The organism is Psychrobacillus antarcticus, assembly GCF_029533155.1.
GTDB classification, from domain to species: Bacteria; Bacillota; Bacilli; order Bacillales_A; family Planococcaceae; genus Psychrobacillus; species Psychrobacillus antarcticus.
Genome location: NZ_JAIZDB010000028.1, coordinates 1 through 40687, shown reverse-complemented (window position 1 = coordinate 40687; position 40687 = coordinate 1). Strand labels below are relative to the sequence as shown.

Below are 40687 nucleotides of genomic sequence, written 5' to 3'. Positions count from 1 at the left end.
CAATATTAGACCGAGTTTTACATCACGCAACCGTCGTTTCAATTGTAGGAGATTCTTATAGATTGAAGAATCATTTAACGAAGGAAAACGAGTAATTTTGTACATACTTACGCAAGCGGAAATGTACATATTTGTGTTGACATTTATAACTATTCTAGTTGGGGGTAACCAAGCAGAAAAGGTTAGGGGAAAGAGGCAATACTAACTTAAATGATTTGAAAGGAAATGTGGAAATCGGTGGAAATTCATAAAGAATTACCATATCTCAAGTAGAAGGTATTCCAGATAGATATAAGATTATTATGCATTCTGCAGAAGAAAACATAACATATTCATTCGGTGGTACAATGCATTTTGAGCTGAATGATTATAACTCTGGGCATTTTTCATGGAATACTTTCACTATTGAAATGGAAAATAATATTACTAACCAAAGCTTAATAATAAAACAGCAAACTATTAATACAAGTGAAGACATTCAAGTCGAGTTTATGGCATATAGAGCTAATAAATGGGAAAAAGAAATTGAAGTTGATGGAGTAACAATTACTTCTGAAGTCACTAATATTATAAGTGGACAAGGAACAATAAAATTCATTGCAAGTGGAACTGATATGGGAAGTATAAATAACATTACATCTCATCGAGTGAAAATAACAGTTGATGGAAAAGAAAATCTATATAATGTTCAGCTATACGTTGCAGCGAACGGTGATTTTCACGTGTTTAAATACGATTAGCCGGGCTTTGTCCCTGTGTAAGATACAATTCAGAATTGTATCTTACACAGGGACCTTTTTTAGTCTTTTTTGCTGAAGTGAAAAAATTTAGCTATATAAAAGTACATAACTTTCTAGAATTACGAATATATTGTTTGTAATTCAAAATTTAATCTTGTACAAGCTGGTCTTGTAAGATTGTATTTAGATGGTGTTAATCTAGGGAACTAATAAAATAGACGGGGGTCATGAATTCATGAAGAGAAGGTCATTTGTATTTTTTACGATGTTACTTATTCTCGCGTTAGTTTTATCGGGGTGTAATTGGTGGGGGAAATCTGATAGCAATTCTAAAGAGGGAAGTAATCGAGAAGTCGTTGTTGGTTTAGTTTCTGAGCCAGACTCTGTAGATATTCATAGAACTTCATCCACGGGGGAAGCAAATACTCCTTTGTACGATACGTTATTAAAACTAGATAATGACGGCAACATTATTCCGAATCTAATTACAGATTACGAAGTGGTAGGTGATGGGAAGGAAGTTATTTTCAATCTAAAGAAAGATGCAGTATTCCATTCGGGAAAACCGTTAAATGCAGAAGCTGTTAAGCTTTCTTTTGAAAGATTAGTAGCATCTTCTCCTTTTAGTACGAATGCTGGTGAAATAGAAAGCATAGAGGTTTTAAGTGAATACTCTTTTAAAATAAAATGGATAAATCAATTTGCACCATTTTTCATCAATGCAACAACTCCTTTCTTAGCACCCCTGGATGTTTCCGTCTTGAATGACAAAGGGGATGGATTTGAGAAAAATCCTAGTGGATCAGGTCCGCTGAAGCTAATAGAGATTAATAGAGGGGATTCAATAGTTTATGAGCCTTATAAGGATTTTGATTGGAAAGGTCAAGAGCCTGGGTTTGATAGCGTGAAATTTAGATTTATTCCGGATGAAGAGACAAGAATTTTAGAATTCAAAAAAGGAAATGTGGATGTTTTGTTAAATGTTCCTTATCAATATATTGAAGATCTTGAAAAAGATTCGGAAGTAACGATCAAACGAGTTCCTGGAGACGTTTTAAGTTACTTGGGTTGGAATAATAAGCTTCCTATTTTCCAAGATGTGAATGTAAGGCAAGCAATTGCACTCGCGATTGATCGAGATTCCATTATTGACAATACATTAAATGGTGAGGCACAAGCGGTATTTGGCCCGTTACCAAAAGCGGCATTTGGTTACAGTGAAAAAATAGAAAAAATGGCTACCAACAAATATACGAGGGATACGGATGCTGCGAAAAAGCTTTTGTCTGAAGCGGGATGGAACGAAACAAATAAAGATGGAGTTGTGGTGAAAGATGGCAAGGAATTTTCAGTAGACTTATGGGTTGATGATGACCCAGCCAATCAAAGAGCCGCTCAAGTAATACAAAGTCAGTTGATGGAAATAGGTATCAAAATAACTATCTCTGTGAAAGAGGCTGCAACGATCATCGAACAAACACCTAATGGAGCACATGAAATGCTACTTTGGAGCTTCGGTTGGCCCGATGCAGATGTATTGAATTTCTTACTTTTCGGTAAAGATAAATCGAAAAGATTACACTATGAAAACGAAAAAATATATAGCATTTTGGAAAAAGGAGCGATTGAGATGGATCAAGAAGCTCGTTTAAAGCTATATGAAAAAGCACAAGAAATGTTAGTGGAAGAGTCTCCGTTTGTGCCACTATATGTGAAGGAAAATATTACTGCCATCCGTAATTTCGAGAGCTTTGAAATACATCCAATTGAAGGTTCAATAGAGTGGACTAGTGTGAAAGTAAAGGAATAAGGATTTAGATAAGGATTCACATGGAATGGGGGCGTTTACTTGTCATCCTATTTAGTCAAAAGAATATTCACAATGATTATAACTATACTTGGAGTCTCCGTGCTAGTCTTCATGATTATTCATTTAATACCTGGAAATCCTATCAATCATATATTAGGAGATTTTGCTACAGAGGAATCCATTAGGGAGTTAGAAATTAGATTAGGATTAGACCGTTCTATTCCCGTCCAATATTTTTCCTATATGTTGAATGCCATTCAAGGAGATCTTGGTATTTCTTATATTACAGGTTATACAGTAGTAGAAGAGATTTTAAATCGAATTCCCATTACAGCACAATTAGCATTTTTTAGCATGATTTTTGGATCCATAACAGGAATTGTTATAGGTGTCATAGCTGCAGTTAAAAAAAATACTATTTACGATCAGCTTGCAATGCTTCTTGCTTTAGTTGGGATTTCCGCTCCTGGCTTTTGGATTGCTTTGTTCTTAATACTTCTATTTTCGTATCAACTAAGTATTTTCCCGATTTCAGGTTACAATGGACTTTACTCACTCGTCCTTCCTTCCATTACTTTAGGGTTAGGTACGGCAGGTAGTATAGCAAGGATGACTAGATCCAGTATGCTAGATGTTATTAAACAGGATTATATCCGAACCGCAAAAGCAAAAGGAGCAGGGGTATATCGTTTAATTTTTAGACATAGTTTACAAAATGCTTTAATCCCTGTTGTAACTTTAATCGGAATGCAATTTGGTTACTTAATGGCGGGTGCAGTTGTTACAGAGACAGTTTTTGCACTTCCAGGGCTTGGTAGTTTAATTGTATCTGCTATTTCTACTAGAGACATTCCAACGGTTCAAGGCTTGCTACTATTTATGGCTGCGATGATCATAATTGTAAACTTTGTGGTAGATCTCTTATATACAAAATTAGATCCTCGTATTCAATACGAATAACCAACCAAGATTTACTGTATTGTGGTCGTTTGAGAGGAGAGAGTATGCTGAAGTCGATTGAAAAAAATAATAATCTATTATTTGTTGATCCTGATCCACTAGATATTAAACTAAGTAAAAACTCATTTTTGAACAATTTTTTAAATAAAATAATGAAAAATAAAGGGGCAATAATTGGTTCAGTAATACTACTATTTTTCATAATAACTTCGGCATTAGCACCAATTATTGCACCATACCCGGTAAACGAAATGAATTTTGATGATAGTTTGCAAGGGCCAAGCTTAGAGCATTGGTTAGGCACGGATGAATTCGGAAGAGACATTTGGACTCGAATGCTTTATGGAGGCAGAGTTTCATTACTTATGGGACTATTTGCGGTTACTATTTCGGGTACGATTGGGGTAACTTTAGGGGTAATTGCTGGATATTACCGCAAACTTGATATATACATCATGCAGTTTATAGACATTCTAATGACGTTTCCTTCCTTACTAATGGCAATAGCTATAGTTGCTGTACTAGGAGTTGGTTTAACAAATGCAATGATAGCAGTAGCTATTTCTGCGGTTCCATCATTTGTTCGCGTAGTAAGAGGCTCTGTCCTGTCTATCCGTGAAACAGAGTATGTAGAAGCAGCGAGAGCACTAGGGGTGAAAAATTGGCGGATAATAGGCAAACATATTTTACCTAACGTCATTTCCCCAATTATTATATTAGCAACTTTAGAATTTGGTGGTTCCATATTATCTGCTGCCGCCCTTAGTTTTCTAGGATTAGGTGCACAACCTCCAAATCCCGAATGGGGTGCACTTGTCTATGTAGGGAAGTCATTCTTAAGCCAAGCGTGGTGGATGACACTGTTTCCGGGACTTGCCATTATGTTGGTAGTCTTAGGGTTTAATTTATTGGGTGATGGATTAAGGGACGCCTTAGATCCCAAATCAAACTAAGCATAGGAGAGTTTTCGGATGAATTTACAACAGAAAATAGAGTCATATATTGATAACATAGATGCTACATTTGGCATATATATTAAACATTTAGAAACGAAAGAGGAAGTAAATATCAAAGAGCATCAACTTTTCCAAATGGCCAGTGTCGTAAAGGTTCCTATTTTAGTTACTTTATATGAAAAAGTTTATAAAGGTGAAATAGACTTGCATGAACGGATAAAGTTAGTAGAGGAAGACTATGTACCGGGCTCAGGTGTATTCCAAGAAATGCAATATGGAATAGAGCCAACAATTAAAGATTTAGCTACAATGATGATTATTGTAAGTGATAATTTAGCTACCGATAAGGTGCTTAGTATACTTGGTGGAACGCATCAAGTGGAAGAAAAGATGCATCAACTTGGCTTAAATAACATATACACAAAACATACTATTTGGGAACTTCTCAGTTTAAGTGCGGGTATACCCGCTCAGCCGTATAGTTTAAAACTCTTCGATGAAATTATTGAACGACTGATAGATGGTAAGTATGATTGGAATAGTATCGTTTTTCAAGAAAGTACAGAAAACAATGTAAGTTCTGCTAAAGATATGAGCCTATTACTAGAAAAAATTGCTTTAGGAGATTTTGTGTCGGAAAAATGTTCAAGTGAAATTCGTGAAATTCTATTTAAACAGCATTTTCAGCAGCGTATCGGAGGCTTATTGCCGAGAAATAAAAAAGTGGCAAATAAAACAGGTAGTCTTGGAACAATGTTCAATGATACTGGCATCGTATATCTACCTGACAATAAAGGGGAATTTGTCATTACTGTTTATTCCATTGGCAACTCATTGGAGTATAAGGGCGATGAACCAATTGCTCGAATCGCTGAAATAGCCTACCAACATTTTATGAAGGCAGAATAAACGTACTGGTTGCATCCACTGTATATGAGGAGGTAGATCAATGACAATTGAATTATTAAAAGTCGAGAATTTCCAAATTTCCTTTAAAGATGATGAAGCGGGTACAATCTCAGCAGTTAAGGATCTGTCTTTTCATATTAATGAGGGGGAGACAGTAGGGTTAGTTGGTGAGTCGGGTTGTGGGAAGAGTGTCACAGCTCTTTCTATCATGAGACTAATCGAGAAGAATTCAAGTTTTACAGAAGGAAAAACCGTATTTGAAGGGGAGGATATTAACTTATTTACGGAGAAAAAGATGCAATCTATTCGTGGAAATAAGATATCAATGATCTTCCAAGAGCCTATGACTTCCTTAAATCCGGTACACAAAATTGGGAAGCAAATTGGAGAAGTCCTTCATTTGCACAGATTTGCAAATAAAACAAATAGTATGGACAAAACGATTGAAATACTGAAAAAGGTTGGAATTCCTCGTGCAGAAAGTATAGTGAATGAGTATCCACATCAGTTATCCGGTGGAATGAGACAGAGAGTTATGATAGCAATGGCTATGGCTTGTAATCCCAAGTTGCTTATTGCCGACGAACCAACCACGGCACTTGATGTAACTATACAGGCCCAAATATTGGATTTAATGAATACATTGCAGGAGGAATATAATACTGCAATCTTATTAATAACCCATGATTTAGGTGTAATTTCAGAGATGGCTGATAGAGTGATTGTCATGTATTATGGGCAAATTGTGGAGCAAGCAGATGTACGAACTCTTTTTAAGCAACCAAAGCATCCTTATACGATTGGTTTGTTAAATTCCGTTCCGAATATCGACAGTGAAAATGAGTCCAGATTAACTCCCATTGACGGTAACGTACCAAATCTAGGGGTGATTAAATCGGGATGTCCGTTTCGAGCCCGCTGCCAACATGCTCATGTAAAATGTCACGAGGAAAACCCACCTCTATTTAAGCTTGAATCTCAATATGTTAGATGCTGGTTGTATGACGAGCAAGGGGGAATTGTATGAATCAGCCATTGCTAAGTGTGAAGAATTTAAAAACACATTTCCCTATAAAGAAGAAACTATTTAATAACGGAACCCATTTTATAAAGGCAGTTGACGGCATTAGCTTTCATGTGAATAAAGGAGAAACGCTTGGAATAGTTGGGGAAAGCGGATGTGGGAAATCAACAATGGGAAGAAGTATTCTTCGCTTAATTGAGCCAACTGAGGGTTCGATTATGTTCGAAGGCATTGAAGTCACAACCTTAAATCAAACAGATTTAAGAAAACTACGAAGCAAAATGCAAATTGTTTTTCAAGACCCCTACGCTTCGCTCAATCCTAAAATGACTGTAGGAGCTATTCTAGGAGAAGCACTTTCAACACATCAACTAGGAAAAAGTGCTAAAGAAAGAAAAAAGAAGGTCGAGAATTTATTATTGAAGGTAGGCTTGAGTCCTACCCATATTGGTCGCTATCCGCATGAGTTTAGTGGGGGACAAAGGCAGCGAATTGGAATAGCAAGGGCTATAGCAGTAAACCCCGCATTAATAATTGCAGATGAACCAGTATCCGCTTTAGATGTATCTGTACAAGCACAAGTTTTAAATTTATTCCAAGATTTAAAAGAAACGTTGGGATTAACTTATATTTTCATTGCACATGACTTGAGTGTTGTAAGACATGTAAGTGATCGAATAGGAGTTATGTATTTAGGCAAAATCGTAGAGTTGTCCGATAAGAAACAGTTATTCCAAAATCCACTTCATCCTTATACCCAGGCGCTAATGTCCGCTGTTCCTTCACTCGATCCGGATATAAAGAAGAACCGAATTATTTTAACAGGTGATGTTCCAAGTGCATCCAATCCACCAACTGGATGTGCCTTTCACACGCGGTGCAAGTTTAGAAAAAATGTATGTGAAAGTGTAAACCCCCGTGAAATAGAAGTAATCCCCGGCAGGTTTGTGAATTGCCATATGTATGATCATGAATTTAGAGAAGACTTTAAATGATTCTGTCCCTGTGTAAGATACAATTCTGAATTGTATCTTACACAGGGACCTTTTTTACGGTCACTTTTATTGTTTCTTCCGCAATAAGCGTTACTTCTTCTAGAACAAGCTCATCGTTATCGATAACAGCAGAATTTAATTCCTTCTCTAGACTTTTTTCCGGTTTATGTACGGTTTTCTCTACTTTTTTCTCTTCTGTTTTCCCTTCTAAACTCTGCACCGGAAGTAAGGCAGCAAGGTATTCCGGTGGTAGGTAAACGATTACCAAAATTATTGCTAATAGCATGGCATGTAATAAATGGAAATAATATATCCTAAGTTTTATACACTTGTATTTTACAACTACAATCTATTGGTATAATTTGGTTAACTAAACATAGATATTCCATGAGAGGTATATAGTATAAGTAACTAAATATCCCTATTTTTTTATGCTTATTATACTTCTTTTAAATCATCACAATCTATTAATTAGCAACAATTCTCTTTATTAGAATTTCATGAGAAGATGGTACATAGTATTCCTTATGGTATAATATAGATAAGTTTTATTTTTGAAAGGAATGTTTTATTTGATTAAACCGAAAAAAGCGAATCAACCGAAATTAAATAATAGATTAAAAACTTTGTTGGAGTTTAGTGAACATTGGGAGATGGATCAACAAGAAAGATATATCTTTCAATACTATCACAACAAATTAAAGGGATTAGATCCAAACCAAATCAATATTCACGGTGTGCAAATACACAAAACAGGTGAAGGATTTATAATGACTGCAATTATTCGTCATTCACTAGAGAAGCACTTAAATTTACAAGATATCAGATTAGTAGTTCGTGATTCTGAAGGGAAAGAACTTGCTCGTAAAGACTTTAATATGGAGTATTTTGGAGTATTAAACACGCTACGTGCAAGACCTTGGATGTTCGAATTCGGAGCAGAAACTTTCTTGGTACCTGAGGAAGAGATCCAAAGTAAAATGGAATTTGAAGTGTTATTTGATATTCCAGAGCCAACTGTTTCAGAGTTTTCACTACAATTAGATGAAAACTGGTCAAATGGTTTAACGGAGGAACAAACTGCATCACTAGAAAACACACTTGCTTCTATGGAGCCGACAAAGCAAAATGAAATCTCTGTTTCTGCGTTTAATCTTTCAGAAGATGAAAATGGAGTAAATGTATTCGTGCTAATCCGCAATGCTTTTGAAGAAGAGACAACTATTAGTAATCTACCTCTACAATTATTAGATGCTAATAACGAATTAGTTGCTCAACTTGGCTTCCCATTAGAGCAATTCACCATTAAACCGGTGCATGCAAGACCTATAAGTTTGCACTTCCCTAAAGCAGTGTTAACTAAAGAAAATCCTGACTGGACAAATTGGAATATCCAATTAACTGCACAGATCTAAAGTAACCTTTTGTAGCAAACAAAATGACAACCCCACACCTCTGATTTTCAAAGAGGAGCGGGGTTGTTTTTTGGTCCCTGTGTAAGATACAATTCTGAATTGTATCTTACACAGGGACCAATTTTATTTTAGCAACGCTAATTTGCTTTTGGAAGGTGTTTCGTATTTTATTTTAGTGGACTTTTGAACGTAGCTTCCACCACCGACGCCATATAAGCCGCCGTGATTGCTCTTATAGCTATAAACTCGGTATTCATCGCCTTTTTTCAAAGGTCTAACTGTAGTCAATGAACCGTTGCTCTCCATTTTAACCAAGTTTGTGTTAGATAGAATCGTAACTTTGCCTATTTGACCTACTTTAAGTTCTGTTTTTCCCCACATAACTTTTACAGGGGGTGCTGGCTTTTTCTTCATGTAAGCCGATGAAATATAACCTACAAACTTTTGATCCTCTGTTTTAACTGGGTACCATACAAACTGGTTTACACTTGTCAAAGACTGGTCAAATAAGAATTGTCCTTCAATAATTAAGGTAGTATTTTTTGCTAAGGTTTTTTGAATGGAAGAAGTTCCGGGCTGTAACCTTAACTTTACATTGTCAGCTGTTACTAATACTTTGTCCCCTTTTTGAAATTGATAGACAGAGGCGTTCACCTGATCGGTTAATGAATATTCCTTCTTTTTGAATCCAATATTTCCAGTGTTGTTAGGGTCATATTCAAAGTCAGCTGTATTGAAAGGGAACTGCCCTAATTTTGTACTGTTTAAGTAACTATCTTTTTCAACCAAAGCAAAAACTTTTTCTTGATAAGCCTCTAAATTCTTCAAGCCACTGGACTGATAAAGAGGGCTATTAACAGGCTTTGTCCCGTTATATGCCATGACGGGAAAGTACCAATTTTCAATTACTTCTCGTCCTGCACCTGTTATTTTAGGTAGATCTGCACGCTGATACATTTTGCTAAGGATTTCGACGCCTGCTTGAATATTGTAGTTAATATCGTATTTTAATTTCTCTTGATTATAGTTTGATTGATTGGTAATTTGCATAAGACCGATCCCATTATCTTCTGAGATTATAGGTTGACCATTCTCATCAAATTGTTTCCAACGTCCATTTTCCGTTGAAGCGACAGCTTTTACAACTTCCGGTGGGATATTTGATTCTAAAGCCGCATTCGTCAGTAAGCAGTTTATATGCTGAAAAGTGAGGTTTTGATTTGGCTTAATCTCACCATAGGATGAACACTTTGATGTCCATGTTGACTCAGCGGATGCATCTTCATATGAAAAGCCTAGAAACATTAAGCAAGTTAAGAATGCAGCCATTATTCTGTTAGGTTTCATTTATTCATTCTCCATTCGTTTAATTTTTTATACTTATCTAGTATATTTTACCATAGATTTCCTGGTCCCTGTGTAGCAAACAATTCTTTAATGGAATACAGAAAATGCAAAAGCATAACATATAGGAGAGGTAAAAGAATTATAGGAGGAATATAACTGTTCTGTGCTTCATGTGGTTCTAGAATGGATGATGTATCAAAGTTCTGCTCAATATGTGGAAAAGAGATAGCTGTAAAAAAAGATGACATAGAATCCACTTCTAACAAGAGTAGAAATAGAAAAAAAACTGACATGGATAATCAAGTGCTTAGATTATTTATAGGTGAAAAAAAGCAACATTATTACATACGTAAATGGTCAAAAGGTTTGAATTCGTGGAACTGGGCAGCCTTTTTCTTTTCATTTTTTTGGTTAGGTTATAGAAAAATGTATAAGCCAATTTTCTCGATTCTTGGAATTTTTATATTATTGGACCTAGTCGTTACAGTATTAGGAATAGACGATACCAATTTTAATAATGTGATAGGGTTTGTTGTTTCATGCACACTCGGAATTACCGGTAATAATTTTTACCGTCTTCATGCATTCAAAAGTATTCGTGAACTGCCAAAAAGTAATACTAGTGATCCGGAGTTATTAAAGAACGAAATTCAGTTCCGTGGTGGTACCAGTTGGAAAGGAGTTTTTGTAGCACTTGCGTTGTTTGTAGTTTATTTACTGGTAGTAATGACTATTCTCACCTTTGTTCCATCTATTAACAAAACAACAGAGTCAGAGTCCGATTATAATATTGAATTTGAAATTATTGAAGTTCTGGAAGAAAATATACGGGCTCTTGAAAACGAGAATATGGATGAGTATATGTCTATGGTGTATACACATACCGAGCAAACAACTTTTGCAGAAACACAAAAAATCCTAAGTAACATATTTGAAAACTTTGATTTAGCATATGAACTTAGTAATTATGAATTTTTATCGATTTCAGAACAAGAAGTTAAAGTCCGTGTAACTCAAATAACAACTCTTGTAGAAGGAGAAGACTTCCGTGATAACGAGTCCATATTCACCCATACTCTGAGACCTCAAAAAGAAGAATGGAAGTTTTTTAACAGTGAAGTAGAGTCCATTAATTATTTGGATGAAGATCAATCAGTAAAAACAAATGTGGAGACTTTCTCTAATGAAACTTCCTATATTACTAAATTACAAGCACCTAGTATGTTTGATTTTTTTATTGCGGAAGAAATCGATGTAAATAATGATGGAGTCTTAGAAACAATTTCTTTTAAAGGCGGGCCAGAAGAAAGTGATAGTTACTTAAATGAGAATGTAGAGATAGTAGTAGATTTTGAGGCGTATGAAAAAGTGCAGCTAACCCTTTCTGCAGAGAACGCACCAATTCTATACTTTTTCGATATTAACCAAGATGGTTGGATGGAGCTTTTCTTTGAAACAGGTGCACGCATAACAGGAACGGAAATGTACCAATTCACTTCAGACGGATTAGAGTATGTTAAGACCTTAAATGGTTCTGTTGAGGAACTTACTCCATATAAGGTAATCACAAGCGAGGGTAATTACAAATTTGATTGAGCTGGTCCCTGTGTAAGATACAATTCAGAATTGTATCTTACACAGGGACCTTTTTTGTGGACATGTCATATCACCGTGGACTAGCACATATATTAAAAACAGTATTACATTGTGCAAGTTACTTTATATGTAACTCTAATTATCTTCATAGGAAGGAAGCGGTTTTTATAAAAAAGCATTAGCGGTAAGGGTCCAAGCTTATAGTTACGTAAAGTAAATTACGTTAGGAAAAGGGGGAATTATATTGAAGAAAAATGTATTAAGTAAATTTTTTAGTGCCTTTATGGTACTAGCTATGATTTTAACAATGCTTAGTCCAGCTATGACTGCATCTGCAAACTCAAGTGTTAAGCCATTCAAGCAAAATACGCCAAGCGAGAGTACAATGCAGTTAAAATCAGCTATCGCAGAACAATTAAATTTGTTAGATGGTGGGCCAAAACTACACAAAGACTTACAAGACCAAACGGGTAATCAAGACGTTGCAGTAATCATTCATTTATCTGAAAAACCAGTTGCTCTTGAAAAAGGAATAAGTGAATTAAACGGAAGAGCATTCTCAACCTCACAAGAAAATAACGTGAGAGCAAAAGTAAAAGCGCAACAAACATCCGTAAAAAAGGAATTAACTACAAAAAATATTGCTATAAAACAAGGTTATACCTTTGATACAGTGTTGAATGGGTTCGCAGCAACGGTTAAAGCGAGTGACATACCAAAACTACTTACTGTTCAAGGAGTAACATTAGTGGAACCAGACACAATCGTTTATGCATCGGAGGAACCACAAAAAACGAAACCAACAAAACCCTCTACAATTATTAAAAATCCTAAAGTAGATGCAAAGATGAATACAAGTATCTCCTTCTTAGGCATTAAACAACTTTGGGACGAGGGTATTGAAGGACAAGGGGTTAAAGTAGCAGTACTGGATACAGGAATTGATAAGGATCATCCAGAATTCGCAGGCATTTACAAAGGTGGAAAGAACTTTATTCCAAATTCATCCACTTATACAAAAACACGCGCAGATAGCGATGCATCGGAAACATTACCTTCCGAACGTCCTGCGGGAACACCTGAATTTAATGCAACTGGAAGTTCATTCTATACATCTCATGGTACGCATGTTGCTGGCACAATTGCAGCAATCGGAGCTAACGAATACGGTATTAAAGGGATTGCACCTAAAGTAGACCTTTATGCTTATCGTGTACTTGGAGCGTATGGAAGTGGATCAACTTCTGGTATCGTTAAAGCTATTGAAACAGCTGTATTAGAAAAAATGGATGTTATCAATCTTTCACTTGGTGGAGGAGCAAACTCGGAAACAGATGCAGGTTCATTTGCGATTAATAACGCGATGATTGCTGGTACTATCGGAGTTGTTGCAACGGGTAACTCAGGTCCAAATCGTGGAACCATGGGAACTCCCGCTACTGCACGTTTAGGTATCGCTGTTGGTAACACGACGAATCCGGAAACAATGCACAACGGAGAAGTAAAAGTTACGGTTGGAGATTATAACTTAACAAAACAGTTAGGCTTAATGGGTACAACTTTTGGAAAAGATTTAGCTACACAACTACAAGGTGAGTTTGATCTAGTGGCAGTCCCTGGCCTTGGGGAAGTAAAAGATTATGAAGGAATTGACGTTGAAGGGAAAGTAGCATTGATTGCTCGTGGAAGTATCGCGTTTGTCGATAAAATTGCGAATGCAAAGGACCGTGGAGCAGTTGCGACGATTATTCATAACTCTCCAGCTGGATCGAATACACCAAATGCTTCAGGCACATTCCTTGGAGACTCATTTGCCTTTATTCCAACGTTTGATATGTCTTTAACAGATGGAGAGGCAATCCGTACTGCATTAGCAAAAGGAACAGGTAAAGTAAGCTTTGGTAAATTTGCTTCCACGAATACTGTTGGAGATGAAGTAAATGACTCAAGTTCACGTGGACCTTCTACACCAAACTTTGATATTAAACCAGACGTAAGTGCACCTGGAACAAATATTATGTCGACAATTCCAATGTACAAAACAGATTTTCCTGATGCTGTGTACGGGGAAGCATATGATCGTAAAACAGGAACTTCAATGGCAACACCACATATCGCAGGTATTGCGGCACTTGTAAAACAAGCAAATCCAGATTGGAATGCTTTTGACGTTAAAGTAGCCCTTTCCAATACGGCTAAAATCTTAGATACAAAGAAGTATGATGTATTCGCTCAGGGTGCAGGTCGTGTGAATGCGTATGCTGCAGCACATCCAGAAATTCTTGCATATGCAGTAGATACGGCAGTATTAGATGGTACTGGAGCTGTAGTAGAAAATATAAAAGGCACAGTAACTTTCGGTAAGCAATCACTTAAAGAAGGTAATATATCCGTAACTAAAGAAATTTTAGTAAAAGATATTGCTAAAAAAGGTGGGAAATATGACGTAACAGTTAATGTTACAAAAACATTTGCTGATGCAAAAGTAACGGTAGACAAACCGACATTCAATCTTGCAGGTGAGCAGGTATTAAAAGTTACATTGACTGCTTCTAAAGCAACTGCACCAAACGGTTCTGAAATATTAGGATATATCAATATTAACGGTGAGACTTCAGAAGTTTCCTTGCCATTTGCAGCAGATTTCGGTGGAGTGGTAGCAACTGCAATACAAAATTTTAAAATTACAGAAACAGATCTATCATTTAACGGTGATGGAGTTAAAGATACTGCTCTCCTGTCATTCACATTAACTGGTGATGTAACAACAAACTATATCGAGCTTTGGGATATCATGAATCCTGAAGGCGGCGAATATGGTGATGGCTACATCGGTTATTTACACGCAGGAAATTCACTTGCAAAAGGATCTTATACGCTGAACGTTGCTGGACAGTACAAACCATGGGGTACTGCACCTGCAACAACTATTCCAGATGGTCTCTACACAATTGACTTCACTGGCCTTGCAGCTTCAGGAATAGTATCCGATTATGTAGGACCAGTTGTTGTTAAAACTACAAAACCGGTAATTACTGGTGCAGTAACGGAAGGTGTTGCGACTGGTAAAGTAACAGACAAATATATCAACTACAATGAAGAATTATATTTATATGGTTTAGAATATAATTTAAATGACAAATTAAAAGCTTCGTATATTGCTACTGTAAATGATGTAGCACAAGCGGCAGTTAAGTTCGATTTGAAGCAAGACGGTAGCTTTACATTTCCTGTAACTGCTGAAACAGATTCCGTAAAAGTAATTATTAATGATGCAGCAGGAAATGTTGGCGAGGCATTAATTTATGAAAAAGAAGCGGAAGCGGTAGTAACTCTTTCTGTCAATCCAACGAAGCTAGACTTAACAGCTGGCGAGAAATCTCAACTTACGGTGAAAGAAACATCTACTCCGGTTAAAGGGGATGCAACAGAAAAAGACGTAACTTCAGATGCTAAGTATGTAGTAGCGGATGAAAAAGTTGCAAAAGTTGCAAATGGATTAGTAACTGCGGTAGGAAAAGGTTCTACTACGATTACCATTTCTCACGGTAACAATGAAGTAACTGTAAATGTGACCGTAAAAGATCCAGTAGTTATCGTTCCAGGGGTAACTCTAGAGGCAAACAAAACACAACTTGATTTGGAACCGAAAAAAGAAGCACAACTGAAAATAACAGAAGTTACGACTACAGCAGATGGAAAAACAACACGAAAAGACGTAACAAAAGCTGCTACGTATAAAGTTGCGGATAGTAAAGTGGCTAGCGTAAAGGAAGGTTTAGTAATAGCAAAAAATGCAGGAAGCACAGCAATCGCTGTTAAATACGGCAAAAATGAGCTAACTGTCAATGTGACGGTTACAGAACCAGGGGTAACTTTAACGGCAAACAAAACACAAATTGATTTGCAAACTGGAAAAGAAGCGCAACTGAAAATAACAGAAGTAGTCACTACAGCAGATGGAAAAACGAAAAAGACAGACGTAACAAGTGCTGCCAAATATTCAGTAGCAGACAATAAAGTAGTTTCTGTGAAAAATGGTTTGGTAACAGCTAAAAATGCAGGAACTACAATCATTACAGTTAAGTACGGTAAAAATGAACTAACTGTAAATGCGACGGTCACAGAACCAGGCGTGACATTAACGGCAAACAAAACTGAAGTTGATTTGGAAGTTGGGAAAGAAGCTCAACTGAAAATTATCGAAGTAACAACAAATGCAGATGGAAAAGAAAAGAAGGTAGACGTAACAAAAGCTACAACGTATAAAGTAGCGAACGATAAAGTTGCTACTGTAAACAATGGCTTAGTAACGGCAGTAAATGCAGGGAATACTACGATCACTGCCAAATATGGTAAAAATGAAGTGACTATTAATGTAAAGGTTACAGAGCCGGTAGTGACACTAATTGCAAACAAAACACAAATTGATTTGGAACCAAAAAAAGAAGCACAACTTACTATTAAAGAAGTAATCACTTCAGCAGATGGAAAAACGAAACAGTCTGACGTAACAAGTCTGGCAACATATAAATCAGGAAACAATAAAGTAGCTACAGTAACTAACGGTTTAGTAACAGCAAAAGGGATAGGAAACACAACAATTACCGTTAATTACGGTAAAAATGAATTAACAATAAATGTCACAGTGACAGAACCAGTAGTGACACTTAACGTTAACAAACCAGATATTAATTTAGAATCAGGAAAAGAGTCCCAACTAAAAATTACTGAAGTAACAACAACGGCTGATGGAAAAACAACGGAAAGAAATGTAACAACTGCTGCTACGTACAAAGTGGCAAATAAAGCAATCGCTACTGTAACGGAAGGTTTAGTGAGAGCAAAAGATTCAGGAGTAACAACAATCACTGCAAAATATGGTAAAAATGAAGTAACGGTAAACGTGACGGTTACAAAGCCTGAAGTGACACTGTTTACAGACATTGCACAAATTGATCTGGAACCAGGAAAAGAAGCACAACTGACTATTAAAGAAATAACGACAACAGTAGATGGTAAAACAACCGAAAAAAATGTCACTACATCCGCAACGTATAAAGCAGCAGATACTTCCGTAGTTTCTGTAACGAACGGTTTAGTGAGAGCAAAAAATGCAGGAACTACAACGATCAACGTTAGCTATGGTGGAAAGAACCTAACTGTAAATGTAACGGTTACCGCACCAGAAGTAACGCTAGTAGCAGACACTATGCAACTTGAGTTAGAAGCTGGAAAAGAAGTTCGCCTAACGATTCAAGAAGCAACAAAAACAGCAGATGGAAACACAACCTATAGAGATGTGACAACTGCTGCAAAATATACTCCAGGAGATAAGAAAGTCGTTTCCGTTACTAATGGATTAGTAAGAGCCCTTAAAGTGGGTAACACAACAATCACTGTTAACTACGGTAAACACGAACTTACGATAAGCGTCAATGTTAAAGAAGCTGGCTTCAAATCTATTGTTCCAGCTTTTGAGACAGTAGTTCCTGGCCCTGAACTTTCAGTGCCAAGTTTTGAATCTATCATGCCAGATGCTGGAGCAATTCCGGTAGCTGCATAAACTTGTTTGTCCCTGTGTAAGATACAATTCTGAATTGTATCTTACACAGGGACCTTTTTAATCGGTAACATATAATCTATAATAAATAGAATATATCAAATAGAATAATATTTGAGAAAAATGGAGGAGAGAATCATGAAAAGAATACTTTCTGTTTTATTAATATTTGGACTCTTTATCGCGGGATCATCAGTCTCGTTAGCAGCAACGACCGTAATGTGGGGGAAAACAGAGCTTAAGCTTGGGCAAATTGGAAAAGTAACAATTTTAGGAGACACTCCATTAGTGAAAATGGAAGCAGATGGGTCATTATCGACTGTTCGTATGCTTAAAAAAGGTGACGAGTACCGAGTATACAGCTACAAAGGCCAACATAGCGGATTATACGGTGTAGGCGGAGCTAGCTTCGTTCAAAAAAACACGTACAAAGTTAAGTACGAAACACCTTCCAAAGCGAAGTTAGCACTTGTCACACCCAAACCTGTCATCGTTACACCATTGGATCCACCTATGACAACTCCAGTAGATCCACCAGCATTGGAAATTGTAGATATTCAGTAGTACTGTCCCTGTGTAAGAAACAATTCAGAATTGTATCTTACACAGGGACCTTTTTCATTCACATACAAAGATTATTAGGTATGAATTGGTATAATATCCAAAAAAATTAATCTATATATAGAGGGATACTGGGATTGCATGGAGAATAACCATTTAAATAGATGCATATAGTAATAAGTTACAAAATAAATAAAAGTTGTTCATATTTTTATACTATTTGAATGTAGTTAAACTATATTCGAAAAAAAGGAGAGATTTTAGTGAATTCCAAAACGATGAAAATTTTCGTGTCTTCAATTGTAGCTACGTCTGCATTCGTTGCAGTAGCACCAAGTCACCAAGCGGATGCTACTGTAAATATTGAAGCATTAGTAACAAATGCTCAAAAAGCAGGTACTGTATTAAAATGGGCGATTTCTATTGAAGGAACTGCAGATGGGAAAACTCAACCTTGGACTCAATTTAATGCAGCAAAAACGGCTATTGCTAAAGCTGAAGATGCTTTGAATGGAGCAAGTAACTCGAATAGATTGAAGTATGCAGCATTACTAATTGAACCGAAAAGGCAACTTCAACGTGCACAAGGGTATTTAGATGCCATTACAGCGAGCGAGAAGATAGAGGCGAAAACGAAAGCTCTTTCTGAAGCAGTTGGTTCGAATAATTTAGAACGAGTGGAAGCTGCATATCACGCAATGACGGCAGAATTCCGTAAACAAACGATATTATTGGATCGCGTGTACGGCCAATCCACACGTGATAGGATACGCAATGTAGTAAAAGGACCAGCAGAACAGCTTATTAATTATCTTAAAAATGATGTAACGGTGCATATGCATGTTAAGACTGCGGCAGAACAGTTTCGGCTAGGAAAGTACATGGAAGCGGACAAATTAATAAAAGAAGCCCAAATGATTTTGGACTCTAATATACTGATTTGGGAAAGTTCCTTGAAAAATAGTCTGGATGCAATAAATGCATCTCAGCCAGTTCAACTTGTTTCTATTTCTCGAGTGGATAGCACAACTGTAACGGTAAAATTAAGTAGAGCTGTTTCTTCTATTCAGCTTTCTGAGTTTACATTTGATAATTCTTTGTCAGTCTCGAGAGCCGTGTTAAGCAAGGATGGTACAGTTGTAACATTGACTACTTCTGTGCAAATTCCTGGTATTAAATACACGATGAAATTCAAAGGAAATTCTGTGAGCTTCACGGTTCCAGTTAGCATTGTACCAATTCAAATGGGCGATCAAACGATACAACATAGAGAAACAACAGAAGTACTTTCTCTAGTAGCTAATTTTACAGAGTCAAATAAACAGCCTTCTAGGGATACAGTACGAGTTGATATTCCTGCAGGTATTAAGGTTGTTTCGGTTAATGGCATTGAGAATATCATTGTTGGAGCAAAAAGTATAAATGTAGCACCTGAAAAAAATGGTAATGTTACGATTGCTTTTACTGCAAAAGATGCAAACGTCGCTTCAATTGATAATGTGATTACCTTCAATAGAATGCAAAATAAAAAAGTGATAGAAACAAAATCATCAGCTAAAATGAACTTCTATGCTCATGCAAAAGCCGCTTCATTCTCCAATAAGAAAATTTATTATGTAGATATTAACAATAACTATTTTGTCACCGCAGATGGAATGAAATATATAATGAAGGCTTCAGGAGATGTTTATCGAAATGAAGGAATTGCAGTAGCCTTTGATTCATTCAAATCTGCTTTGGACGTGGAGGATACAATTTCAGGGTCGTACAATCCAACAACTAATTCGTCATTTGAGATTACATCGAATTTCTACCTCATTGACTTTGTACTCGATTCTAAATTTGCGTACAAATCTGGAACAGCGGGATACCGTATGGATGGAAGTAAAGTTGACTTGAACGGTACGGCGCTACCAGACTATGAAATCATCTTCTATAAGAATAGTTCGTATATAGGAAAAACTAGAGTAAACGCAAATGGAACATGGAGCTTCCGGACAAACGTGGACCAAAACGCAATAAGCGATTTTTCGTTCGTTCAACAAGTTGCTGGAAAAGCTGCTCCTACTAAACCTGGTTCGGATGCAAAAACATTAAAAGTAGTGGAAGGAACATTCGACCTTTTATCGGTTAGTAGTGGAACAACAGCTGATGAAGACCTATCCAACGAAGCACTAGTATTTACTATTGCACCTTTAAAAAATAAAAATGGTCTATTATTAGTACAAGACCAAGTAGTAGCTTTAGCTAGTGCGTCAATTATCGTACAAGATAATGATGGAACAAAAATTAAATTTACAAACAACCAAGACAATACCAAATTCACATCTGTGAACAATGGATTCCAAATTAAGTTCGGAACAATTGATCCAGCTAAAGGTTCCACTGTTATCGTGTCAAAAGGAAAAGACAGCGTGTTAACAGGAACACTAAAAGTCAACTCCATCGACGGCATCCAAAACTCATATGGTCTAAACATGAAAGTAAATGCAGGTTTCCAGATTACAGGGTACTAATTTAGACTTTACTGTCCCTGTGTAAGATACAATTCAGAATTGTATCTTACACAGGGACCTTTTAGTTCTCTAACTTTTGGAAGAAACTATAAGTAAGTGGCGCTCTCTGTTTTAATTCATCTTTTCTCTCATTGTTCAAATAATAATAAGCAAAAGCCTCAGCAAAGTATTCTTCAGGATAAAGGTGATAAATGAAATTAGGATATGGATGAGAACTCATTAAACTTAACATCTCTTTCTCTAAAATTTTCTTGAATTCATCTGAATTAGAAATTCCATCAAATACATATATATCTATTGCATGGGCAATTTCATGCAATTCTAAATTTTTGGAGCCATGTCCATTATTAAAGTCACTATACCCAATTCTAGCTATTGTCGGATTTCCACCTAGTCCCGGAACATCATCCCAAGTTCCTGACTCCCATCCTCTAGGTGTTACACCTCTTATACAATATGCACTCTTAAATAACCACCCAACAATGCAACACTAGTCACTTTTTATGTTTTGGCATTACTTTCTAAACTCTTCTACAAATTGTACAAGCTTCGACAGTACTCTTTTCATATATTCTCAGTTATACCGTCTATAACGTCACGTTTGATATGCTAGTACTTCGTAAAGGTTCATTGGTGTTCACCTCTTGAGTTTATTATTCTAAGGCTACCTAGGAATAATCGAATCGTGCATGACTCAAAAGGAACGTAGCGTTGACGGATTTTGAAGAAGTATTGGAACAATTTGAGCCGATGATTTCCGCTTGTATTCGAAAGTTGAGCATATACAAAAATCATGAGCTTTATAGACAGGCAGGAAGAATTGCATTGTGGAAAGCGTGGGTAAAGTTCGATGTGGAAAAGGGAGATTTTGCAGCTTATGCGTATCGTTCCATTTACGGTGGAATGCTGGACGAATTAAAAAGAGAAAAACGACAGGAAGAGCATGCAGACCTTGTAGAGGATGAAAAGTTGGCGTTTTTACTGGAACAATCTCTTGTCACAAGCATAGAACATGAGGATTTAGAATTAGCGATTGACTCATTGCATTCAAACGAGCGAGAGCTTTTGATTTGGATTTTTGTGGAGGGAATCTCGCTGCAGCAGGCTGCGACTAGAGTCGGCATTACAATACCAGGTATCAAAAAGAGGCGAGAAAGAATGCTTACAAAATTGCGAGAGCGTTTAGAGAAGTAGAATTTTAAAAAGTCTATAAGCCGAGAAAGTGGCGATATTCACTTCTCGGTATTTTTTCAGTTATAATTTACCACCTGGACAGGAATTGTGTATTTTGTATAGGACCAAATTCTAAATAATGGAACTTAAAAAGGAGGATTTAGGGATTATTTTTAAAATATTGAATATATTTAGTATATTTAGACTAGTAAGTTATATTGTAATTTGATAGGATAGGCTTATAGAGAGGGGACAATATAAGGGGGAATTGTGGTGAAAGATAATAAAGGTAATTCTGATTTGGTTGATAACGAAACATTAATGCTTGAGCCCGTTTTTACAGATAAGGTAAAGACGCGAATCGTGACGACCCATGGAACTTATTATTCCGAAGAGAGTGTATTGAAGTTACTGGAAGATGCGTGCAATCGTTTTGCATCCACGTTAGAGGGACGATTAAAAGCCATAAAAAAGTTGATGAATTATTCGGTAAAGACACCACTGTTAATAGAGCCGAATCTTTTCGGTGCTTTTCCAACTATGTCCTATAGGCATGTCGACTGTGTATGGATATTCAATCACCCTTTCGATGTGGAAGAGGTGAGCAAAGGAAAGTCCATTGTCCATTTTTCAAATGGAATCTCAGTTCCTGTGAATGCTTCCAAACATGTAATACTCAAACAACATCAAAGACTACACACCTCGTTAAATATATATGGTATCCAGCATCGAAATGAGTAGGGTACATAGGAACCATTTGGTAAACGTTTCTATTGTTTACGTAACTTAAAAGCTAGGCAATGGGTATGAAGTATACTAAAAAATTGTCTCCTAACTAGATATTTTAACCGTGTGGCGTCTGAAGATACTTTTCAGATGCTTTTTTTCTCTTATTATTTGTCCCTGTGTAGCACACAATTCAAACACCTTCGAATAAGGTACTTGTGGATAATGTACGTTGATCGAAGGTGTTTTGGCTGCTTTTTGTCCCTGTGTAGCACACAATTCATATGCCAGTTTCGTCCCTGTGTAGCAAACAATTCTCTTAAAATAAAAGACTCATATGATTAAAATACTCCACTATTTTAGAATTCCCAACAATGGTGACAAAAATGATCAATAAAATAGTGAAAGTCGCAATATACAATATAAATCCGTAGAGTGGGTCAACACCAGAATGGCTCTTTGCAAGCAAGAAAGTCATGACATAAAGTGGCAGTATAAATAGACTAAAAATGATGCATATAGTTAAAATTGCATTGCCATAAATAAATGATTCTACAAGCATTAGAAATATAGAAGCAGATACTAAAATAATAGGTGCTGATAATTGCCCGCCATAAAAACTGATAATCACTTTAAACGAATGTTGTGGACCAAAAAAATTGCTAATGAGAAAAGTAGAAAGTATAACCAGTCCAATTAATAAGAATGTAAGTAAGAACGACTCCATAAAAAAGGATAAAAAATGGGGTGGATTGTTCCAATATAAATCCTTAGAAAATAAAAATAGGGATATGGTAACAAGTGCAGTAAATAAAATAATACTAGCAAGACTACTTCTAAACTCACTTTCTACATGAATGTGTGAATGAGAAGGTTTTTTTAATTGTTGAATAAAGTAAGCGCTATATATTTTAGTTTTGCTTTTAATATTTTCTATATGGACATTCGGTTTCGCTGGTCGTGTTCTGGAAGCAACACTTTCGGTATTTAATAGAAGTTCCTCCAATTCAGTTCCACATAAACTGCAAAAGTTTCCAGTGACTTGATCATGGCCACAGTTTATACAAATCAGTAATTTCCCTCCTTTGTACTTTATTTCTAGCCAATTATTCTCTCTCTGATTATATGAGTCTAATAAATCTTTTATTCGTAGTGATTATCTGTTGTGAAAGTGGGATAAATTTCCACCCCGCAAGTAAATCCCTCTCAAGCGCAAGTAAACCTAGATCAACCGCAAGTAAACCCCAACAAACCGCCGGTACCAATCCACTGAGAGCAAGTATCCAACAAGCGACCGCAAGTAAATGCCGTTGGAACACTATAATGCGATTTAATTTACAACAAATCTATCACAGAGCAAGTGTAAGGTACCTAGTTATTGAACGATTCATATTTAAATCAGGACTTTATACCCATTCCGATATATGATAATAGTAATAATTTTTGGAATTTTACAAAAAACGACAATCTTTACAATTCTACTTTGCTAAAATGTAGTTGACTCACTATTACAACAGCGAAAGGAAGGGATTTTATTTATATATAAACTGCTATTTCGAGAGCGAATAATCACCTCGTAGAACCCCAGAATCAATGAAAGTTTTTACTTAGTCCAATATATTCATATAGTTGAACTTTATTAAATAAGATAAGCGAACAGCAAATCAAAATAGGAGGAAATTTATGAAAAAGAATAACGTGAAAAAAACTGTGGTAGCTTCAGTTCTCGCAATTTCAATGCTAACTACAACTAGTGTCGGTCTCGCGAATAATTCCTTGCAAGACTTCATTAAACTGGCAAAGAATGACACTCCAAATGGAAATAATAAAGGCGGAAACTCAGGTAAAACCTTTAACTTATCCATCATGCATACGAATGACACACATGCACAATTGGACAATGTGGCCAAGCGAGTTACTGCTGTTAAAGAATATCGAAAAGCGAATCCAAACGCATTATTAGTCGATGCTGGAGATGTATTCTCTGGTACATTGTATTTCAACGAATTCAAGGGACAAGCAGATGTTGAATTCATGAATTTGATGAAATATGATTTGATGACTTTTGGTAACCATGAGTTCGATTTAGGATCCGGTGCGGATGGACATAAAGCTTTAGCAGACTTTGTGAAGAAAGCTAATTTTCCGCTTGTAAGTGCGAATACTGATTTTTCACAGGACGAGCATTTAAAAGGACTATTTAGTGTGAAAATCCAAAATAATCCTAAAAGCAGTCAAATTTATAGCGGGATTATTAAAGTTATAAATGGAGAGAAAGTTGGACTATTTGGATTAACTACAGCAGAAACGAAGGATATTTCAAGTCCTGGAAAAGTGACATTTAATGATTATGTAAAAGCTGCTCAAAAAATGGTAGACGAGTTCGAAAAGCAAGGTGTGAACAAAGTAGTTGCTGTAACACATCTTGGCTATGATGATAATCCTGCATACGACAATGACTTGCAGTTAGCTGCAAAAGTAAGTGGCATTGATGTAATTGTTGGCGGTCATAGTCATACTAAATTAGAAAAACCAGTAATTGTAGATAAGGATTTAGCAGGGAAAACGAAAGATCCGACGGTTATCGTCCAAGCCTATCAATATAGTGAGTTTTTAGGAACATTGGATGTCGAGTTCGATAAAAACGGAAAAGTAATTGAACACGCTGGCGAATTGATAAATGTGAGCTTACAAGTGGAAGACGCTAAGGCAAAAGAGCTATTAGCAAAATATTCGTCCAAAATTAATGACTTGAAAAACGAACCAACTGGAGCTACTGCAGTAACTGCTTTAGAAAATCCACGCTCTAGTACTGGTGGTTCAAGCGTTCGAAGCAATGAAACTCCACTTGGGAATCTGATTACGGATGGCATGCTCAATAAAGCAAGAGAGTATAACAAAGATATTATTATGGCTTTCCAAAATGGCGGAGGAATCAGAACTGCAATTAATCAAGGACCAATTACGGTTGGAGAAGTAATCACTGTACTGCCTTTCGGGAATACTTTAGCAACTATGAAGCTTACGGGAGCTGAAATAAAAGCTGCATTTGAAATTAGCTTGAAAGATTATCCAAGAGAAAATGGCGGATTCCTTCATGTGTCGGGAGCAAAAGTGAAATTCGACTCTACAAAGGCTGCTGGACAACGTGTCGTCTCTATAGCTTATAAAAATGCTGATGGCACATACACAGAAATCAACGCAGATAGCACGTATACCATTGCAACGAACGCCTTTACTGCTAAAGGTGGGGACGGCTACGATGTTCTGAAAAAAGCATACGAGAACGGAAGAGTAACAGATTTAGGCTTATCCGATTGGGAAAACTTCCGTGATCACTTAGTAAGTCTTGGTCAAGTGAACCCGCAAGTGGAAGGACGTATTGTCAACGTGAAGGATGAAAAGCCAGAAAATGAATATCCAGGCGGAACGATTGATGCGAAGGATTTTTCAGGCACGGTAGAAATCCCAAAAATCTATAACGGAGACGTGACAGTTTCAGTTACAAATACGAGCTTCCTTGGAAATGCGATTATTAAAGGGAATCTAACGCTAATTGGTATCCCGTCTAGTAATTTGATGCTCTCGAATATTACGGTCAAAGGCAATCTAGACCTTTCCGAGGTAAACGGAAATATAGAAATGAACGGTATCATTGTTGATGGAGAAACTATTCTTTAACACACAAAGGAGAATTGTATAGATGCGTAAAAGGAATTGGAAAAGGTCCATAAATGCTTTCTTATCTGCAAGTTTAGTAGCCGGTTTAGTATTTCCAGTATTACCATCGAAAGCATTAGCCGTAACGAATGCATCTGATTTAATCATTTCCGAATATATAGAAGGTAGCAGCTTTAATAAGGCAATTGAACTTTACAATGGAACGGGTGCTGAAGTAAATTTAAGTGCATATTCGCTTGAGCTTTATGCAAATGGGGCAACCGCATCTTCTGCAAAATTGAATTTAACAGGCACTTTACAAAATGGAAAGACGTATGTACTTTATCATACCTCTGCGAGTGCTGATATAAAAAGCAAGGGAGATCTTGCGAATAGTACCGTAGTTAATTTTAATGGAGATGATCCAGTTGTCCTGAAGAAATCTGACACTATCATTGATTCCATTGGGCAAATAGGGTCAAGAGCTATCTGGGGATCGGATGTTACATTAGTACGTAATAGTAATATTCAAACTGGAGATGCGAATACGAGTGACGCATTTGACCCAGCAGTATGGACGACACTACCAAAAGACGATTCTTCCAATCTAGGCACCCACACGATGGACAGTGGTAATCCGGATCCTGGAGAAACGCAAGTAGGAGCTGTAACAGTTTCGACACCAGCTTCAACTGTCCCAGTAGGCACAGAAATTTCGTTATCGACGAAGACGGAAGGCGCGTCTATTTACTTTACGACAGATGGATCGGATCCAACTAGTTCAAGTACTCCATTTGTAACACCAATTGTTATCGACAAAGACATGACGATTAAAGCAATCGGGATAAAAGAGGGTCTTGAAAATAGTCCAATTTCTTCATTCACTTACAAGGTACTAAGTGAACCTGGGGCATTGTCCATTGCTGAAGCACGCACTACAGCTATTGGTCAAACAGTTACGCTTAAAGGAATAGTTGCTGCAAACTTGAAAAATACTGTCTCTGTACAAGATGCGACAGGTGGTATTGCCGTACGTCCTGCAAGTCTTGCTGCTACTTTAGGCGATGAAGTAACACTTACGGGGACATTAGCGGAATTCCGTGGACTTCTACAATTAGACAATGCGAAAATAGTGACCAAAACAGAAAATGTGGGAGCTCCAACTGCTAAGGTTGTAACAGGTGCAGAAGTGAATGAAAATCATGAATCACTTCTAGTCCAAGCGAAACAAATTACATTAACTGCTGTAAATGCAGGAAACTATACCGCAACAGATGGACCGACTAATTTCATCGTGCGTGATGAAAACAATTCACTAGGCTTAGTTGTAGGGAAAACATATGAATCTATTACTGGTATTGTTCAACAGTTTGATGCGGATTATCAAATCATCCCTCGCACAGTTCAAGATATTGTAGAGGACAGCTCCACTCTACAACCCGTTACTGCAAGTCCTGGAAGTGGAACATTCATAGGTTCTACTGTTGTAACCCTATCTACGACGACGGTAAATGCTGAGATTTATTACACATTAGACGGAACAGAGCCGACGAAGGACAGTACAAAATATGCTACACCAATAGAGATTAAAGTAGATAGCACGCTTAAGGCTGTAGCGATTACTCCAGAAGGGACTTCGGAAGTGAAGACATTCGAATATAAAATTTCAGATAGTCTTCAAATTCATGATATCCAAGGAGCAGGACACTTCACTTCATTTGACAATAAAATAGTAGAAGGCATTCAAGGAGTTGTTACTTACTCGTTCTTATTGAATGGTGCAACCTACTATCATATCCAAACGCCGGATGAGTTAGCGGATACGAATCCAAACACTTCGGAAGCAATTGTTCTTTACAGCGGAACAAACAAATGGCCGATTCAAATAGGAGATTTAGTATCAGTCACTGGGAGAGTAAGTGAATTTGCATATGACGGATACGATGATCGTCAAACAACAGACTTGAAAACTACTCAAATCAATGTTCGAAATGACCAAGGTGGAAAAGTGGTAGTCATTAAAAGTGGTGTACCTTTACCAGCTCCAATCCTAATCGATGAAACTAAAATGTCTCTAGCTAAAATTGATAGCGACAATCTTACAGTTTTCAATCCAACAGTAGACGCGATCGATTTCTGGGAAAGTATCGAAGGAATGCGCGTGCAAGTTGGAAATGTGAAAGCTGTAGCCCCTCAAGAGCATGGAGACTTGATTACCTTGTTGGAAAATGCTCCAACGAACTCTCTTCATGGCGGAGTTTTATATGAAAAGGACAACCAAAATCCAAATCGCGTGCAATTCCGTTTAGAACCAAATGGACCTGGCCGTGATTTCGAAGTAGCAACTGGAGACAAATTTAATGGACCGATTACTGGAGTGGTGGGTTATTCATTCCAAAACTTTAAGATCTATGTCTCTTTAAATGAAATGAAAGCTGCACATGCAAAAGGAACTGCAACACCAGAAAAAACAACTATTGTAAAAGCAGAAGATAAGTTAACAATTGCTTCATATAACTTAGAAAACTTCTCGAATAACAGAACATCCACAACAGACGACAAAGCACGTAAATTAGCAAGAGCATTTGCAATTGATATGCAAAATCCTGACATTATTGGTGTCACAGAAGTACAGGATAATAACGGAGAAAGCTCTGGAGATTCAAAAGCAGATCAAAGCTATGCAAGACTTATTTCAGCGATTAAAAATGCTGGTGGCGCAGACTACAAATATGTGAATATTGACCCAGTAAACAACCAAGACGGCGGAGCACCAAATGCCAATATTCGTGTTGGATTCCTATACAATCCGGAACGAGTAAAATTGACAGAAGGTATTTCAGCTGGAAGTGCGACTACTGCGGTTGGTTACCAAGATGGCAAGTTAACACTTAATCCAGGTCGTATAGATCCAACAAATAGCGCATTTAATAGCAGCCGTAAACCATTAGCGGCACAGTTTGATTTTAAAGGTGAAAGCATCATTGTTATTGCGAATCACTGGAACTCCAAAACTGGCGATACACCATTATTTGGATCTATTCAACCACCAAAATACGACAGTGAAGTCCAACGTAAAAAAATTGCAAAAATCGTTTCTGACTTTGTTGTAGATATTAAAACGAAAAACCCAGCAGCGAATGTTGTATCACTAGGTGACTTTAACGATTATCAATTTGCCGATGCCCTTTTAATTCACGAAGGGGAACATATGACAAACATGATTAACAAAGTGGAAACGCCTGATCGATATTCATATCTATATCAAGGAAACTCACAAGTACTAGATCATATTTTAGTAACGAAAAATTTAGAAAATAAAACGAAAATCGACATCCTTCATATTAATGCGGACTTTACCGATATGGCAGGACGTGCAAGTGACCATGATCCAGTAATGGTCCAAATTGATCTATTAGCAGAAGAAGTTGTTACACCAATTACAGCTGAAAAAGCTTACAACATCAAAAATCTCCAAACAAAGAAACTAACTATTAGTAAACCTAGCGTTTCCATCACACTTGACGATGCATCAGAAATCACAGAAGGCATTCTGTTAACTAGTAATTATGCAGAATTCCATGGAGACGGCTTTGCAGAGCAAACTGTAACGAGTAAGCCTGCAAATGCTGGCGCGATTATGGATTTCAAAGCGACCAATGTCCAAAAAGTGATTATTGATGGACCGAATGTAAAAGAAATAAGAGGCGCAGAAAATATTCAGGAATTTGAATTTATTAATGGTGCAAATAGAACGAGTATTAAAATTACGAATTCAAAAGGGGAACCCATTGTGGTTCCTTCCTTACCTGGTGAAAACCAAGCTCCAATAGTAAAGAAAAACATTCCTAGTCAAACGGTTAAAACTGGGGAGTCTATTTCGATCCTATTAACAGATCATTTTGCAGACCCAGAAAACCAAGTCTTAACTTTTTCTTCCACATTAGGAACTATAGTAGGGACTACGCTAAAACTAACACTTTCAGAAGGAAACTATATTGTAGGAGTTACCGCTACAGACGGTGAACACAGTGTAACGACTAGCTTTAGTGTCCTTGTTACTACCGCTAGCATACCTACTGATGACTACTATAAAGATGCTATTGGTAAAGAAGGTAAAGCGTTAAAAGCAGCCCTACATGAAATAGTTGACGAGAATACTCAACTTTCTTATGACCAAGTATGGGCAGCATTACGTGAAACGGATGAAGACCCTAACAATAAAAACAATGTCATATTGTTTTATTCTGGAGTATCACGATCTAAAACTGCCAATGGTGGAAACGTAGGGCAGTGGAACCGAGAGCACACATGGGCTCAATCACATGGCGGTTTCGGAACAAGTCAAGGACCTGGTACGGACATCCACCATTTGCGTCCGACAGATGTACAAGTGAACAGCTCTAGAGGGAATTTAGACTTTGATAACGGGGGAAGTCCTGTTAATAATTGTAATGGGTGTTATAAAGATGGGGATTCATTTGAACCACCTAATCATGTAAAAGGCGATGTCGCTCGGATTTTATTCTATATGGCAACACGCTATGAAGCTGGAGATAAAGTAGACCTGGAATTAAACGACAAAGTAAATAACGGAAGCACACCATACCACGGCAAGCTTTCCACCCTACTAAAATGGCACGAGCAAGACCCAGTCGATGAATTTGAACTTAATCGCAATGACGTCATCCAAGAATGGCAAGGAAACCGTAACCCATTCATCGACCATCCAGAATGGGCAAATCTAATTTGGCAACAAGTCGGCTCTGCGGGATAACTTTGTCCCTGTGTAGCACACAATTCACCTCAATAAAGACCGCCTTCCCAACTGGGAAGACGGTCTTTTCGTAGTAGCCTTGCCCTGTGCAGCACACAATTCTTATTCGTAACGATTATCTCCTGTGAAAGTGGAATAAATCCCCACTCCGCAAGTAAATCCCTGTCAACCGCAAGTAAACCAAGTCATTCCGCCGGTACCGCACCGCCGAACGCAAGTATCCAACAAGCTACCGCAAGTAAACTGGACGCTTGCCCTGTGCAGCACACAATTGTTATTCGTAACGATTATCTCCTGTGAAAGTGGAATAAATCCCCACTCCGCAAGTAAATCCCCGTCGACCGCAAGTATCCAACAAGCGACCGCAAGTAAATGCCTTCGTAGCTTGTCCCTGTGCAGCACACAATTTGTAGAAATATGCTTACTAGTAAGAATTTATAAAGTGGAATAAATGCCCATTCCGCCGGTAAATCGACATCAACCGCAAGTAAACGAAGATGAACCGCCAGTAAACCACGCCAATCCGCCGGTACCGCCCCGCCGAACGCAAGTATCCAACAAGCTACCGCAAGTAAACTGGACGCTTGTCCCTGTGCAGCACACAATTCTTATTCGTAACGATTATCTCCTGTGAAAGTGGAATAAATCCCCACTCCGCAAGTAAATCCCCATCAACCGCAAGTAAACCAAGATGAACCGCTAGTAAACCAAGTCACTCCGCTGGTACCGCCCCGTCGAACGCAAGTATCCAACAAGCGACCGCAAGTAAACTCAAAACCAGTTAGCCTTGCCCTGTGCAACACACAATTCGTGCAGCACACAATTCACATCAAAAAAGACCACCTTCCCAAATAGGAAGGCGATCTTTTCGTTATTTCAAATATCTTCTTGCACCGGAATAATTTTTCTTATAAGTCCCTGTATTCATCGATTCAATTTTGACTTTCGAGGAGGCATATGGAGCATGGAGCATTTTGCCGTCACCTACATATAAACCAACATGATAGACTTTTCCTTTTCCTCCATTACCGGCGAAAAATACGAGGTCACCAGACTGTAGGTTTTTCTTCGAAACGGATGTGCCTTTTGTTGCTTGATAAAACGAGTCGCGCGGGATAAGTATTCCGTGATTTTTATAAACGGAGTAAATGATGCCTGAGCAGTCAAAGCCATATGCGGAAGTGCCTGCCCATAAGTAAGGGAGATCTAAAAACTGTTTGGCGCTATTAACAATATCCTTTTGAGATGGCTTCGGAACTGCTGCGTAATTTTTATAAACTTTCGCATCTTTTTTTGCTAAGTATTTGATGCCATTTGTTGGTGTCATTACATGCAACCATTCTCCTTCTTCTTTTACTACTGGAAGGATCGTCGTGTAGCTGATGGGAATATAGACTTTATTCTTCTTCGTATCTTGATATAGATTTGTAGACTTTGCATTTACAATGGCGATGGGACATTCAGAAGTATCCGTAGTTGTTTCTGCTAAATGCGATGATGGTACCCATCCAGGATATCCTTCTTTTTGATAAGGTACATATTGATCTTTTACCGCAATTCTCGTCCATTTACCACTCTTCTTTAAGATGACGACTTCATCGCCGAATAGTGCTTGTGTATCGGTTTTACCAATAAGCCACTTTTTCTGTGTGAGATTCATACTTTTCGTCCACTCTGTAATATTTACTGGAGTGGAAATAGAAGATTTATCTACCGGTCTATTAATATTCGGTTTATGCCAAAGAGATGTTACCTGTACATTCACGAACGCCTTTTTTACTTGACTTGGTTTCTCACAGGAGGCAGTAGGTATAGGCACTGGTGTTGGTGTTGCTGCTTTTCGGAAATCTGGATTCAATACCCGTGCAAGTAAAATAGCAAAATCTTCTTTTGTAATATTAACTAATGGTTTGAATGAATTGTCAGGATATCCAATAGCGATATTATTTGCTTGTAATGCCTGAATAGATTCCGAAACCCAGTACTCAGGCAACACATCTACAAATGGAGTTTTTGTAGTACCTGTAATATTAAACCCTCGTACAAAAAATACTGCACTTTCTCCTCTTGAAATAGGCGCGTTCGGATTAAAAGCTCCATTCTCATCCAACTTCATAGTTCCGTTTTCCACAATCGCTGCGATTACTGGGTAGCTTATATGGTCGGAAGGAACATCAGAAATGACCAATTCGGATTGACTGTTAACTTCCAACCTCAGTGCTTTTACAAGCATTTCTGCGGCTTCAAGTCGTTTTAGTTCTTGCCCTAACCCAAAGTCTTTTGTTGGATCCCCAACTAAAATACCTTCAGAGACTAAAAAATCTAGCTCCGCTTTAGCAAAATAATCATCCCCAACATCTTTGTATAGAGGAGCGGCACTCACACTACTTCCAACTGACAATAAAAGAAAAAATGTTACAACTAAAACGATAAACTTCTTCAGAATTTCCACCTCCTTTAATAGTGTCCCTGTGTATAAAACAATTCAGAATTGTTTTTGTCCCTGCGCGCCGAAAGATTCTGAGTTATCAGAATAATGTTGTTCCTAGTACTATCTTAATGTATTATTAAGATAATTAATAGCTGAAAAAACAGAAAGTATTAACTGCTCTACCAAAGGTACAGCAGTTATATTTCTGTAAGTAATTTCATATACTTTTTTGTTCACAACAATCCAAAGGGGAGGGTGCATTTTGCGGAAAATATGCACGGTTATATTGGTAGCAACTATTACTATTTTTAGCTTTTTTTCTCCGTCTGTTTATGCAGAAAATCTTAAAATTGACTATGTAGCTTTGGGGGATTCATTGGCTTCCGGGCATACCCCCTATGGAGTGGCGGTTAGTAGAGGCTTCACGGATATCATTAGTGAAGTTTTAGCAGAGGAAGAAGTGCTTGGTTCGTTTACAAAAGAGTTTGCTTCATCTGGTCAAACTAGTGCTGGGTTGTTAGAAACGTTAAAAAGTACTGATGTAAAGAACTCATTGGAAAATGCGGAGCTTGTTACGATTATAAGTGGAGCTAATGATTTTATTGATGAGTTTTATAACCCCTTAGATGGAAGTGTTAATGTCGATCTTCCGAAAGCAACTGCTCTTTTAGAGAAAGTCGCAGGGAATTTAACCTCCGCTATTAAGCAGGTCAAAGCGCTGAATCCTGAGGCGGATGTCTATTTGTATGGGTATTATTTTCCTTTACCGCATATTCAAGATGTAGCTTTGAGGCAAAAAGTGCAAATTGCTTTTAATATTGCAAATGATCGGCTGGCTACTTTAGTAAAACAGGAAGGTGCTCATTTTGTGGAGGTTGCAACGATTTTTGATAAAAATGGAGCAGCTTATTTAGAAAACCCAGTAGATATTCACCCAAATGCAGCAGGATATGAAGTGCTAGCAGCACAATTTTTCGCGAATTATTCCATTCCTGTGAATAAAACACTGCCAACTATACCCGAAAAATGGGGACAAATTATTGAAAAATCCGAGCCAGTGTCATCAGATAAAACTTGGACTATCTCCTTAAGTAAGTCAGTTGATCCGAAAAGTGTCGATAATGCAATTTACGTTGTAAAAGATGGGACAGTTCTAATGCCCGTTTCCATAAAGGTTTCTTCAACAAATTCGAAACAAATTCTCGTATCAGCACCAAAACAGGGCTACAAACCAGGGAACTATCAACTAATGGTAACAAATGACCTAACTGACACTTTAAGTGGCCCATTAAAAACAACTGTATTAGTGAAATTTCAAATAAAATAAACTAACATTAAGGGGAAGATTATGAAGAAAAATTTTATAAAAACTACAACAGCGGCAGCTTTATTAGCAAGTGCAATTTTGGTGGCATCACCGAGCGCATTTGCAAAGACAAATACATTAGACCAGTCAATACAAGCCTTAAAGGTAGAATTAAATACTGCTGCTAAACAATATGTAGATCCTGCACTATCCGGTAATCTGGCACCAAGTAATTTAATATATCCTACTTTAAAAAGTGTAAAGAAAAACTATGAATCTACTAGAAAGGCAATTACAAATTCAACGCTTTCTTCAGAAGAAAAAGACAGTAAACTGAAAGAAATAGATGCATTATATAATGACAAAATCACAAAAGGATTAGTTCCTTATATAGACGCCTATAATTATGCTGTTAAATATTTAGTTCCTATAATGAATGACTTGAAGAAGGCAGAACAACAAGATGATTTTGCAGCTATCGAGAAAGGGTACCATGACTTGTCTGCACAGTTAAGAGAAAGAACTTCAATTTTATATCGTTTCTCTGGAAAAGCACCCCGCGATTTATTGTTAGACCAGTTTAAAAAACCTGCGGATCAAGCACGAGATGATTTAATGCTACCAGTTACTGTGTATATGAAGTTGGCAGAACTGAAAGGATTATACACGGCGGGTAAGCTACCTGAAGCATTGAAAGTATATGAGCAACTAAAAGTACTTGCAGCTAGTTTACCAAGTAACCCAACTGACCGATTCTATGTTGCATTACAACAGGAATTGAAGAAGATAGAGGCAATCATAAACGGAACTCCTAATCTAACTCCAGCTCCTATTACAACTCAGGAAGCATTGGATGCAAAAGTAGCAGCCTTAGTAAAGGCTAGCAATGCTAATAAAGATTCCAAAATAACGTTATTATCATCCGTTTCAAACACACTAGAAATTATAGTAAAAGAAGATATTAGTATTGTAGAGTTCTTAGGACAAGACTTTTATATTTCCCTAATCAATAGCCTAGGAATCCAAAAAATAAACGGCAATGATCCATTATCAGTAGCAGCTCTGAACGAATTGAAAGCAGCATTCCCAGCAGATGCAAAAACATTAGCTGATTTAAAAGGAAAAGCCTTTACATTTTCTATCACCGTAACTAGCGGTTCGGATTTGGCTGTGAACTTCACGCTGAAATTCTAAAGTGACCCTGTGTAGCAAACAATTCTGACATCTAACTACAATGCTTACTCTCTCTGGCTTTTAGCTGGAGGGGGTATTTTTTGTGTCCCTATGCACAACAATATTCAGAAAACTATAGACAACTAATTCTATATTAACTAAACTAGGATTGTAGATCTCTACAAACTCCTCCCTCTCCAACTTCTATACCTACCCCAAAAACCTAACAAAGCCTTATCCCAAAACAACTCTATCAATCTAAGAAAAGCGAGGTATTCAATTGACACGAAGAAGAAATTTAAATCCTGAATCCTACTACCACGTCACTATGCGGGGCAACAACCGGCAGCCTATTTTCGGATCCCACCGAGATATGGAGGAACTCATGAGAATCTTCCAACACGTCCACGATCGATACCCTTTCCATCTATTAGCTTACTGTTTTATGACAAATCACTATCATCTGCTGATAAAAACAGAAAGTGCATCCCTTAGCAAAATCATGGCACTCATAAATCGGTGATACACAGCATCCTACAGCTTGAGTCAATGATTGGACCTCATGCAAGACGTGTTCAATCAGGTGAGTGGATTTATAAATGGTCGTTACCAGGAGAGCATCCATATGAAGTATATGGTATGAGTTCTAAAGAGGCAAAAGAGTACACAAAAATATTTGATGAACTATATAGAAAATTAGAGGAAATGGAAAAAGAAGAAAATAATAAAAAATAGAATAAGAATCAATAATAACTGAAAAAAAGCGTCCCTGCGTTAGGAAAAATGAAATGGATGTATTCAGAATGAATGCGAAGGTAAAGTATGAAACTCCGTCAAAATCCAAAAATGATCTTCTGCAGCAGCAGGGCCAAACTGCACCAAATGATCTTTCTAAACAAATTAATGCTGCGGATAGCAGTAAGATCAAATAAAATAGGTGGATCGTTTATTGATGTAATAGCTCAAAATTCCAATGATACAGATGTCCTAGATGCTTCTAGAAAACTACTAAACTTTTTTGGTGCTTCCGTTATCGCAAAACAGTTCACATCTATAGTAAACAACGCCAAAAAATCAAGCACATATCAAACAGTCAATTTAGGTGAACATACGTTTTATGTAATATATTCAGATGGAAATTTACATTTTAGTGAGACAGAAGGAGAAACTCACTTTAATTAGTGAAGTGTAGAGGATCCCTATAGTCTAGCCCCAATAACCTGCGTCCCTGCGTCAGCCACAATTTGGGGGGCAATAGAGTCTGACGCAGGGACGCTCAAGCCCCTCCCATCGCCCGGTAGTGAAGCGTCTGTTAGAAACTAAACGTTAAAATAATGTAAGCAGTTTTTTACAATTAGGATTGATTCTTGAATTAGTTCTTATATGTTTAAAAAGTAGATACAAATACCTTAAATGAAGATATACTGATATGTAAATAGTTCCATATGCATAAATTGGATGCGTGAAATTATTCATACTTATATTGATGAGGAGCAATCTACATGTTAAATAGTTCATTAAAAAAAGAATCTGTTGAAAAACTAAAGAGGGAAATAAGCGATTATGAATTAGCAACTAAAAGAGTTCGAAACCACGCTATCAGTTTACATAATAATCGAGTAATTGCTGTTGATGTAATTAAAAGTGTGGAGGAATATGTAAATAGTTTAGCGAATACTCCGAAGGAATTTTCTCAAGAATTTGCACAGATTAATATAAATACAGCCAGTTTTAAAGTATTAAGTGAAATTACATACGATGAAAAAATGATGATTAAAATAGCGGGTGGGGGAACTGCAGCTGGAGTAGCAGCCGGCGTGGCGACAGCCGCAATGGCACCAGCTGCGGCAATGGCTATCGCAACAACGTTTGGAACAGCTTCAACTGGTGCTGCGATTTCTGGCTTATATGGAGTAGCCGCTACTAATGCAGCGTTAGCTTGGTTAGGTGGTGGTGCCTTAGTAGCAGGAGGAGGCGGTATGGCTGGCGGAGGTGCTTTATTGGCACTTGCTGGCCCTATAGGTTGGGGTATCGGAGCAGCTAGTTTATTGGCAGGGGGCATTTTTGCAAGTAAAAAGAATAAAGATGCCGCTATCAAAGCAGATAAAGAGCGGATTGAAATTAATAAGGATAAGCGAAAGTTACAAGCTACAACCTTGGAAATTTCTAAACTCCTCGACACTACAAAAGAGCTTACTACTCAGTTGAACCAATCTATTTTGCAGTTTGTCATTAATACAAAAGATATTAAATCGTTTTTACAGTTCTCTCAAGACCAACGTGATGAAATCCGGTCAATCATTAATAACACGGAAAGTTTATCACAACTCTTTATGAAGGAAATTGGTAACAATTAATGACTAATGTTTGGAAAGATCAAGTGATTGCAGCTGGAGTTGGCGGGTACAACGATTGGAAAAGCACTTCACTTGCAAAACAAGTGGATACGATTATTCATGAAAAATTGTATCAGCAATCCAATCAAAATGATAACTTTGAAGCTGCATTATCTCAGGTAATGAAAATGCGCCAATTCTTATCTTCTCCAAATAATATACTGGGTTCAGAAAGAACTAAACATGGTGAAATTGCAGAGCACCTGGAAGTAAATATTCGCAATGCTTGGGCTGCATTAAGAGGCCAGTCAGAAGTGGCTACTTTTCAAGGGGTAGGAAGAACAGCTCCAGAAGATTTCATATTGAATGGTATTAAGTATCAATCGAAGTTTATAAATGGAACGAATAATACACTTTCACATGTATTAGAACATTTCGGGAAATACCAGAATACCTCGATGAATTATTCTATTCCTAAGGATCAGTTCCAAGTAATTGAGGCAATTAGGAATGGACAGATACCAGAAGGACTCAGTGAAAAGTCGGCGAGAGCTATACTAAGCAAAGTTGAAAAGATTGAACTCACGTCAGGTCGTCCTTTCAATGAAATGGTAGAGCCGTCCATAGCAAATTATGATGAAGTTCAGCTGGGGAAAATAAGTGAAACCATCTCCAAGAGTCAAGATGATCTTGTGAGTGAAAATCAAAAGATACAGGATACAATCGAAAATGATTCAGATGAAAAAATCAAGACAGTTGAAGCGAAAAGTGGTCCATCTATAAGTGAAGGAGCAAAAGTAGTAGGCACTGCTGCTGCAATTGGGGTAACTATCAAAGCAGTTACTAGTATCTATTCGAAAGTGAAATCTGGCAAACGTATAGAAAACTTCGATGCAGACGACTGGAAAGAGGTTGGTTTGGACTCTGCAGTAGCGGGAGGTAAAGCGGGTCTTGCTGCAGCAAGTATTTATACATTAACGAACTTAACTACCCTATCAGCACCATTTGCAGGAGCTGTTACAAGTGCTGCTATGGGAATTACCTCTCTTTTAACAGATCAACAAAGCGGAAGAATAGATATGGATGAGTTTGTAACTCAAGGTCAGATCCTCTGTCTAGAAGCAGGGATTGCTGCTATCGGCGGTGCAATTGGTCAGATGCTAATACCTGTTCCTATCATAGGTTCTATTATAGGAACCGTAACTGCCAATTTAGTGTGGGGTCTAGCAAAAGGCAAACTTGGTAGCAAGGAAGAGGAATTAAAAGCAAAACTAAACGCTTATACTGACTCGCTTCTAGTCAAAATAGACCAAGCTTATCAAGATATTATTGAAAAGATTGAGAAGCAATACAAACGTTTTGACTCTCTAATTGAAGCGGCATTTGATCTCCAAGCTAACGCTGCTACATTAGCAGCCGCATCGGTATCCCTTGCACGTGAAGTTGGCGTTGATGAAAAAAAGATTTTAAAAAATGATGCAGATTTAGACGCGTATTTTCTAACTTAAGTGTAGGATTTGTCCCTGAGTAAGAAACAAAACTGGAGGACAATAGTGAGTAGCCACACACTGATTCAGTTAAAACCGAGGCCAGGTGTTAGAAAGTATGATGCCAAAATTTAACTTGAATGAGAGAAAGTCTTGTGGAGAGAAATCGCTGCAGGGCTTTTCTTTTTACTTTGATAGTGAATTCCTCCTCTTGGTTGTGGAAATGGAGGGCTTGATTGCAATTTAGTTCAACCTGAAATGAGAAGAATAAGTTTGGGGCTTATGCCGAGAACTTGAATTATGTTTTACAAAGAGTAGAAGGGCATTTCATTCGTGGATATGGCGATCGAACAAGGGAAGCAGATATTTATCTACTAGAAGGTGCAGCAGCTAAAGCAATGGATTATCTTCAAAAAGATAAAGAATCCCTGGAACGACTTGGGAAAGTGAAAGAGCTAATTAATGGATTTGAAACGCCTTATGGGATGGAATTGCTTGCGACTGTTCATTGGGTAATGAAACGATATCCTGAACAATCGAAGGAATTAACCTTTGTGGTAGAACATATCCAAAATTGGAATGCTCGCAAAAAGGAATTATTCACGGAAAAACATATTGAAAAAGTTGTGAATTATCTTGAATCAATGAATTTAAGAAAGAGTAGAATATCCAAAAAGTAAACAATAGATATTGAAATAGGCAACTTCTTGTTCATTAATGAACTGAAGTTGCCTATTTTTGAAGACCTCGGGTACGACTGCGTGCTAGAGAGCTCCTGCAATTCAAAGAGTGAAAAATTCACCAGGTGATCAATAGTGGTGACCTTAGGGACTACCTGCGCAAAATATATTACCATTCAATATACTCAGGGTACTCTTTCGCATAACGGATTTCATCCGGATGTAATCCTTGTTCAATTGCAAAATTGTGGATATCTTTCTTTTCTCGAAGATACAGTTGATCAATTTCTCCGAGTCTTTTAGCAAAAATACTGAGGTTTTTTTCTCGTTTCGGTAGATCCATTTGGATAAATTTGATATTGAGCATGTCCAAGTATTGTGTCGCATATCCTTCATATTTATTTTTCTCCCATATGTTATGAGGAGTAATGTATTTTTTTATTTGGGCAAATTTATTAGGACTTAAGGTTTCTTGTAAACAACTAGCGACAGCAGCTTGGAATTTTCGGACGGTGGCAATTGTTGCATCCCAGGCATGCGTTTTAT

Annotated in this window: 31 protein-coding genes; 25 read left to right on the top strand and 6 right to left on the bottom strand. The window is 37.4% G+C overall.

Going from position 1 to position 40687, the window contains the following annotated elements; translation table 11 throughout:
• The 8 genes from LDK52_RS14920 to LDK52_RS14885 form a co-directional block, all read left to right on the top strand.
• On the top strand, positions 1–95 hold a 95-nt coding region (locus LDK52_RS14920; protein WP_277586213.1), incomplete at its 5' end, for an ATP-binding protein.
• Between the two features lie 207 nt (positions 96–302).
• Positions 303–740: a hypothetical protein gene (locus LDK52_RS14915; protein WP_277586742.1), complete on the top strand. Its 438-nt coding sequence runs from the start codon at positions 303–305 to the stop codon at positions 738–740.
• A 235-nt stretch (positions 741–975) separates the two neighbouring features.
• The gene (locus LDK52_RS14910) at positions 976–2550 is read left to right on the top strand and encodes an ABC transporter substrate-binding protein (RefSeq protein WP_277586741.1); all 1575 of its coding nucleotides are present in this window, start codon (positions 976–978) and stop codon (positions 2548–2550) included.
• A 39-nt stretch (positions 2551–2589) separates the two neighbouring features.
• The gene (locus LDK52_RS14905) at positions 2590–3510 is read left to right on the top strand and encodes an ABC transporter permease (RefSeq protein ID WP_277586740.1); all 921 of its coding nucleotides are present in this window, start codon (positions 2590–2592) and stop codon (positions 3508–3510) included.
• 44 nt (positions 3511–3554) lie between these two features.
• On the top strand, positions 3555–4463 hold the full coding sequence (locus LDK52_RS14900) for an ABC transporter permease (protein ID WP_277586739.1): 909 nt from the start codon (positions 3555–3557) through the stop codon (positions 4461–4463).
• Between the two features lie 18 nt (positions 4464–4481).
• Positions 4482–5375 (top strand): serine hydrolase, encoded by an 894-nt coding sequence (locus LDK52_RS14895; RefSeq protein WP_277586738.1) that lies wholly within the window; start codon positions 4482–4484, stop codon positions 5373–5375.
• Positions 5376–5415: 40 nt separating this feature from the next.
• A complete protein-coding gene (locus LDK52_RS14890; RefSeq protein WP_277586737.1) occupies positions 5416–6402 on the top strand; it encodes an ABC transporter ATP-binding protein in 987 nt (328 codons plus the stop codon).
• Positions 6399–7394, top strand: a complete 996-nt coding sequence (locus tag LDK52_RS14885; RefSeq protein WP_277586736.1) for an ABC transporter ATP-binding protein — start codon at positions 6399–6401, stop codon at positions 7392–7394. The genes LDK52_RS14890 and LDK52_RS14885 overlap by 4 nt, the downstream gene beginning before the upstream one ends.
• A gap of 37 nt (positions 7395–7431) precedes the next feature.
• On the opposite strand, the gene LDK52_RS14880 is transcribed toward LDK52_RS14885, so the two are convergent.
• The gene (locus tag LDK52_RS14880) at positions 7432–7662 is read right to left on the bottom strand and encodes a hypothetical protein (RefSeq protein ID WP_277586735.1); all 231 of its coding nucleotides are present in this window, start codon (positions 7660–7662) and stop codon (positions 7432–7434) included.
• 304 nt (positions 7663–7966) lie between these two features.
• Here LDK52_RS14880 and LDK52_RS14875 point away from each other — a divergent pair, with 304 nt between their 5' ends.
• Entirely contained in the window at positions 7967–8809 is an 843-nt protein-coding gene (locus LDK52_RS14875) for an SLAP domain-containing protein (protein WP_277586734.1), read from the top strand.
• Positions 8810–8932: 123 nt separating this feature from the next.
• Here the strand turns inward: LDK52_RS14875 and LDK52_RS14870 are convergent, their stop codons facing one another.
• Positions 8933–10156: a transglycosylase SLT domain-containing protein gene (locus LDK52_RS14870; RefSeq protein ID WP_277586733.1), complete on the bottom strand. Its 1224-nt coding sequence runs from the start codon at positions 10154–10156 to the stop codon at positions 8933–8935.
• A 183-nt stretch (positions 10157–10339) separates the two neighbouring features.
• Here LDK52_RS14870 and LDK52_RS14865 point away from each other — a divergent pair, with 183 nt between their 5' ends.
• The 4 genes from LDK52_RS14865 (at position 10340) to LDK52_RS14850 (ending at position 20392) form a co-directional block, all read left to right on the top strand.
• A complete protein-coding gene (locus LDK52_RS14865; protein WP_277586732.1) occupies positions 10340–11752 on the top strand; it encodes a DUF2628 domain-containing protein in 1413 nt (470 codons plus the stop codon).
• A 244-nt stretch (positions 11753–11996) separates the two neighbouring features.
• Positions 11997–17318: a S8 family serine peptidase gene (locus tag LDK52_RS14860; RefSeq protein ID WP_277586731.1), complete on the top strand. Its 5322-nt coding sequence runs from the start codon at positions 11997–11999 to the stop codon at positions 17316–17318.
• A gap of 135 nt (positions 17319–17453) precedes the next feature.
• Positions 17454–17879, top strand: coding sequence for a hypothetical protein (locus LDK52_RS14855; protein ID WP_277586730.1), 426 nt, complete (start codon positions 17454–17456; stop codon positions 17877–17879).
• 260 nt (positions 17880–18139) lie between these two features.
• Positions 18140–20392 (top strand): hypothetical protein, encoded by a 2253-nt coding sequence (locus tag LDK52_RS14850; RefSeq protein ID WP_277586729.1) that lies wholly within the window; start codon positions 18140–18142, stop codon positions 20390–20392.
• Between the two features lie 61 nt (positions 20393–20453).
• Here LDK52_RS14850 and LDK52_RS14845 read toward each other — a convergent pair whose 3' ends face one another.
• Positions 20454–20843, bottom strand: a complete 390-nt coding sequence (locus tag LDK52_RS14845) for an anthrax toxin lethal factor-related metalloendopeptidase (RefSeq protein ID WP_407081821.1) — start codon at positions 20841–20843, stop codon at positions 20454–20456.
• A 260-nt stretch (positions 20844–21103) separates the two neighbouring features.
• On the opposite strand from LDK52_RS14845, the gene LDK52_RS14840 reads away from it, so the two are divergent.
• Positions 21104–21586 (top strand): sigma-70 family RNA polymerase sigma factor, encoded by a 483-nt coding sequence (locus LDK52_RS14840; protein WP_277586727.1) that lies wholly within the window; start codon positions 21104–21106, stop codon positions 21584–21586.
• A 252-nt stretch (positions 21587–21838) separates the two neighbouring features.
• A complete protein-coding gene (locus LDK52_RS14835; RefSeq protein ID WP_277586726.1) occupies positions 21839–22306 on the top strand; it encodes a competence protein ComK in 468 nt (155 codons plus the stop codon).
• Between the two features lie 304 nt (positions 22307–22610).
• On the opposite strand, the gene LDK52_RS14830 is transcribed toward LDK52_RS14835, so the two are convergent.
• Complete coding sequence (locus tag LDK52_RS14830; protein WP_277586725.1) at positions 22611–23297, bottom strand: hypothetical protein; 687 nt, start codon at positions 23295–23297, stop codon at positions 22611–22613.
• Positions 23298–23974: 677 nt separating this feature from the next.
• Between LDK52_RS14830 and LDK52_RS14825 the strand changes: the two genes are divergently transcribed.
• Both LDK52_RS14825 and LDK52_RS14820 read left to right on the top strand, forming a co-directional pair.
• Positions 23975–25972, top strand: coding sequence for a bifunctional metallophosphatase/5'-nucleotidase (locus tag LDK52_RS14825; protein WP_277586724.1), 1998 nt, complete (start codon positions 23975–23977; stop codon positions 25970–25972).
• A 22-nt stretch (positions 25973–25994) separates the two neighbouring features.
• Positions 25995–30728 carry an endonuclease gene (locus LDK52_RS14820; RefSeq protein WP_277586723.1) on the top strand — a complete coding sequence of 1578 codons (4734 nt, stop codon included), beginning with the start codon at positions 25995–25997 and terminating at the stop codon, positions 30726–30728.
• An 871-nt stretch (positions 30729–31599) separates the two neighbouring features.
• Here LDK52_RS14820 and LDK52_RS14815 read toward each other — a convergent pair.
• Positions 31600–33180 (bottom strand): NlpC/P60 family protein, encoded by a 1581-nt coding sequence (locus LDK52_RS14815; protein ID WP_277586722.1) that lies wholly within the window; start codon positions 33178–33180, stop codon positions 31600–31602.
• 241 nt (positions 33181–33421) lie between these two features.
• Between LDK52_RS14815 and LDK52_RS14810 the strand changes: the two genes are divergently transcribed.
• The 8 genes from LDK52_RS14810 (at position 33422) to LDK52_RS14775 (ending at position 40141) form a co-directional block, all read left to right on the top strand.
• Positions 33422–34486: an SGNH/GDSL hydrolase family protein gene (locus tag LDK52_RS14810; RefSeq protein ID WP_277586721.1), complete on the top strand. Its 1065-nt coding sequence runs from the start codon at positions 33422–33424 to the stop codon at positions 34484–34486.
• Positions 34487–34507: 21 nt separating this feature from the next.
• Positions 34508–35659, top strand: coding sequence for a hypothetical protein (locus tag LDK52_RS14805; protein ID WP_277586720.1), 1152 nt, complete (start codon positions 34508–34510; stop codon positions 35657–35659).
• Positions 35660–35918: 259 nt separating this feature from the next.
• Positions 35919–36161, top strand: coding sequence for a transposase (locus tag LDK52_RS14800; RefSeq protein ID WP_277586719.1), 243 nt, complete (start codon positions 35919–35921; stop codon positions 36159–36161).
• Between the two features lie 26 nt (positions 36162–36187).
• Entirely contained in the window at positions 36188–36373 is a 186-nt protein-coding gene (locus LDK52_RS14795; RefSeq protein ID WP_277586718.1) for a hypothetical protein, read from the top strand.
• 87 nt (positions 36374–36460) lie between these two features.
• Positions 36461–36820: a hypothetical protein gene (locus tag LDK52_RS14790; RefSeq protein WP_277586717.1), complete on the top strand. Its 360-nt coding sequence runs from the start codon at positions 36461–36463 to the stop codon at positions 36818–36820.
• A gap of 320 nt (positions 36821–37140) precedes the next feature.
• Positions 37141–37995, top strand: a complete 855-nt coding sequence (locus LDK52_RS14785; protein WP_277586716.1) for a hypothetical protein — start codon at positions 37141–37143, stop codon at positions 37993–37995.
• Positions 37995–39482 carry a hypothetical protein gene (locus LDK52_RS14780; protein WP_277586715.1) on the top strand — a complete coding sequence of 496 codons (1488 nt, stop codon included), beginning with the start codon at positions 37995–37997 and terminating at the stop codon, positions 39480–39482. Before LDK52_RS14785 ends, LDK52_RS14780 begins: the two co-directional genes overlap by 1 nt.
• 272 nt (positions 39483–39754) lie before the next feature.
• Positions 39755–40141 carry a hypothetical protein gene (locus LDK52_RS14775; protein ID WP_277586714.1) on the top strand — a complete coding sequence of 129 codons (387 nt, stop codon included), beginning with the start codon at positions 39755–39757 and terminating at the stop codon, positions 40139–40141.
• 169 nt (positions 40142–40310) lie between these two features.
• On the opposite strand, the gene LDK52_RS14770 is transcribed toward LDK52_RS14775, so the two are convergent.
• Positions 40311–40687 (bottom strand): DUF6904 family protein (locus LDK52_RS14770; RefSeq protein WP_407081820.1); only part of this gene is annotated, 377 nt, incomplete at its 5' end.

Excerpts from the sequence above, each read along its gene's own strand:
- LDK52_RS14885 (WP_277586736.1), top strand. The coding sequence starts at position 6,399 with ATGAATCAGCCATTGCTAAGTGTGAAGAATTTAAAAACACATTTCCCT.
- LDK52_RS14865 (WP_277586732.1), top strand. The coding sequence starts at position 10,340 with ATGGATGATGTATCAAAGTTCTGCTCAATATGTGGAAAAGAGATAGCT.
- LDK52_RS14825 (WP_277586724.1), top strand. The coding sequence starts at position 23,975 with ATGAAAAAGAATAACGTGAAAAAAACTGTGGTAGCTTCAGTTCTCGCA.
- LDK52_RS14795 (WP_277586718.1), top strand. The coding sequence starts at position 36,188 with ATGATTGGACCTCATGCAAGACGTGTTCAATCAGGTGAGTGGATTTAT.
- LDK52_RS14915 (WP_277586742.1), top strand. The coding sequence starts at position 303 with ATGCATTCTGCAGAAGAAAACATAACATATTCATTCGGTGGTACAATG.
- LDK52_RS14785 (WP_277586716.1), top strand. The coding sequence starts at position 37,141 with ATGTTAAATAGTTCATTAAAAAAAGAATCTGTTGAAAAACTAAAGAGG.
- LDK52_RS14805 (WP_277586720.1), top strand. The coding sequence starts at position 34,508 with ATGAAGAAAAATTTTATAAAAACTACAACAGCGGCAGCTTTATTAGCA.
- LDK52_RS14820 (WP_277586723.1), top strand. The coding sequence starts at position 25,995 with ATGCGTAAAAGGAATTGGAAAAGGTCCATAAATGCTTTCTTATCTGCA.
- LDK52_RS14890 (WP_277586737.1), top strand. The coding sequence starts at position 5,416 with ATGACAATTGAATTATTAAAAGTCGAGAATTTCCAAATTTCCTTTAAA.
- LDK52_RS14910 (WP_277586741.1), top strand. The coding sequence starts at position 976 with ATGAAGAGAAGGTCATTTGTATTTTTTACGATGTTACTTATTCTCGCG.
- LDK52_RS14895 (WP_277586738.1), top strand. The coding sequence starts at position 4,482 with ATGAATTTACAACAGAAAATAGAGTCATATATTGATAACATAGATGCT.
- LDK52_RS14900 (WP_277586739.1), top strand. The coding sequence starts at position 3,555 with ATGCTGAAGTCGATTGAAAAAAATAATAATCTATTATTTGTTGATCCT.
- LDK52_RS14780 (WP_277586715.1), top strand. The coding sequence starts at position 37,995 with ATGACTAATGTTTGGAAAGATCAAGTGATTGCAGCTGGAGTTGGCGGG.
- LDK52_RS14790 (WP_277586717.1), top strand. The coding sequence starts at position 36,461 with ATGAAACTCCGTCAAAATCCAAAAATGATCTTCTGCAGCAGCAGGGCC.
- LDK52_RS14855 (WP_277586730.1), top strand. The coding sequence starts at position 17,454 with ATGAAAAGAATACTTTCTGTTTTATTAATATTTGGACTCTTTATCGCG.
- LDK52_RS14870 (WP_277586733.1), bottom strand. The coding sequence starts at position 10,156 with ATGAAACCTAACAGAATAATGGCTGCATTCTTAACTTGCTTAATGTTT.